Consider the following 57,671-nt stretch of genomic DNA (forward strand, 5'->3'; position numbering starts at 1 on the left):
GAACGTCACCGCCTCGCCCACGAACAACGCCACCCCGAGGTCGGCAGGGGAGGCGTAGATCGTCTGCGGTCGGGCGAACTGCGCCACGGCGCCGTCTCGCAGCACCACCACGTGGTCCGCGATCCCCAGTGCTTCTTCCTGGTCGTGCGTCACGAGCAACGCCGTCGCGCCGGCCGCCTTCAACGTCGCGCGAACGTCAGCCCTCAGCTCCTCGCGCAGACCGGCGTCCAACGCCGAGAACGGCTCGTCGAGCAGTACGACGCCGGGCCGTGGTGCCAATGCGCGGGCCAGCGCCACCCGCTGCGCCTGGCCGCCGGAGAGCTGTGCGGGCATCCGCGAGCCGAACCCGCCCAGACCCACCAGGTCGAGCAGCTCTTCGACCCGGTCACCGCGCTCACCCCGGCTGAGCCCGAACCCGACGTTCCCCGCCACGCTCAAGTGCGGGAACAACGCGCCCTCCTGTGGCACGATCCCGATCCCGCGCCGCTCCGGCGGCACGTCGGAGGTCAGCTGCCGCTCGCCCAGCCACACCTCACCCGAGGCGATCGGGTGGAAGCCGGCGAGGACCCGCAGCAGCGTCGTCTTGCCGCACCCGGAAGGCCCGAGCACGGCGAGCAACCTGCCTTCCGGCACCTCGAAGTCGACCTCGCGCAGCACGGGTTCTCCGCCGTAGCCCGCGACCAGTCGCTTCACCGTCAGGCCGCTCATCGCTCACCTCCCGTATCGTCCTGGCGCAGGAACCGGTCCAGCACCACCGCGGGAATCGCCGCCACCACGAGCAGGACCGCCGCATAGGGCGCCGCCGCGGCGTACGCGGCGACTTCGGTGCGCGTCCACAGCTCGGTCGCCAGGGTGTCGACCCCGGTCGGCCGCAGCAGCAACGTCGCCGGCAACTCCTTGGCACACGTCAGGAACACCAGCGCGGTGCCGGCCAGGATCCCCGGCGCGGACAGCGGCAAGGTGACCCGCAGCCCTGTCCGCCAACGTCCGTGGCCGAGTGATCGCGAGACGTCCTCCAGCACCGGTGGTGCGTGCGCGACACCGGTGCGCACGGCTCCCACCGCCAGAGGCAGGAACAGCACCGCATACGCGAACGCGAGCATGGGAATGGTCTGGTACAGCGCAGGCGCGAACCTGATCCCGAAGAACACCAACGCCAGCCCGACGGTGATGCCCGGCAGCGCGTGCCCCGCGAAGCTGGCGAGCTCGACCCCCCTGGCGAGCCTGCCCTGGTGCCGCGCCGCCAGGATCCCCACCGGCAGTGCCAGCAACAGCGTCAGCACCGCGCCGAACGCCGACACCGCGACGGTGTTCCCGGCGGTCGCGAGCAGGTCGGCCACCTCGAACGTCGAGGTACCCGCCACCAGCCACCACACCAGGCTGACGACCGGCACCCCGAGCGTCAGGACGATCAACACCGCGGTGCCGGCCAGCGCGGGCACCCGAGCCCGGCCCAGTGACACGGTCAGCGGCTGACGACGACCGCGATGCGCGGTCATCCCGCGCGCCCTGCGCTCGCCGACGGTCAACGCGATGGCCAGCACCACCAGGACCAACCCGAGGACGGCGGCCGGTGTGCGGTCGAACGTCGCCCGGTAGCTGGTGTAGATGCCGAGGGTGAACGCCTCGTACCGCATCAGCGACACCGCGCCGAAGTCGCTCAGCACGTACAACGCCACCAGCAACCCGCCGGCGAGCGCCGCGGGCCGGATCTGCCGCAGCGTCACGGAGAAGAACACCTGACGGCTCGTCCTGCCGAGCGACCTGGCGACCTCCTCCACCGCCGGATCGGCCGTGCGCAACGCGGCGGCGACCGGCAGCAGCACGTACGGGTACGACACCAGCGTCAGCACCACGAACGCGCCCGCGAACCCGGTGAGCTCCGGCGCCACCGAGATCCAGGTGAACCCGGCGACGTACGACGGCACCGCGAGCGGCAGCACCAGCAGCACCCCGAAAGCCCGCCGCCCGACCAGATCCGAGCGGGTCACCAGCCACGCGCTGAGCACGCCCAGAACGAGGCACGCGGCCGTCACCGCCACCGCGAGCGAAAGACTGCGCAGTGCCAGTTCCGCGGTCCGGGTCCGTGCCAGCACGTCCCACACGACGCCCCCGCCGCGTTCGAACGAACGCACGGCCAAGTACGCCAGCGGCAGCACGGCCACCGCGGCGACGAGGAGCGACAGAGTGGTGAGAGCTGGGGCGACCCGGTGCCCGGGCCTCAGGACAACCCCGCTTCCTGCAACAGCTTCACCGTCTCCTGCAGCGACGACAGCTTGGAGAGGTCGATGTCGGGTGCCTGCAGGTCCGTGATGGGTGGCAGCTGGTGCTTGCCCGGCTTCACACCCGGATTGGCCGGGTACTCGGCGGTCTGGTCGGCGAAATGCCGCTGTGCCTGCTCGGACAACAGGAACCGCACAGCCTTCCGCGCGGCCTCGCTCTGGTTGGAGCCCTGGATGATCCCGACGCCGGCCACGTTGACCAGCGCGAGCGGGTCACCACCACCGGCCCGGTGCAGCCTGGCCTTGACGTTGGCCTCGCCGCCCTTCTCCGCGACCATGGCGTACCAGTAGTAGTGGTTGATCAGTCCAAAGGGGAGCTGGCCGTCGTCGACCGCCTTGAGGATGCCGTTGTTGTTGTCAAAGCGCTTCGGCTCGTTGGCGGCGAACTTCTTCAGCCAGTCCCTGGCGAAGTCCTCGCCCTTGAGCACGCGCACCGAAGTCACGAACGCCTGCCACGACCCGTTGGTGGGCGCGTAGCCGATCTTGCCTTTCCACTTCGGGTCGACGACCTCCTCGATCGACCCGGGCAGCTCGCCCTCGTCGACCACGCGGGGGTCGAAGGCGATCACGCGGGCTCGAGCGCTCGTCGCCACCCAACTCTTGTCACGCGCCTGGTAGTTCTCCGGCACCATGCCGAGCACGTCGGCGGGCAACTCGGCCAGCCTGCCCTGCGCCCCGACGGCGCCCAGCGCGCCGGCGTCCTGTGAGAAGAACAGGTCTGCCTCAGTGCCCTGGCCTTCTTCCAGCAGCTGCGCGGCCATTTCCCCGCTGCCGCCGTAGCGGACCTCGACATCGATTCCGACGGCGTCCTCGAGCTGGTTCAGGAGGGCTCCGACCAATTGTTCGTTCCGGCCGGAGTAAATGATCAGATCGTCTGCAGCACTGCAGGCGGTCAACGTCGACGCCAGCAGTGCTGCCACCAACGTCACGGTGCGTGCATGACGCCTCACCGGCGGTCCTCCTCGACTCACCCCAGGTCAGAACGGGCGTCGACAAGGTAAAGCTAACCTAAGGTGCCATTCAAGACGTGGATGCCATTACGTGATGCGACGACGGACACATCACCTGTTCGGCCCCATATGTCATCGAGCTCGTCTCCACGCTGAAATGCGGTCGTGGGATGCCTGCCGCATGGACGCGAGGACTTTCGTGACGCTGCCTCAGGACGTTCTGGAGCAATTCAGAAAGACCCGCCACGCACGCCCCGCTCCCATGCCTGGCGTTCCCCGCCGCGTGGGTCGTCGACCGTGCCGCTGTCCAGGTCGAACCGCATGGTGGTGCGCCGGTCCAGGGTGCAGGGCGGCCAGCCGGGATCTCCGGTGCGGGCGAAGCGGACCCAGCTGTCGTGGACCCGCGTGACGAGGGACGACGGCGCTTCGTCGTCGCCGAGCAGCCTGTTCGGCCCGCGCAGTGAGGGGAGCCCGGTCCGCCCGAACACGAACGGGAGCTCGACCGTGTGCGTGGCGCCGAGCGCGCCGTCGAGCGCGGGTGAGCGCCACGCGAACTCGTAGGCGAAAGCCCGGGAGTGACGGGCGTACGCCTCGGTGAGCGCCCAGGTGCCCGCGCCGAACAGGGCTACATCCGGTTGGAACAAGGACAGGCGCTGCACGCGTCGCAGGAGGTCGTGGCCGCACTCGCCCGAGCGTTGCAACTGACCCCCGATGAACACTCCCACCTGCGCGAACTGGCCCAGCCGCGACGCCACCGGACCGCGCCGAAGCCACCGCCCGAACGCGTCTCGCCCGACACCGCCGAACTCGTCGCCACGCTGGCCCAACCGGCGATCCTGCTGGGCAGGCGCGGCGACGTGCTGGCGTGGAACCCCCTGGGCCACGCCTTCTTCGCGGGCCACCTCGACCACTCCAGCCCTCAACGCCTCGCGGACCGCCCCAACATGACCAAGCTGATTTTCCTCGACGCGCACACCCGCGCCCTCTACCGGAACTGGGCGGTCAAGGCCCGTGCGGTGGTCGGCAACCTCCGCCTCACCGCCGGCAAGTACCCGGAAGACCGGGAACTGAGCGCCCTCATAGGTGAAATGGCGACCCGCAGCCCCGAGTTCGCGACGATGTGGGCCGACCACCGAGTGCGCGCCTGCGACAGCACCGTGCACCAGATGCACCACCCCGTCGCGGGGGAGATCGTGGTGAAGCAGCAGACACTCCGCATCCCGCACGCCCCGGACCAGACGCTGACCGTCGTGACGGCGCAACCTGGTTCGGCCGCGGAGGCCACGCTCACACTGCTCGGGCAGGCCGTGGCGATGGGACAACCGGAGGCGCGCGCCGAACCGCGGATCACCTCCTCGCCGCGTTGATCCTTCACACGTCGACGCGCTGAGGATCGGACCAAGCGCACTGCCACGCCACGACGCGAGCGCCTACCAGGCCACATGTTCATGTCGCTGAAACCAACGCGGGCACGCGTCGACGTAGTGTCTCGTCATCCTCGACGAGATTGATCCTTTCATCGGAACGGCTGCCACCTCACTGCCTGCGGCGCAAGGGCTGGCGGCCACTTGGTGGTGGCCGAAAGCGCAGGTCGGCAACACTCACCCCGGCGCGACGTCCCCGCTCGGCATGGTGTCCGCCTGCGCCTACTCGGGTGCCTATCCGACCGGATACGGCCTCTACATGAAGAACACCGAGGGTCAGCCGGAGGAGCTGTTCGACGGGCCGCAGGCGTCCGGTTTCACCCACTTCCAACAGTCCGGTACCGGCGCGATACGCAAGTACTACAACTACGTGCGGGTGACCCCGATGGTGCAGCAGCTGGACGTGCTGGGCCAGGCCTGGCCGCTGCACGACGAGACCGCTGAAGCCGGGTACTACGCGGCTACTCTCGACACCGGCATTCGATGTGGGGTCACTGTCGGCGCCAAGGTCGCCGTCCACCGATACGTCTTTCCTGAGCACCGCAGCGCGCGGGTCGTCGTCGACCTGTCCTGCGGCGGGCTGGCCATCGACCTCGGCCGCACGGTGCCGCTGCGGGCGCACGTGGAAAGCCTTGGCAACGGCCGCGCCCAGGGAACGGTGGTCGTCGAAGGCGTGCCGTTGTCGGTGTACATCAAGGTCGACAGCCCTGGCTGGCGGCAGATGCTCTGGCATGACCGCCGGCTGATCGAGGGTGGCACGCGGCTCGACTTCGACCGCATCAGGCAGACCACGCTGCGCCCGTTCGGGATGCTCTACATGGGCCCCACCACCGCCGGGCAGAGCGTCGAGATCCAGATCGGATTCTCTCTGCGCGGCTGTGAACAGGCGCGGGAGAACTTGTATCGCGAATGCGGTGACGGGGCGCCGGCGTTCGACGTCGTCCGGGCGCAGACCAAGGCTCGGTGGCGGGACCACGTGGGCCGGGTGGAGGTCGAGGGCGGGTCGCCCGCCAGGCGGCAGGTGTTCGCGACGGCCCTGTACCACTCTCTGATCAAGCCGTGCTTCGCCGACGACGAGAGCCCGTTCTGGCCGTCCTCCGGGCCCTTCGTGTTCGACATCTGCACGATGTGGGACATCTACAAGACCCAGCTGCCGTTGCTCATGGCCATCTGCCCGGACCGGGCGGTAGATCTCCTGGAGTCGCTGATCCGGGTCTGCGAGGAGGAAGGCAACTTCCCCATCGGATATCGGATGGCTCGCGGCGCGGACAGGTTCTTCCGGCAGGCGAGCGCGTTGGTCCACACCGCGCTGGCCGACGCGCACGCCCTCGGCCTCGGCGACCTGGACTGGACCTGGGCGCTGGTGCACATGTACGACGACCTGCGCCGGATGTACGGCGAAGACTTCTACGAGCACGGCATCGTGCACCCGATCTCGCACACGCTCGACCTCGCCTACGCCTGCCACTGCACCTCCGGCGTCGCCCGGGCCCTGAACGACGTCCAGCTCGCCGACGACCTCGACGCGCGAAGCCGCCTGTGGTCCAACGCGTTCGACCCGGACACCGGCCTGCTTCTCGACTCGTCGTTCTACGAAGGCGGCAAGTGGAACTACTCGTTCCGGCTGCTGCACGACATGGCCGCGAGAATCGCGATGGTCGGTGGGCACGAAGCTTTCGTCAGCACACTCGACGCGTTCTTCGGCTACGGCGCCCCGCGTGTGGCGCAGCCCGGCAAGCGGCCCGACTCGGCGGAGATGGCGGCCGGCTACCTGTTGAACCGGTTCGAGGGGCTGAACAACGAGCCGGACATGGAAGCGCCGTGGTCCTACCACTACGCGGCTCGGCCGGACCGCACAGCCGAGATCGTGCACGCGGCGCTGACCTGGCAGTTCGGCACCGGTCCCGGTGGCCTGCCGGGCAATGACGACTCGGGCGGGCTGAGTTCCTGGTACGTGTGGGCCTCGCTCGGTCTGTTCCCGGTCGCCGGGCAGAACCTGTTCCTCGTCAACGCGCCTGCCTTCAGCCACGCCACGCTGCACCTCGGGGACCGCGATTTCGTCATCGAGACGCGTGGCCACCGCGAGACGTCCATCAGTTCCGACGGGTTGGACGAGGACCCGCCGCCGCAGTACGTGCAGTCCGCCCGGCTGGACGGCAAACCGCTGGACGCGGCGCATCTGCGCGCATCCGACGTCCACGCGGGCGGCCGGCTGCTGCTCGAACTCGGCCCGCACCCCTCGGAGTGGGGACGCAAGATCCTGCCGCCATCAGTGTCCGACCCGCTCGGAAAGGGGGCTCGCACATGAGCAGGCCAAGCCGCCGTCTCGTCATCGTGGTCCGGGCCGACCCAGTCATCTGCGGTCACTCCGGAGAAGCCCGCAACCTGGCCGAGGTCGCGCTCACCCGCGGCTTCGACGACGTTCGGCTGCTGACCTGGCCGATACCCGTGCTCCAGGCGGCAGGCCTGCCGCTCAAGCCGCTGGATCGGATCATGCCCTACAGCGAAGGCATCACCGTGGAACGGCCCGAGCCGGTCGGCGACTACCGGGTACCGGATGGCCGATACCTGGCCGGGCTGACGGGACGCCTGGTCGAACTGCTCGCCGAGCCGGTCCCGACCACATGCGTGTCGATGTACCTCGCTCCCCACGACGCCGTGGTGCGCGACGCCGTCGACGCGGCACGCGCGGCCGGCTACGCACCTGACGTCCACACCATCGCGAAGGCGGTCGGCTCGGACGTCACCAACGTGATTCGCTCGTGCCTGCACGAGAAGCGATTCGGGGCAGCCGTGGTCCTGTTCACCCGGTTCCTCGCCAACGACCAGGTGATCGCGGTGTCGGAGTACACCAGGCAGGAGATCATCGCCTGCGCGGAGGCCATCGACACGCACTGCGGCACCCGGTTCGCCCGCCAGTGCGTGCGCCGGATATCGGTCAGCTACCCGCCGATCGACACCTCGGCATACCTCGACCTCGATCCGGCGCTCGTGGACGCCGGCCTGAAGCGACGCGGCCTGGAACGCGACGGGTACGTGTTGTTCCTGTCCCGGGTGACACGGGCCAAAGGCATCTACGACCTGGTGGACGCGTTCGCCCAGTGCCAGGCGCAGTCACGGCTGAAGCTCGTGATCGCCGGCAACGGCCCCGAACTGGAGCACCTCCAGGCGATCACTCAGCACAACGACCGGATCCTCTTCCTCACCGACGTGGAGGACGAGGAAAAGCCGCTGCTGATGAACGGCTGCGCCGTGTACGCGCTGCCGACCAAGCCCGAACCGGACTTCGTCGAGACCTTCGGCATCGCGCTGACCGAGAAGATGCTCGCCGGCGGCGGGCCAGTGATCACGACCACCACCGGAGGCGTCGGCGAAGCGGTGGGCGGGACGGCCATCCTCGTCGAGGCCGGGAACGCCACCCACATCGCCGCCGCGATCGACCGGGTGGTGCTCGACATGTCAGCCGAGGAACGGCAACTCATGGCGGACCGAGCACGCGAGCACGCCCTGTCCTTCGACCGTGTCCGGGTGTTCGACAGCCTCTTCGCCACGTCCAACCCGTCTGTCGTCCTGACGGGATGAACCCGTGCGTCCCCCCAGCAGCCTCGATGGCGAGCTGAAGCATCTCGCCGATGAGAATGCCCCGTGGCGCAAAAGCACTTTCTGATCGATACGGTTCGTTGGCTGGCTGAACGGGATTCCTAACGGGCCCGGAGGTAACCGGCCGCCCGGCGAACCTCCGCGCCGCGAACCACGCGCTCGCGCCCAGGACCACCGCTCCGACCACCACGCCGCTCGCGGTCAGCGGATCCGAGAACACGAAGACAACGGCGTCCAGGGCCACCGCACCTGATCCAGCACAGCTCAGAACACCTCGCCCATCCCCGGGATCTGCACGATGTCCAGGTGCGGCACGGGGTCGTGCCTGCCCCACCTTATGGCCAATTGGTATGTACCACTTGGTGTGGTCCTCGTCGTAGGGTCTGCGCGCAATCACCCTGCATGCAAGGAGCGGACATGAACCGCAAGCTCATCGCCGCCGCCACGGCGGCGGTCACAGCGGCCGGGCTGACCATCGCGGTGGCGCTGACAACCAGCGCCACCGCTGCCAACACGGCTGACCCTGCCGTGCTGGCCGCGATGGCCCGTGACCTCGGCATCTCCTCGGAGCAGGCGCGTGAACGCCTCGACGCCGAGAAGGTCGCGGGCGAGACCGACGCCGCGCTGAAGTCGCGCCTCGGCTCGGCGTACGCCGGGTCCTGGCTGGACAGCACCGGCCACACCCTCACCGTCGCGGTCACCGACCCGGCGCTGGCGAGCGCGGTGCGCTCGCGCGGCGCCGTCGCCACCACGGCGAAGCACAGCGCGTCCGCTCTGGACAGCGCGAAGATCAAGCTGGACGCGAAGGCCGCCACCGCACCCGACGCCGTCCCCGGCTGGTACGTCGACGTGCGCACCAACAAGATCGTCGTGCTCGCCCACGCGGGCGGCGAGGCGCAGGCCAAGGCGTGGACGGCCGAGGCAGGCCTGCACGGCGACATCGTCGCCTTCGAGGCCAGCACCGAGAACCCTGAGCCGCTGATCGACATCGTCGGCGGCAACGCCTACGGCCTCCCCGGCGGAGGCCGCTGCTCCATCGGCTTCGCCGTCGAGGGCGGCTTCGTCACCGCGGGCCACTGCGGAGCCACCGGCGGCCGCACCTCCAACCCCGGCGGCACCATCCAGGGCAGCAGCTTCCCCGGCAACGACTACGCCTGGGTCCGCACCGACGCGGGCAACACCCCGCGTGCCCTGGTCAACCGCTACCCGGGCACCGTCCCGGTCGCGGGCTCCCAGGAGGCTCCGGTCGGCGCTTCGGTCTGCCGCTCCGGCTCCACCACCGGCTGGCGCTGCGGCACCATCCAGCAGAAGAACGCCTCGGTCACCTACCCCGAGGGCACCATCACCGGCCTCACCCGCACCAACGCCTGCGCCGAGCCCGGCGACTCCGGCGGCTCGTGGCTGACCGGCGACCAGGCCCAGGGCGTCACCTCCGGTGGGTCCGGCAACTGTCAGACCGGCGGCACCATCTACTTCCAGCCGCTGGCCGAGATCCTGCAGGCCTACAACCTGCGCCTGGTGACCTCCGCCGGTCCGACCACGACCACCCAACCGACCGGCACGACCACGACCACGCCCCCCGGCGGTGGCGGCTCGTGGGCCCCGTACACCAACTACGGCGACGGCGCCCAGGTCACCTACGGCGGCGCGTCCTACCGCATCATCCAGCCACACACGTCCGTCCCCGGATGGGAGCCGCCGAACACCCCTGCCCTCTGGCAGCGGCTCTGACGGCGACACCCTCCAACCGTCCCCCGACGGCTGCCGCTGTCGGGGGACGGGCTGAACCCGCTGCGTCGCGGTCATTGCCGTCCGCAACAGGGAACGGCCCTGGTCACCTGCTCGGTGAACGGGGCCGTTGGGGTCAGTCCGGCGTTACCGCACGCTTGTGCGGTTGCGGCCTGCGACGGCCTCTGCGACGCCGATGAGCAGCACGGAGGCGATCACGGCGACGATGAAGCCCAGCACGTTGAGCTCGAAGATGTCCCCGGTGCCGAGCAGTTGGCGATGGTGCCGCCGATGACGGAGCCGACCAGCCCCAGCAGCAGCGTCGCCACGATGCCGAGGTTCTGCTTGCCGGGCTTGATCAGTCGGGCGAGTGCGCCGATGATCAGGCCGCCGAACCGGACATCGAGGTGGTCGGCGAGGCCGTGGACGGCGCCGAAGCCGTCGAGAAGGCCCGGTGGCTGGGCGTGGACGTGGTGGTGCTCGACCTGTGGATGCCGCGGATGGACGGGGTGGCGGCCATCCGCCGGATCGCCGAATCGGTCAACCCCGCGCCCGCCGTGGTCGCGCTGACCACGTTCGACGTCGACGAGTACCTGTTCGGCGCGCTCCAGGCGGGCGCGGCTGGTTTCGTGCTGAAGGACAGCGAACCGGCGCTGCTCGTCGAAGCGGTCCGTGCGGCGTCGAAGGGGCAGGGGCTGATCGACCCGCAGGTCACCCGCCGCGCCATCCGCCGATTCGCCCAGATCGCGTCCCGGCCCGCACCGATCGGACTGAACCTGCTCACCCCACGCGAGCTGGAGGTGCTGAGGCACGTGGCGCGCGGGCTCAGCAACGCCGAGATCGCCCGTGCCCTGACCGTCGGTGAAGGCACGGTCAAGACCCACGTGGCACGTGTGCTCGCCAAACTCGGCCTGCGCACTCGCGTGCACCTGGTGATCTACGCCTACGAGCACGCCATCCTGAGCACTTCCTGACGAGGCCGGCGGACGGTCTGCGGTCAGGCGTCCGAAGTGGACCTGAACGCGTCCTGCCCGGACGGCACGGACTGGTGGTCGTGACGCGCACCCCGCAACGGAAATAGTGGCCACTGGACGGTTCCGGGGAAGATGGCGGGATGAGCGAGTCGAGAAGAGGCAGGCCCGCGGGCCCCACCGGGCCGGTGATCGGCCGTGCGTTGCGGCTCCTCGACGCGTTCGACGCCGAGCGCCGCGAGCTGACGTTGAGCGATCTCGCCCGGCGTGCGGGCATGCCGTTGTCGACCACGCACCGGCTGATGCAGGAGCTCTGCGCGTGGGGCGCCGTCGAACGAGGCACGGACGGGCTGTACCGGATCGGGCTGCGGTTGTGGGAGCTCGGCTCGCTCGCGCCACGTGGTCCGGGGCTGCGCGAGGCCGCGTTGCCGTTCCTCGAGGACCTCTCCCGGATCACCAGGGAGAACGTGCAGCTCGCCGTCAGGGAGGGCACGGAGGTCGTCTTCGTCGAACGGATCGCGAGTTCCGACGCGGTGCCGGTGCTCACCCGCGTCGGCGACCGGTTCGCGCTCACCGTCACCGGTGTCGGCCTGGTCCTGCTCGCGCACGCCCCCGTCGAGGTGCAGGAGGAAGTGCTCAACGGACCGATCGCCCGGTACACCGCCAAGACCGTCACCGATCCGGCGCGGTTGCGCCGGATGCTCGCCGACGTCCGGTCGAACGGTTTCTCGGTCAGTGACCGCCAGGTCACGATGGACGCCCTGTCGGTCGGCGCACCGATCCGCGACCGGCAGGGCGAGGTCGTCGCCGCGGTGTCGCTGGTCGTGCGGCACGGCAGCACCACTTCGCACGCACTGGCGCGGCTCGTGCGCACCAGCGCCCAGGCGATCTCCCGCGCACTGTCGGTTTAGGATGGTCTTCCATTTTCCGGAAAGTGCTCTACGGCACGGGCTGTGGCCTCCGCCACTCTGTGGTTTCCCACCACGGATGAGGAGCGCCGATGACCGGCTTCCCGCGCGACCAGTGGTACGTCGCGGCTTATGGTTCCGAGATCGAGCACGACCTGTTCAACCGCACCATCTGCGGCGAGCCGATCCTGTTCTGGCGCACTCGCGACGGCGCGGTGACGGCCATGCCGGACCGCTGTGTGCACCGCCGTTTCCCGTTGTCGCAAAAGCCTTCCCGGCTCGTCGACGACCAGGTGGTCTGCGGGTACCACGGCTTCACCTACGACGCGAGCGGCAGGTGCGTCGCCGTGCCCGGCCAGACCCGCATCCCGCGCACCGCACGGCTTCTGCCTTACCCCGTCGTCGAGCAGGACTCGTTCGTGTGGGTCTTCATCGGCGACCCGGCGAACGCCGACGCGTCGCGGATCCCGCGCGCGCCGTGGCTCGTCTCGCCGGACTACACGACCGTCGCCGGCATGGAACCGTTGGACGCCCGGTACGAGCTGCTCGTCGACAACCTGTTGGACCTCTCGCACGAGACTTACCTGCACGGCGGCTACATCGGCACGCCGGAGGTCGCCTCCACCCCGATCACGACCGAGGTCGACGAGGACGCCGGCATCGTCTACGTGTCGCGGCACATGGACGACGCGGAATGCCCGCCGTTCTACGCCAAGTCCACCGGCCTGCAGGGCAGGATCGCACGCTGGCAGGACATCGAGTACACGCCACCGTGCCTGTACAAACTGCACAGTCGCATCGCGCCGGTCGGCTCCGCGCCCAACCCGGACGGCACCGACCCGGACGCGTTCCACGTCGAGGTCGTGTACGCGATCACGCCGGAGACCGAGTCCTCGACGCACGACTTCTGGTGCGTGGCAAGGGATTTCGCACTCGGGGACGAGGAGGTCTCCGCGTTCCTCGCCGAGAACAACCGCACCGTCGTCATGCAGGACGTCGTGGCGTTGAACGTGCTGGAGCAGGTCATCGCGAAGGAGCCGGAGGGCTACCAGGAGCTGTCGATCAACATCGACACCGGTGGGCTCGCCGCACGGCGGATGCTCAAGCGCCTGTGTGAGAAGGCATGAACGCGCTCACCGGCGACCGCGTGTTCCGCATCCACTGGGTGCTCGGCACGGACCGGCTCCGCGCGGTGTGCCACTGCTCCGCCGAGCGCGAGTTCGAAGATCCCGTCGAGCTGTGGGCGTGGCTGCTCGGTCATCCCGATGGGCACACGTCATGAAGCTCTTGCTGGACAACAAGGAACAGATCGCCGACGGTGTGGTGCTGCTGACGCTGCGGCATCCGGGCGGCGACCCGCTGCCGGGCTGGACACCGGGTGCCCACGTCGACCTCGTGCTCGCCGACGACCTGGTGCGCCAGTACTCGCTGTGCGGCGACCCGAACGACACCTCGATCATGCAGGTCGCCGTCCTTCATGAACCAGACGGGCGCGGCGGCTCACGGCACGTGCACGACGTTCTCGCCGTGGGGCAGCAAATCGAGGTGCGAGGACCGCGCAACCACTTCGAGCTCGTCGAGGCGAAGCGCTACCTGTTCATCGCCGGTGGCATCGGCATCACCCCGATCCTGCCGATGATCGCCCAGGTCGAGAGGGCAGGTCACGACTGGCGGTTGCTCTACGGCGGCAGAACGCGGTCCTCCATGGCGTTCCGCGACGAGCTCGAGCAACTCGGCCGGGTGGAGATCCGTCCAGAGGACGAGCACGGCCTGTTGGACCTGCGGGCGGTGCTCGGCGAGCCGGACGAGGACACCGCCGTCTACTGCTGCGGTCCGGAAGGCCTGCTGACCGCCGTCGAGCAGCACTGCGCCCACTGGCGGGAAGGCGCACTCCACGTCGAACGGTTCGCACCGAAAACCGGTGCGGCACAAGGGCCTCGGCACGATTTCGAGATCGAGCTGGCGCAGACCGGCGCGGTGCTGCGGGTGCCGGCCGGGCAGTCCGTCCTCGAGGTCGTCGAACGAGCGGGCGTGGCCGTGCTGTCGTCCTGTCAGGAAGGCACCTGCGGCACCTGCGAGACGACCGTGCTCGCCGGGACACCCGATCACCGCGACTCCGTGCTCACCGACCAGGAACGGGCGGTGGGCGACGCGATGATGATCTGCGTGTCCCGATCCCGCTCACCCCGCCTGGTGCTGGACCTCTGAGGTAGACCCAAGAACTTCTTGACAGTTCAACAAGGCAGGCGCATCCTCTTTATATCAGGATTCCTGATATTCGAGATCCTGATACCGCCGCTCGACGAGGAGCTGAGCCATGCGTGGTCACTAGGAACCGGCGAGAGCGGCGCGGCACCGGTTGAGCAGGTCGTGCAGCGCGGTTCGCTCGTTCTTGCTGAGCCTGCTCACCATCCGTTCCTCGATCGCCGCGACCTCGGCGGCGTGCTCGTCCAGGAACGCCCTGCCCTTGTCCGTGAGGCTGATCAGCAACTTCCTGCCGTGCGCGGGGTCCTGCTCTCGGACGATCAGCTCACGCCGCTCCAGCGCGGCGACCATGTCGGTCATCGTCTGCGCGGTCACGAACGAGTTGCGCGCCAGTTCCGCTGACGTGAGGCCGTCGCGGCCGGCCAGCACCGTCAGCGCGGTGTACTGCAGGGTCGTCACGCCGGCCGGGCGCAGCACCTCGTCCATGAGTGCACGCACCGCGAGCTCCACCTGCTTGACCTCGTACATCAGCGACGGTCGCAAGCGCCTCACCTTCCCCGACTCGATCTTCTCTCCTTCGAAGCCTGTCACAGAAAGGCGAATCCGCCATGACCACAGTCGACGACCGGCCGGCCACGACGCTGTGCCGACCTGACGTCACGCCTGGCAGGTTGTTCATCGGGGGCCGGTGGCGGGAGTCCGCGGAAGGCGGCCGGATCGACGTCGTCGACCCGTCCACGGGATCCGTCGTGACGTCGGTCGCCAGGGCCGGGACAGCGGACGTGGACGACGCGGTCGCCGCGGCGCGCGCGGCGTTCGACGGCTGGGCGGCGACACCCGGCAGACAGCGCGCCCGGATCCTGCGGCCGGGCTCGCCGTCGCGGCGATGACGGCCGTCGGCCTCGGAGCCGCCACCGCGTCAGCGGGAGCACCCGGGCAGGTACCTGACGTGATCAAGGTGCCCGCCGGCAACAGACAGGTCGCTTTCCTGCACGCGCACGGCGTCCAGACCTACCAGTGCACCAACGGTGCGTGGGGCTTCCTGCAGCCCGACGCGATCCTGGAGAGCTACGGCAGGGCAGTGGTGCTGCACAGCAAGGGTCCTGTGTGGACATCGGTCGAGGACGGCAGCTCGGTGACCGCCACGACGGTCGCCAGCTCGCCGGTGCCGCTCGCCGTTCCCCAGTTGCTGCTGAGGGCCACCGGCAACCGGGGCCCCGGCCTGCTCGGCGCGGTCACGTTCGTCCAGCGGCTGAACACCACCGGCGGCCTTTCGCCGACCGGTGCCTGCAAGGAGGGGTCGACCGCGTCGATCCCGTACACCGCCGACTACGCGTTCTGGGTGGCCACGCCTTAGTCAGAGGGCACGCGCCACCATCCCGATTCCCAGAAAGGCAACGAGGACTTGAGAATCCGCAGTTTGCTCGGCCTTGCCGCGACCCTCATGGCCCTGGCGGTCAGCGGGCCCGGTGTCGCCCACGCCGGTTCCGGCCAGTCGCCGGCGGTGTCCATCGCGGCGAACGACTTCCACGAGCTCGTCAACACGGCCACCGGCAAGTGCGTCGACGTGGTCAAGAGCTCCGACGCGAACGGCGCGCGCGTTCACCAGTGGGACTGCGGGCGGGACCCCAGTCAGCTGTGGGCGTCGATCGACCTCGGCAACGGCTTCGTCCAGTTCGTCAACAGGAAAAGCGGCAAGTGCCTGAGCCTCGTGTGGGGCACGCTGGTCGTCGACCAGCAGTCCTGCAACGCGATCGACCAGCGCCAGTGGTGGCAGTGGGCGCCCGCTGACGTGTTCGGCAACCTCGTGCTGGTGACTCCTCCCGCCGGAGGCAGCGCGTGCCTGGCGCTGCTGCCGTTCTCCCACCGGAACGGCACCAGGATCGGAATCGCCGACTGCGCGACCACCTCGTCGCAGATCTGGCACTCCGAGTAGTGCTGACACGGGCCCTGACATCGGCGTTGGCGCCGGTGTCAGGGCCGTGACAGTCGTGTGTCCGGCCTGTTGGCGAACGTGGTCGCAACAACCACGAAGGCCAGCGACCAGGGAGACACGACATGTCCACGTTCACCACGCCGAACCCGATCACCGCCACGCTGACCACGGCGGGTGCCCGTGTGCGGATCACCGCCGGCGAGCGGCCCGACACGGTGGTGCGGGTCGAGCCCGTCAACAGCGCGAACCCCAAGGACGTGAAGGTCGCCGAGAAGACCACGGTCGACTTCTCCGACGGCGTGCTGGCGGTCAAGACGACCAAGTCGGGTGACCAGAACGGCTCCGTCGCCATCACGATCGAGCTGCCGGCCGGATCCGGCTTGATCCTGAACACGGCGTGGACGGAGGTGCGGGCCGACGGCGTTCTCGGCGACTGCGAGGTCAACATCGGGTCGGGGCAGGTCCAGCTGGACCGTGTCGCCGCGCTGCGGGGCAACCTCGGGACGGGTGGGCTCGCGGTCGGGCACGTCGCCGGATCCGCCGTGATCGAGGGCAGCTCGGCCGGTGTGCGGATCGGCGAGGTCGACGGCGTCGTGCGGTACCAGGGCACGACCGGAAAGGTCTGGATCGGCCACGCCCGCTCCGACGTCGATCTGGGCGGTTCGAATGGCAGCTTCGACATCGGCCGCGCCGATGGCAGCATCATCGCCAAGGCGGCCGGCTGTCCTATTCGGATCGGACGGGTCACGCGTGGTCAGGTGGAGTTGACGAACGCCTCGGGTGGGATCGAGATCGGTGTCACCGAGGGCACCTCCGCCGAGATCGACGCGAAGAGCACGAAGGGTCTGGTGCGCAGCTCCCTGCCCGCGCAGGCCGGCGGCGACTCCCTCAAGGTCTACGCCCGGACGCGGCTCGACGACATCGTCATCCACCCCGCGGCAGCCTGAGTTCCGGCGTCAGCGACCTGCCAGTCGTCCGTGGCAGGATCGAGCAGGTGCAGATCGGGATTCTGGGACCGTTCGAGGTTCGCGCGGACGACGGCACCCTCGCGGACGTGCCAGGCGCACGGCTGCGAGGGCTGTTGGCCGCCCTCGCGCTCAACCCGGGTCACATGATCCCGAAGGCGACGCTCGTCGACTGGATCTGGGGTGAGCACCCGCCCGCCGACGCGGTGAACGCCTTGCAGCGCTTGGTTTCCCGGTTGCGCAAGGCGCTCCCGCACGCGGTGGTCGAGGGGGTGACGGACGGCTACCGCCTGACGGTGGACCCCGACTCGGTCGACGCGGTGCGGTTCGAGCGGCTCGGGGTCCAGGCGCGCAACGACCAAGGTCCGTTGCGGGCGCAGCGGCTGCGCGAGGCTCTCGGGTTGTGGCGGGGGCCGGCCCTGCAGGACGTCGGCCTGCAGGACAGCGAGGCGTTCGACGCGGCGGCCACCCGGCTCGACGGATTGCGCCTGACCACGATGGAAGAGCGGTTCGAGGCCGAGATCAGCCTCGGTCGCGGTGGGGACCTGGTCACCGAACTGACCGACCTGGTCGCCGCGCACCCGGTGCGGGAGAAGCTGGTCGCGGCGCTGATGCGTGCGCTTGCCGCTGCCGGCCGCAACAGTGAGGCGCTGCTGGCGTACCAGCGCACGAGAGAAGCTCTCGCCGGCGAGCTGGGCGTGGACCCTTCACCGGAACTGTCCGCGTTGCACGTCGCATTGCTGCGCGGCGAGATGGGGCAGCAGAAGGAGAACCGCAAGACCAACCTGCGCGCCGAGCTGACGAGCTACGTCGGCAAGGACGCCGATGTCGCCGCCGTCCGCGAACTCGTCGCCGACCACCGCCTCACCACCTTGACCGGCCCTGGCGGCTCCGGGAAGACAAGGCTGGCAACGGAAACCGCGCGCACACTGCTCGGCGACCTGCCGGACGGAGCCTGGCTGGTGGAGCTGGCCGCCGTCGGCACAGATGCGGACGTTGCCCAGGCGACGCTGACCGGGCTCGGCCTGCGGGACGCGCTTCTCGGTGAGGCGTCGAACCTGGAGCCGGGGGACCGGCTCGTCGCCGCGATCCGCGACCGGGAGATGCTGCTGGTCCTGGACAACTGCGAGCACGTGATCGAGTCCGCGGCCGCGCTCGCCCATCGGCTGCTCGGGGAGTGCCCGCGGTTGCGGGTCCTCGCGACGAGCCGGGAACCGCTCGGCATCACCGGCGAAATGTTGTGGCCCGTCGAACCGCTGGCCCTGCCGGAGGCCGTGAGGCTGCTGACGGACAGATCGGTCGCGGTGCGCAAGAACCTCGCCGGCGACGCCCAGACGATGGAGCGCGTCTGCCGGGCACTGGACGGGATGCCGCTCGCGATCGAACTGGCCGCGGCCAGGTTGCGCACCATGTCCATCGAGCAGCTCGCCGACCGGTTGGACGACAGGTTCCGGCTGCTGACCGGTGGCAGCCGTACCGCGCTGCCCCGGCACCGGACGTTGCGCGCGATGGTCGACTGGAGCTGGGAGCTGCTCACCGACGCCGAACGGGTGGTGCTGCGCAGGCTGTCGGTGTTCGCCGGCGGGGCGAGCCTGGAGGCGGCTGAGCGAGTCTGCGCGGGCGATGTCACGGGGGGTGGGAGAAGCACGGCGGAGTACGAGGTTCTCGACCTGCTCACCGCGTTGACCGAGAAGTCGTTGCTGGTCTCCTCCGGTGATGGCGCACCGCGCTACCGGATGCTCGGCACGATCAAGGAGTACAGCGCCGCGCGGCTCGCCGAGGCGGGCGAGTCGGACCTGGCGCGGCAGGCGCATCTGGCCTGCTTCACCGAGCTCGCCGAGACGGCGGACCCGCGTCTACGCCGCACCGAGCAGTTGGAATGGCTCGCCATCCTCAAGACGGAGCACGACAACATCACCTCGGCGATGCGCGGCGCGCTCGCCGCCGGTGAGGCACACGCCGCGATGCGGCTCGCCGCGGCCGCGGGCTGGTACTGGTGGCTCATCGGCCGCAAGGCCGAAGGCATGGAGCTGATCACCGCGGCCATCAACACCCCCGGCGAGGTCCCCGACGAGATCCGGGCGGTCGTGTACGCCCTCACCTCGATGTTCGTCACCACCGGACCGTCCGACGTGCTGGAAGCCGCGGAGTGGGTCCACAAGGCCTACGAGTTCGGCGAAAGCGGCCGGCACCACCACCCGGCGCTGAGGCTGGTCGTCCCGCTGGAACGAATCCTGCGAGAGCCGGACGCCGTCCTGCCCGCGTGGGAGTCGTTGCTGAACGACGAAGACCCCTGGGTTCGGGCGCTGTCCCGGCTCCACATCGGCAAGATGCGGATCATGCTCGGCCATGGCGGAGACCTGGACGCCTACTTCGAGGAGGCGCTCGTCGAGTTCCGGGTGCTCGGCGAACGATTCGGAATCTCCTTCGCACAGACCGAACTGGCGGATCGCGTCGCCCTGCGCGGCGAGTTCACTGAGGCGTGCGAGCACTTCGACCAGGCGATCACGGCTGTCACCGAACTCGACGCCGTCGACGACGTCATCCAGATGCGCGCACGGCAAGCACGGCTGTACTGGCTCATGGGCGACAAGGACGCCGGCGCGGCAGCCATGGCGGAAGCAGCAAGCCGTGCGGAAGGGGTCACCTGGCCGGGCACGTTGTCCGCCCTGGCCTTCGTGAAGGCTGAGCTCGCCCGGTGGAACGGCAACGCCGAGGACGCGTTCGACCAGCTCGCCGTCGCGGTGAAGTTGCTGGGTGACGAAGCCAAGCGGCCGCACATCCGCGCGGCGGTGCACGACCTGCACGGCTACTTCGCCGACGATCTCGGCGAGGCGCGCGAGCACCGGGCGGCGGCCTGCCAGGCAGCGGCCGAGATGGGACACGCACCCATGATCGCGCAGATGATCGTCGGCGTTGCGGACCTGGCGTCGCGTCAGGGGCAGCACGAGCAAGCCGCGCGGCTGCTGGCGGCGAGTGCGAACGTGCTCGGCCTGACGGACCGGTCCAACCCCGACGTGTCCAGGATCGAGCAGGCAGCACGAAGCCGCCTCGGCGACGCCGCCTTCGACGCGGCGGCTCGCGAGGGTGCGCTGTCGAGCTGGGACGAGCTGGTCGCGGTGACGTTGGCTTCCTGACACCATGCCCCGGCCGTGTCAGCGTGGTGACAGTGCGGTGTCTGGACTCTCGGTGATCGTGGTGGCAACACACCACCACGAGGGGAAATCCGATGAGCCAGACGGTTTCCGTGCCGCAGGGCCTGCCGATGGAGCGCGACGCGGGCCCGTTCGACCCGCCCAGCCAGATCACCAGGTTGCGCGAGGTGCGCCCGGTCAGCCCCATGGTCTTCCCGGACGGCCACGAGGGCTGGCTGATCACCGGCTACGAGGCGGTGCGCCAGGTCATGGCCGACACCAGGTTCAGCAACCGCCAGGACCTCGGCGTGATCCACGTGCCGTACGAGACGCCCGGCATGCCCGAGCAGACCGAACCGTCCCCGCAGACGCCGGGCCTGTTCATCAGCATGGACCCGCCGGACCACACCCGGTCGCGCCGCAAGCTCACCGGCGCGTTCACGGTCAAGCGGATGAAGCAGCTCGAAGAGGACATCATCGCGATCACCGAACAGCAGCTGGACGAACTGGCGAAGCTCACCCCGCCGGTCGACCTGGTTCGCGAGTTCGCGCTTCCGGTGCCGTCCCTGGTGATCTGCGAACTGCTCGGCGTCCCCTACGCGGACCGGGAGACCTTCCAGGCGAACTCCTCGAAGTTCATGGAACGGGACGTGACGCTCGAGGACAAGATGGCCGCGATCGGCGCCATGTTCGGCTACCTCGCGGAACTGGTGACCAGCAAGCGCGCCCACCCCGGCGAGGACATCCTCTCGGACCTGGCCCGCGACGAGGACCTCACCATCGAGGAACTGTGCGGCATGGCCTTCCTGCTGTTGCTCGCAGGCCACGAGACCACCGCGAACATGCTGGCGCTGGGCACGTTCGCGCTCCTGGAACATCCAACGGAGCTGGCTGAGCTGCGCGACAACCCGGATCTGCTGCCCGACGCCGTCGAGGAGCTCATGCGCTACCTGTCCGTGGCCGACATCTTCTTCCGTTACGCCACCGAGGACATCGAGGTCGGCGGCGAAACCATCCCCGCGGGCTCGACCGTCGTCGTCTCGCTGCTGGCCGCCAACCGCGACCCGCAACGCTTCGAGAACCCCGACACGTTGGACGTGCACCGCAAGGTCCGCGGTCAGGTCGCCTTCGGGCACGGCATCCACCAGTGCCTCGGCCAGCAGCTGGCCCGCATCGAGATGCGGGCGGGCTTCGAGGGCCTGCTGCGCCGCTTCCCGACACTGCGGCTCGCCATCCCCGCCGGCGAAGTGAAGCTGCGGACCAACATGCACATCTACGGCGTCCACGAACTCCCGGTCACCTGGGCCTGAACCACCGTCTGCTCAGGAGAGACAACCACGAAGTCGCCCTCCTGGACCGGCAGGAAGCGCGTCATCTCCGAACTCGGCGCCGGCTACCGCCACATCACCTACGACGAGCGCGCCCGCGGCAAGTCCAAGCGCTCCAAGGACTACACGTTCGAAGGCGCTCTGCGAGACTGGACCGACCGCCACCCGGACCGCGTCGCGGGCAGGCGCATGGCTCGGGTGAGATCTTCGCAGTCGCGAAACCGAGCGGTACTACTGATTGTCGTCGTTACCGGGTGTGATTCAGCTCTCCTGGCCGATCACCCGTTCGGCCCTAACGGGTGAATAACGGCCACCACGAGACTTGGTACTGCGAACTCGTCTTCGCGGCCCGTGGATGCTATCGAGCTTCGCGGGTGCCACAAATCAAATGGGGGTGAAAAAATGAAGGTCAAGGTTGCTGAGAAGCAGGACACCGTCCGCACCACCACGCCGTACGTTGCCGGCTGAGTTGAGTCATGAATTGGGGGCCCGAGGGTGCTCGGGCCCCCAATTCCTATGTACCTGAGGTCGCCTCTCGGCCGTCTGGCGGTGCGAAACAGCTGGTGGGCGTCTGCGGTTCGGGCGTTGTAGGGGCGGGGCGTGCGTGGTACGGTCGCCTACGTGGGGGGCGCCGCCGGTATTGCGCGGCATTTGGGGGATATTTGTCGAACATTCGTTCATCATCGGTGGGCCGGACTGCGTCAGCGGTCTCGGCGGCCGTCACAGTCGTGACCCGATAATGTGACTGAGCGGAATTCCAGCAACCATGGAAAGCGGAGCCCAACAGTGACCGCTCATTACTCTCGCGTGCGTCCCGCGTTGTTCGCCGCACTGGAAAGTGCGCGCGGTCAACTGGATCCGGAAAGCCCGGACGCGCCGGTGTTCATTCTGGTGACGTCTCCCGACGGTGGCGGCAAGGCCGACACCGTGCGCGCCTGGCTCGAGGCGGCCGACGGTGACCAGGTCGTGCTGTCGGCCAACGGCGACAAGGTGACGCACGGGTACTTCGCCGGCTGGCAGGCGTTGTTCGACCAGGCGCTGGACGATGCCGAGGTGAACGCGCCGGAACTGGTCGCGGCGGCCGAGCAGTCCATCAAGCGGCTCTTCCCGCATCGTGAGTCGACCGCCTTCCAGGTGCCGAGGGACCTCACCGGCGTGGCGAACAGGGACGAGAGGACTCGCTTCTACTTCCACGAGTACCAGGACAAGCTGCTCAACGGGGTCTACGAGTTCCTCGACGGCTACCTGGCCGCCGCGGCCGCACCCCACACCCTGGTCATCGACAACGCCGAGCGGCTTTCTCCCACCGCGATGCGGATGCTCGACATCGTCGCCCGCCGCCGCACTCTCTGCCGCCGGTTGACGATCGTCCTGCTCGTCAACGGTGAGCCCGACATCGTGCTGGCCGAGCACGCGGCCCAGGTCGCGGTGCCGCCGCTGACCAAGAAGGAAGCCCGCGATCTCGTTGCGGCGTGGGGATTCCCGGCTCCGACGGCCAAGCAGTCGGACAACCTGTGGCGGCTGGCCCAGGGACGGCCCGCGCGCCTGGCCGCGCTCATGCGCTGCGCCGGCGAACGAGTGTCCATGCCGGACTACCTCACGTTCTCCACGCACGTCGACCTCTACCTCAGCCTGCTCGGCGAGCGCAGCAGGTACGACATGCTGGAGCGCTACGTCGGGGACCACTGCGTGGACGACGATCCGATCGCGGTGCGCAACTACGAGACGTTCGACCCCGGCACGAGGGAACGCGTGCACCGCGTGGTGCTGGCCGGCTTGGCGGGTGATCCGGCCGAGGTCCTGCACCCCGTGCACCACCTGAGCCTGAACAACGTCTCCGACCAGATGGTGGCACTGGCCCCGCTCTCGATCTCGCTGCAGGAGATCGGGCTCTACGACACGTGGTTCGACCTGTTCTCGCGGTTCTGGGCCGACTCGCAGCTGCGCACGCTGCCCGGCGGCGGGCAGGAGCACAACCTCGTCTACCTGCGCATGGCGTTCGTGCTGTACTCGCTGGGGCTGGCGCACGTGTGCATTCCGTACCTCGACGTGTTCTACCAGCACTTCCCGCAGAGCCTCTACACGCCGACGGTGCTCTACTCGCAGAGCATGGCGCACGGCCGGTACCAGGTGCCGCCCGACCTCGTCACCGCGGAACGCTTCGCACTGCTCAACCTGGAGAAGATCGAGAGCGAGTTCCAGGACCACCCCAAGCGCGAGTACATCAAGGTCTTCGCCGAGAACGCGCTGGCCTACATCCGGGCCCGGCAGGGCCGCCTGGACGAGGCTCTCAAGCTGTGCACCGAGGGCATGGACAGGATGCAGAAGATCTACGGCGACGAGAAGTACGCCCTGCACCAGTCGATCCTGGTGTACAACACGGCGCAGATCTACGAGATGGTCAAGGACTTCCCGCGGGCGTACGAGGTCTACCAGCGCACGATCAGCCTCGACCCGAACTACGGCGAGTACGCCAACGACCTGGCCAACATGCTGCAACGCACCGGCGAGTTCGACGAGGCTCTGGAGTACTACGAGCGCGCCATCAAACTGTGCCCGCCTTACTACGAGGCACACCTCAACCGGGCCAGGCTGCACGTGCAACGGGGTGACTCGGCGGCGGCCGAACGCGACTTCCGCCGCGTCGTCGAGCTCAAGCCGGCGGAAGCCAGGGCGCATCTGGGTCTCGGTGTGCTCCAGCTCAAGCAGGGCAACCACGCGGAAGCGCTGCAGAGCCTGGACGCCGCCGTCTACCACGACCCGAAGAACGCGCAGGCGTGGTCGAACCGCGGTCTCGTCCTGACCGAGCTCGGTCGCCAGGAGGAGGCCGAGGAGAGCCTGCGCACCGCGGTGAAGGCCGGTCCGAAGCTGGCGGAGGCGTACAACAACCTCGCTCAGGTGTTGTACGCGACCGGCCGGCCGGAGGAGGCCCTGCCGTTCCTCGACGACGCGGTGCGCCTGTCCGACGATCCCGACTACGCCTACAACCGGGCGTTCCTGCGGCTCGAGCTCGGCGACCTGGCCGGCGCCGAGACCGACCTCGACCTCGCCGCCCAGCACGGTGCGGATGCCGAGGAACTGTCCGACCTGCGCGCTCAGCTGCTCAGCGCGGCGAACGGAACGCGTTGACCGACATCGATCAGCCGGGGCACGACCAGGCGCGGGACCGCTCGCTCCGGGTGTTGCTGTCGGCGTACGCGCTCAGCCAGCTGGGCAACTGGTTGTTCCGCACCGGCGTCGTCTTCTTCGCCTACAACCAGAACAACGGCTCGACCGCGGTGCTCACCACCGCGATCGTGCTGGTGTACCTGCCGATCCTGTTCGGTTCCAGGCTGCTCGCGCCGCTCGCGGACCGGCTGGACACCCGGCGGACGCTGATCGGCCTCGACGCGTTGCGCGCCGTGCTGCTCACCGTGCTGCTGGTGGTCGTCTGGATCGGCGTCGGCTCCACGTCGGCGGCGACCATCGGGGTGATGGCGCTGCTCAGCGTGCTGACGCCGTTCTTCACCGCGTCGCAGACCGCGTATCTGCGGCGGGTGCTGCCGTCCGAGCGCATTCCCGGCGCGCTCGCGTCGGTGTCGAGGATCGACTGGTCGACGTTCGTCCTCGGCACCGCCGCGGCGCCGTTGCTGCTGCAGTACACCGATCTGCCGATGCTGATCATCGTGGACATCGTCACGTTCGTCGTCTCCGGTTGGCTGTTGGTGCGGCTGATGCTCGCCCCCAAGCCGGTGGACGGCCCCGGCGGCGGCCAGGCCGGTTCGTGGAAGCCACGACTGACCCTGAGCAGCAAGTGGTTGCTGGTCAGCGTCTTCGCCCTCAACGCGGGCGCGGGGCTGATCAACGTCTATCCGAACGTGGTCGCCAGGGACTTCCTCGGCGGTGGTGCCGGCTGGCTGAGCGCGATCAACCTCGCCAACGGTGTCGGCGGCGTGATCGGCGCGACGCTGGCCGGGCGGCTGCGCGAGCGCGGCGGGCTGCGCGCCGGGGTGTTGGCCGCTGTTGTCGTCGCGGTGTCGTTGGCAGGCATGACGTTCGTGACGACCGCGTGGATCGCGATCCTGGCCAGCTCGCTGATGTTGCTGGCAGGGCAGGTGTTCGCGGTGACCTTCCAGTCGAGGATCCTCGCCGACGAACCGGTCGCGGTCGCGGGTCGGGTGTCCGGCCTGTTCACCATGTGCACCTTCGCCGGGGTGACCGCGAGCATGTTGCTGTTCATCGGAATGACCAGCAGCGAGTCGCTGCGTGGTTCCTTCACCGCGCTGCTGGTTCTCGCCTCGGTCGTCGCGCTGGTTTCGGCGGTGGTCGGCTTCACCGCCTTGCGCCGCTACGGCGACCGGTCGGCCGAACCCGTCCTGACCGCCGAACCCGTCCCACTCGACGCACGGAGCGAGCGACCGTGACGCAGATCTATCCACCAGCGCCGCGTCAGTCCACTCTGGACATCGTGCACGGGCGGCAGATCCCGGATCCCTACCGCTGGCTGGAGGACGCGCAGGACGACGCGACCCAGGAGTGGGTCGCCGCGCAACGCGTGCTCTGTGAGAGCGTGCTCGACGCCCTTCCCGGACGCGACGCTCTGCGGGAACGGATCACCGAACTGCACGGCACCGGCAGCGTCACCGCCCCGGTGTGGCGTGGCGGCCGGCAGTTCTTCACCCGCCGCCTGCCCCATCAGGAACGTGCGGTCCTGCTGACCGTCGACGCGCACGGAGCGGAGCGGGTCCTCATCGACCCGATGTCGCTCGACCCCGCGGGTAACACCACCTTGGACTCCTGGCATCCGGACGCGGACGGGCGCCGGCTGGCCTACAAGGTCTCCAGCGGCGGCAGCGAGGAGTCCCTGCTGCACGTGCTCGACGTGGCGACAGGAAAGGCGCTGGAGGGGCCGATCTCCGGCACCCGCCACTCCGCCATCACCTGGCTTCCGGGCGGGCACGCGTACTACTACGTGCGCCAGTCGCCCACCGCGGGCCGGCGGATCTATCTGCACCGCGTCGGCACCGATCCCGATCTCGCCGACGTCCTGGTGTTCGGCGAGGGACTGCCGGACAACGCCGACTTCGGGCTCCTGGTCAGTCAGGACGGACGCTGGCTGAGCGTCGGCGTCGCCTCCGGCACCGAGAACCGCAGTGACCTGTGGCTCGGCGACCTCGCCGCGAACGGCGCCGGGGCGCCCGAGTTCCGCCCGATCCAGGTCGGCGTGGACGCCGACACCGGCCTGTACATGTGGCGCGACGGCAGGGCGTACCTGTTCACCGACCGGGACGCGCCGCGCTCCAAGCTCTGCGTCGCCGATCCGTCCGATTTGGACCACAAGGCCTGGCGCGACCTGGTGGCGGAGGCGCCCGACGCGGTGCTCACCGACTTCGCCATTCTGGACGGTCCCGGGCTAGACCGGGCGCGGCTGCTGGTGACGTGGACGCGGCACGCCGTCAACGAGATCACCGTGCACGACCTGGAAACCGGCGACCTGCTCGGTGCTGTGCCGATGCCGGGAGTCGGTTCCGTCGGCGGCCTCTTCGAACGGCCGGAAGGAGGCCACGAGGCGTGGTTCTCCTACACCGACGCCACCACACCGCGGACGATCCTGCGCTACGACGCCCGCGACGCCACCACGAGCGTGTGGGCGACGGCGCCGGGGGTGGTAGGCGTGCCGGAGGTCCGCAGCTCGCAGGTGAGCTTCTCCTCCGCGGACGGCACGACGGTGCGGATGCAGGTCGTCGAGCCGGTGGACCGGGACGGGCCGCTGCCGGCGATCCTGTTCGGCTACGGCGGTTTCGGCTCGTCCATCGTTCCCGAGTACGACCCGTCGGTGCTCGCCTGGGTGGAGGCGGGCGGGGTGTACGCGATCGCCAACGTGCGCGGCGGTGGTGAGGAAGGCGAGGAGTGGCACCGGGCCGGCATGCGCGAGCACAAGCAGAACGTGTTCGACGACTTCCGCGCCGCGGCGCGGACTCTGATCGACGGCGGCTGGACCACCTCCGCCCAGCTCGGCAGCTACGGCGGCTCCAACGGCGGTCTGCTGGTGGGTGCCGCGCTCGTCCAGTGGCCCGATCTCTGCCGGACGGTGGTGTGCGAGGCGCCGCTGCTCGACATGGTGCGGTACGAGCGTTTCGGCCTGGGACACCTGTGGACCGCCGAGTACGGCACCGCGGACGATCCAGAGCAGCTCGGCTGGTTGTTGGCGTACTCGCCGTATCACCACGTGGACAAGGGCGTCGACTATCCGGCCGTGCTGTTCACGGTGTCCGACAACGACTCCAGGGTCGATCCGATGCACGCGCGGAAGATGTGCGCCGCCCTGCAGCACGCGAGCAGCGGCAGCGGGCCGATTCTCCTGCGGGCGGAGGCCGAGGCCGGGCACAAGGGCCGGTCGGCGACGAGAGCCGTGTCCCTGGCCGCCGATACGCTCGCCTTTCTCGCCGAGCACACCGGGCTGAAGCTGCCGAACACCACATTGGGGCCGCGGTATGAGTGACAAACCGATCGTCGCGATCGTCGACGCCTACTCCAGCGCGCGTTACCTCGCGCCCGCTTTCCAGGAGCGCGGCTACGACTGCCTGCACGTGCGCAGTGTCGCCGACCCGAACCCGGCCTACGCGCGCAGTTACCGGCCAGGCGACTTCGTCGCGGAGATCGTGCACGAGGGCGACGTCGAGGTGACGGTCAAGGCCATCGCGCAGTACGCGCCGGTGTGCCTGATCCCCGGCACCGAGAGCGGCGTGGAAATGGCCGACGTCCTCAGCGAAGCGCTCGGCGTGCGGACCAACGGCACCGAACGCAGCAGCGCGCGCCGGGACAAGCACCGCATGCTGGAAACGGTGAGGGCGGCCGGCGTGCCCACCGCGAGGCAGCTGCTGGCCACCGACCTCGACGCCTTGATGGACTGGTACGGCGACGCCGGCGGCAAGGTCGTGCTGAAGCCGCTGAGCAGCGCCGGCAACGACGGCATCCACTTCTGCGACACCGCGGACGAGGTGCGCGCCGCCTTCCACGCGCTGATCGGCACCGACAGCGCGCTGGGCGAGGAGAACCGGGCCGCCCTGGCCCAGGAGTACCTGGTCGGCGGCGAGTACCTGGTGAACACGGTGAGCCTGGACGGTCAGCACCACGTCACCGACATCTGGCGCATGCATCACATGTCCGCCAACGGAGTGCACGACCTCGGTGCCAGCGCCCAGCTGCTGCCCCGGCACGGCGCGGACCAGGACGCCCTCGCCGACTACACCTTCGAGGTGCTCGACGCACTCGGCCTGCGCAACGGTCCCGCGCACAGCGAGGTCAAACTCACGCCGAACGGCCCGCGACTGATCGAGACCGCCGCCCGGATGTGTGGTGCGGACCTGCACCTCCCGGTGGCGGCGGCGATCGGGAGCAGCCAGGTGGAGTGGACCGTCGACGCCTACGTCGAGCCGGAGCGTTTCCTCGAGCGGTGGGTGTCGGGCTACGAGCTGGTGCGCCACGCCGGGCTGGTCAACATGTCCTGCCCGGCGGAGGGCACGCTTCGCGGCTACCCGAAGATGGCGGATCTGCGCGGCATGGACAGCTTCCACGACCTGTTGCTGAACGTGCGGCCGGGTGAGCGGATCCACCGCACGATCGACGACTGGACCTATCCGATGCGCGTCTACCTGGTGCACGAGACGGAATCGGTCGTCCTGCACGACATCATGACCGCTCGTCATCTCGACGGGGACGGTTTCTACGACGTCGAGAGCTGAGTGCACGTACCGATCAGCCTGGGGGAAGGGGAGTTCGTGGACACGATCGCATCCGTGATCGAGCCGCTGCGCGGAATCGACTGGGAGGACCTCGACGCCGTCGAGCAGACCAGCCGTCTCGCGCTGGACCAGATGTGGGCCAACCGGGAGATCGTCCGCACCGCCCTGGACGCGGTGGCGGACACGCCCGAGCTGCTCGCGTTGTGCGAGCGGCCCGACCCGGTCACGCTCGGCGAGGTGGGGCAGTCGCTCGACAAGATCGTGCTGTACGCCGATCCGGAGTCCGGTGTCCGGGTGCGGCTGCACGTGTTCTGGAACGGGTGCTACGACCTGCCGCACAACCACCGGTGGACCTTCGCCAGCATGGTCCTCAAAGGACACTTCCGGCACTTCATGTACGGCGATCAGGGCGACGACGACGCTGCCTTCCCGTTGCCCTTCACCGCGTTGCACGCGCGCCAGGAGCGGCAGGGGACGACCTACGCGCTGCACCACCGGATGATGCACGCGCTCGTCGCGGAGGAGAACACGGTCTCGCTCGTCATCCGCGGTCCGGCGGTCAAGGACTACTCGTTCCTGGTCGACACCAAGACCGGTGAGCGCGTGTACCACTTCGGTGCGGACAAGGAATCGCCGGAGAAGGAAGCGCGCAAGAAGATGACGCCGGAAACCTTGCGCGATCTTGCTGCGAAGTTCAGCGAGTGGGGTCTGTTCTGAGTTGACGGTTGGTGCCGTGCACAGCTCGTGCTGTGCACGGCACCTTCGTCACGCGCGGGTCAGCAGGACTCCCTCGCCGTTCGTCCAGCTCTCGATGCTGACGCGGTCGACGAGGCGGGGGATGCCCGGCTGGTCGTGTTCGATGTGCTCGCTGCCGATGAGCAGGGCGTCCCAGCCTCGCGGGTCGACACCGGCGGCGGCGAGACTGCCGGTGAACCACTGCCAGTCGAGCTTTTCGTTGCCGTGCCGCACCTTGTCGAGCGTGGAGAGGACCTCCGGGTCGGCGATGCGGGCGGTGACCCGGTCCCAGGCGGCCTGCGGATCCAGGTCGTGGGGGTCGGACTCGGCGTTCAGGTCCCGGATGTGGGCCGCGAGGTCTTCTGCCGCGTCGGGCGAAGCCGGTTCGGCCATCGCGGCGTAGAGCTCGCGCATCCGCGGGCCGAGGAGGACCGAGGTCTCCCGGATGAGGTCGACGGGTTCGTCCGGGGTGTGCACCAGCACGACCAGGACCGTCCGGGCGCCGAGAATCGTGCGCAGGTGGTGTTCGGTGCGTTTGGCGGGGTTCGACCGTCCTTTGAGGTCGGTCAGACGCAGGCTGGCGGGCATCACCGGCTCCGCGGTGGTGTCCCTGAGCAGCACCAGGAGCGAGTCGCCCTTGCCGCACACCTGGTCGGCGATGTCCAGGCTGTCCGGGGTGGAGATGTTGGACTGGTAGTGCCAGATGCCGGCGGTCTGTTCCGCGCCGAAGTGGAACCGGATCGTGCGGACGGGTTCGAACCCCTGCCCCCGCACGTGTTCCACGCACCGCTCCGCCGTCCGGCCGGCGATGCAGTCCGGCTGGATCACCAGCACGGCGTGCCGCTGCACGAGGCGGCTCGCGTCATCACCGAGCACCTCGTAGGCCCCGTCCAGGCCCGACTTGAACCACTCGTCGTCGGAGTAGGCGCGCAGCTTCTCCTGATCGGCGGTCAGGGAACGCCATCGTTCGTCTCGCAGCAACTCGTGAGCCGATGTTGGGAACAACTGTTTCTCTCCTGTCAGCACAGACCGAACGGTGGCTTGAGAAATTCGGGTCGCTCGCCGCGGTCGGCCGCGGCCGGGGACGCGGTGAGCGGGGCGAACACGTCCTGCGGGATCGGGCAGTCCCACGGCTCGCCGAGCACGACGGTCGATGCGAGCCTGCCGATCTCGTCGGAACCCCTGGCGCCGTGACCGTTGCCGCCGACGACGACCGCGAAGTCCTCGTCGACGTTGCCGATGTACGGGTACCGCGACGGTGTCTTCTCGATGATGCAGCACGCCTCACGCACGGAGACCGGCTTGAGGTTCGGCACCATCAGGTGCGTCATCGTGGTGAGGAACGCCATCTGCCGCGCGGTGATCTTCTGGTTCGAGTACCAGGACACCATCTCGTCGACCGTGCGCAGCTCCTCGACCAGCGGCTGCATGCCCGGGCCGCACCGCATGTACCACTTGCCGCCGGGATACCGGATGGGCGGCAACAGGTACAGCGACGTGTTCGCGTCGCCGGTGTCCGCGGGATCCACGGTCACCACGGACGGCAACGCGCGCAGCCGGTCGAGCTGCTCGGGGTGCACCTCGAACAGCAGGTTGGGTTCGGTGAAAGCACGCAGGTCGAGCTGATGCGGCACCGGCAGCACGTTGTTGACGTTGGTGAACGCGCCGGTGGCGACGAGCACCCGCTCGGCCCGGATCCGCGGTGGGCACCCGGCGCCGTCCGTGCGCAGCAGCCACCCTCCCGGCACCCGTTCGACACCGGTCACGGTGCCGCGCACGAGCCGCGCGCCCGCTGCGGTGGCGAGCGTCAGCTGGGCACTGACCAGCCGCCGGGGGTTCAGGTACCCTGCCTGCTCGCGTTCCAGCAGGCCCATGACCCCTCCCTCCATCGGCGGCAGGCCGAGGTCGGGGAACTGGCCGCGCAGGTCCTCTTCGGACAGTTGATCGACGGCGATGCCGGCGGCCGCGCACTGGTCCAGGATCGCGTTCGTGCGGTGCGCGATCGAGTTCGCCATCAGCACGAGCGAGCCGCATTCGTGGAAGAAGCTGATGCCGGACTCGTTCTCGATGTCGCGATAACGTTCCTGCGACCGGGCGTCGGTCATCTCCCACACCGGGTCCCAGCCGAGCCGGCGGGTGATCCGCGCCTCGTCGAAGTGCGCGCCGAACGAGTGCTGGCTGACCGGGTCGCCCTCCCGCGGCTCGGCCGGGCCGATGATCACCACGTCGGCGCCCGCGCGGCTGAGGTGCTTGCCGGCGGCGGCACCGAACATGCCGGCGCCCACCACCGCTACTTCACAGTCGTACGTCAACGTCTGCCCCCTGCGACGCGTTGTCGGCTGCCGGGACCGCGACCAGGTCCACGGCTGCCCGCACCCGGCCGGCGAATCCCGACAGCTCCTCGGTGGTCATCCCTCTCGTGTAACCGTCAAGAGTCGCCAGTGCGACCAGCGCTGCGAACGGCTCGGCTCTGCGGAGGTCGTCGAGGCAGTCGTCGAGGGTGTAGTCGAGGTGGCGATGAGCGGTCAGCGTCGAGTGGTACTCGTGCAGGAGCTCACCCTCCCACGCGCTGCGCGACTCCGGTGTCAGCGACGACAGGAGGAGAAGCGCGACGTCGGACAAGGGGTTGCCCCACATGGTGAACTGCCAGTCGATCAGGAGGGCGGTGTGCTGCCAGGGAGGTTCACCGGGAACGAAGAGGATGTTGCTGGCCCACACGTCACCGTGGCAGAGGGAGACACACCTCGCTCCGAGGTGCGACTCGGCGACCACCTGCGCGATGTCGGTGTCGAGGACTCGCCGCGCGTCTGTTGTGGACAGATCGTGCGGCCAGCACTCCTCGATCATCCGCGGGAGATCGTCGAGTCCCATGCTGATGGCCGCGAGCAGCCCCTCCGAGGAGACTCCGTACAGCCACGGGTGGGGAAGTGCCCGCGGATCTGCTTCGGTGTCCGCCAGGGCGGAGTGGGCCTTCGCCAGGCACCGCACCGCGGCACCGGCCTGCGCGCGGCTCAGGCCCGCGGCCATGACCCCGTCCGCGGAGGGAACGCCCAGGTCCTCCAACGCGAGCGCGCCCCGGCCGTCGCGGCTCGACGCCGACCAGTAGCACTCCGGCGAGACCTTGGGCGCCGATCGCCCGCGCGACTGGAGGAAGCGGTAGGTGCTCACCTCCCGCAGCCCGATGTCGGTGAGCAGGTTTCCCCAGTCGCTGGAGTCGTCCGGTGGTCCTTTGAAGATGAAGGACCGGCCCGCGCAACTGACCTGGTCCACGCTGCCCATGACGCCGCCGGAATGGGAAATCGAGCGGATGCGGATCACCTCGTCGCCGGTCAGCGGCCAGTTCAGGTGACGGCGAAGCCACCGGTGGTCGATCCGGGTCACGTCCATGACCGGCTCGGTGGACTCCGGCCGCCTCACGACGCGGCCCTTCGGCGCGACAGCTCGGGCGGGCCTTCCAGGAACCCCCGCTCGGCGAACCTGGTGAGGTAGAGCGGTATCAGCTCGAGGATCGGGGGACAGGCCTCGATGCGGGACCGGGCCCCGGCGTGTGCGTTGCGGACGTCGAGCTTGGCCGGGCGGAAGAACGGGTCCGCCGACTCGGTGAACAGGGGCAGCAGCGGGTACAGCGCGTTGTCGTCCTCGTAGCGCAGGTTCGCCAGGACCGGTTCCCACTCGTGCAGCGGCACGACGTCGAGCTGGTAGCCGGTGTCCCGGATGGCGTCGATGAACTCGCGGTAGGTGATGGGATCGCGATGGGTCAGGTGGAACGTTCGCCCGGAGGTCGTGTCCCGCGACAGTTCCACGATCATGCCGGAGACGACGTCGACCGGACTGAAGTCGATCGTCGCGGCGATCTCGGGACAGGCGCCCAGCTGCAGGACTCCCTTGATGAACCGGGTGAAGTAGTCGCCCAGCTGGCCACAGCCACCCGCGAGGGCACCGGTGATCGTGCCAGGACGGTAGATCGACGCGGGCAGGCCGGCGGCACGCGCGTTCTCGACGAGCTTGTCCGCCACCCACTTCGACTCCGCGTAGCCGCCACCGTAGAGGCTGTCGCAGTGCGCCAGCGGCTGGTCCTCGTAGATCGTCGCGTTGCGCAGATAGCCGTAGGCGTCGAAGACGGCGTCGGACGAGATGTAGTGGAAAGCCTTGGTCCTGCCGTCCACCGCGAGCCGCAGCAGCTCGCGGGTGCCCTCCACGTTGGCCAGCCGCAGCTTGTCGTACGGCAGGAGCGAGTTGACGTGCGCGCCGTTGTGGTAGATCGCGTCGATCTGGCCGCCCAGCTCCCGCCACGCCGCGTCCGACAGCCCCAGCCGTGGTTGCGAGAGGTCCGCGGGAACTCCGATGACGCGGTCCCGCGCCGACTCGGTCAGGCATCCGTTCGCCGCGAGGTTGTCGATCACCCGTTGCCGGGCTTGCCCGGCGTCACGGGCCCGCACCAGGCAGTGGATCCGCGCCGACGTGTCGCGCAGCAGATCATGCGCCAAGTGCGCGCCGAGGAACCCGGTCGCGCCCGTCAGCAGAACGTCTCCACACGCCGCCCCGGTAGTACGAGGGGGCACGGTGAAACCGCGGTCGAGGCGTGCGTCCTCGGCGAAACGCTCTCCGCGCCGCGTCGTGGTTCGCGCGGCGGGCACCGCGCGACCGAAGAAGCCACCGTCGCGCAACGCGTTCAGGCACGACTTCGCGGTGTCGGAGATGTGCCGCAGATCCTCCTGGGTGTGGCCGGTGGACAGGAAGCACACCCTGGTCTCCAGGACGTAGATCCCTTTGAGCGCCAGCAGGTGGAAGAACAGGTCGATGGCCATCGGGTAGCGCTGCAGGCTGTACTCGCCGTCGCCGATGAACCGGAACACCGACGAGAAGTGCACGATCCGGAGCGGAAACTCTTCCTTCTCGCAGAAGGTGTTGAAGTCGTGCGCCAGCCAGGCGACGTTCTCCGCGAGCCGCTGCTGCAGCTGCGGACCCTGTTCCTTCAGGTGGGTCAGCACCGCCTGCGTGGCGGCCATGGTCATCGGGTTCTTGTTGAAGGTGCCGCCGAAGAACGTCGTCGGGACGGTGGGCGTCGAGTCGTCGCCGTAGTTCCACTGCCCGCCGTCGACGGTGTCCATGAACTCCGCGCGACCCGCGACGGCGCCGACCGGCATGCCTCCGCCGAGGATCTTCCCGTAGGTGACGATGTCGGCGTCCACTCCGGACCACACCTGTGCGCCGCCGGGATGGACGCGGAACCCGGTGACGATCTCGTCGAAGATCAGCGCCGTGCCGGATGCGCGGGTCAGGTCGCGAAGCTCTTGCAGGAAGCGCTTCGGCTGCAGGTCGGGTCGCCGGCTCTGCACCGGCTCGACCAGCACCGCCGCCAGTTCGGGGCCGAGCGCGCGAATCGTCTCCAGGCTCTCCTCGGCCCCGTATTCGAGCACCACCACGTCGTTCATGGCACCCGCGGCGATGCCCCGTGCCATCGGGATGGAGTTCTGCGTGCCCGACGGCAAAGCCAGCGTGTGGTCGGACCACCCGTGGTAGGAGCCTTCGAACATCACGAACCGGGTGCGTTTCGTCGCCGCGCGGGCGAACCGGAGCGCGGCCATGACGGCCTCTGTGCCGGAGTTGCAGAACACCGCCCGCTGCATCCCGGTGAGCTCGCAGAGCAGGCGCGCGGCACGCCCGGCCTGGCTCGACTGCGGACCGATGTGGAAACCGTCGGCGAGCTGGCTCTGCAACGCGTCGACGATGAACCTCGGCTGGTAGCCGAAGAGGTGAACTCCGTATCCCATCGAGATGTCGAGGTACTCGTTGCCGTCCACGTCCCAGAAGCGCGGACCGGCCGACCGCTCCGCGATGATGGGATAGGACATCTCCTTGCAGATCGCCTGGAACGGAGGCATGCGGCAGTTGGCCATGAACGGCCGGTCCAGCTCCGCCTGTTCCTTCGACGCGCGGGTCCTGGCCGTGTAGGCGTCGACGAGCTCCGTCACGAACCGGGCCTGCCGGTCGGTCAGCCGCTCGGCTGCCTGGGGAGCCTTCAGCAACGTGCTGGGTCCGGACCTGAACTCGGGCTCTGGCTCGCGGACCGGCGCGGGTGCGACCGGTGCGGTCTCGTGCGGTGCGGGCCGGGGCATCTGGGCGGTCACCAGGGCCGCCAGCTCCACGAGGGTGCTCGCCTCCTCGATCAGCTGCTGGAAGGAGATCACCAGCAGGAAGCGGTCCCGGATGAACTGGCTGACCCGCATGAAGATCAGTGAGTCGGCGCCGAGCTCGTCGAACGGCACCGTCGCCGGCAGGTCGTCGGCGGGCATGCCGAGCAGTCCGGCGACCTGTCCGCGCAGCTCCTCGATCACGCCGTCGTGGCGGGGGACCACGGTCGGCGGTGCGGCCGGTGCCGGTTCGGGGAGGGGTGCCGGCGTTTCCCGCGGGCGCTCGTTCTCGTTGATCCACACCCGTTCACGCTTGAACGGGTAGGCGGGAAGCGAGACGCGTTGCGGGCGTTGCGGTTCGTGGAGGCGTTGCCAGTCGATTTCACACCCGCCGCACCACATCTCGGCGAGACCGGTGAGATCGCGATCCGCGACCAGCCGGGACAGCGTTTCCACGGCGAGCCCGTCGTCCTCGCCCGCCTGGCCCTGGACAAGTCCGGGTACGTCGGTCCGGCCCTGGAGGAACGCCAGCAGGCGCTCACGCAGCACGGTCGTGTCCGGCGCCACCACGGCGAGCCGGCAGCGGTGGCGCCGGCGGCCGGTCTGCAGGGTGAACGCGACCTGGGCCGGATCGTGACGTGTCGGCAGGACGTCGACGAACCGGCGGAGGACGGCGTCGAGGTCGGTTTCGTTCCTGGCGGAGAACGTGAAGACGTGCCGGTCGTGCGTTGCACTCGTGCGCGCGGGCTGGGACTGGTAGGCCTCGATGACGACATGGGCGTTCGTGCCGCTGGCCCCGAAGGAGCTCACGCCGGCGATGCGCGGGGCGTCCGCGGGCCAGGCGGTGCCGGTTCGCTCCACGACCACCGGCAGGTTCCGCCACTCCACCTTGTCGGTCAGCACGTCGCAGTGGATCTGCGGCGGGATGATGCCGTGCCGCACCGCCAGGACCGTCTTGATCAGCCCTGCCAGTCCGGCCGCTTCCTCGAGATGACCGATGTTCGCCTTGACCGAACCGATCCGCAGCGGGGACGTCCGGTCCCGGAAGACCGCGCCCAGCGCGTTGATCTCGATGGGGTCGCCGAGCGGGGTGCCGGTGCCGTGCGCCTCGACGTAGGTCACGTCGGCCGGAGCGACCCCGGCGTCGGCCAGGGCCGTCGTGATCAGACGCGCTTGAGCGCCGCCGTTCGGGACGGTCAGGCCCGAGCTCGGACCGTCGTGGTTGACCGCGGTTCCGCGGATCACCGCCAGCACGGGATCGCCGTCGGCGATGGCGCGGTCGAGGCGTTTGAGCAGTACCGCCGCGCATCCCTCGCCGCGGCCCAGTCCGTCACCGTCCGCGGCGAACGCCTTCGAGCGGCCGTCGGGCGCCAGCACCCGCAGCTTGCACAGCTGGACGGTCTCCTCGGATCCCAGGACGAGCTTGGCGCCTCCGACGATCGCCATCCCGCACTCGCCGCCGCGGATCGCGCGCACCGCCGAGTGGACGGCGACGAGCGACGACGAGCAAGCCGTGGCGATCACCATGCTGGGACCGTGCAGACCGAGCTTGTACGACAGCCGTCCGGCGGTGAAGCTCAGCGTCGTCCCCGTCGAGATGTACGGCTCGGTGCCCAGCTGTGGCTCGGCCTGCCTGAGGTAGTCGTTGGCGAACTCGTCACCACCGAGGTACACGGCCGTATCGGTGCCACGCAAGGACATCGGGTCGATCCCGGCGTCCTCGATCGCCGACCAGGCCGCCTCGAGGAGCATCCGGTGGCGCGGGTCCATGCTGAGCGCCTCGCGCGGCGAGATGCCGAAGAACGCGGCGTCGAAACAGTCCGCGTCGTCGATCAGCGCCGCCTGCCGGATGTAGATCTTGCCCGGTGCGTCGGGCGAGGCGTCGTAGAGCGCGTCGACGTCCCACCGGTCGCCGGGTACGTCGCGGACCGCGTCCCGGCCCTCGCTCATCAGCTTCCAGAACTCGTCCGGCGTTGCCGCACCGGGGAAGCGGCAGGACATGCCGATGATCGCGACCGCGCGTTCCGCTTCGGCCGGGGACGCGCTCCGCCGCGTCTCCGTCTGCTCGATCACGGTGCCGGAGCTGGGCATGGTCAGGATCTCCTCCGCGAGGTGCTCCTCCTCGATGTGCCGGATCAGCGCGTCGAGGCAGGGATGGTCGAAGGCCAGGGTGGCCGGCAGGCTCAGACCGAGCTCCACCTGCAGCTTGCCGCGCAGGTCCAGCGCGCCCAGGGAGTCCACGCCGAGGTCCGCGAAGCCGCGGGTGGGAGCCAGCTCGTCCGCCCCGCCTCCCAGCACGCTCCGCACGGCCGCGGTCACGGTGTTCCGCAGGATCGCCCGGGCCCTCTCCGGTGGCGCCTGACGCAGCGTGGCCCGGTACGAGGTGTCCGCCGTGCCGGTGGCCGGTTCAACGTCCTGTTCCACCAAGGCCTTGATCATGGACGGCACGCGGGGGCGCGATCGGGCGAACGTCGTCCAGTCCATGTTCGCGACAGCGACATGCGGTGCGTCGCCTGCCATCAGCGTCGCCAGCGCGGTGAGACCTTGGTCAGTCGAAAGTGGAGTCTCACCGTCGTCGCGCAGGCGAGCCCGGTGCGCCTCGTGGATCCGCGCGGTCATTCCCGACTCCGCCCAGCTGCCCCAGCTCACGCTGAGGGCCGGCAGCCCGCGGTGCCGCCGATGCCGCGCGAGCGCGTCGAGGAACTCGTTCGCGGCGGCGTAGCTCGCCTGGCCGCGATAGCCGAGCATCGACGCCGAGGAGGAGAACAGGACGAAGAAGTCGAGATCGTGATCCCGGGTGAACTCGTGGAGCAGCCACGCTCCGTCCACTTTGGACCTTAGTACGGCGGAGAGCCGTTGCGGGGTCTGCCGCAGGAAGATCCCGTCGTCCACCACGCCCGCGCAGTGGAACACACCGCGGAGGCCGGACCCGCAGCCGGCCAGCACCTCGCGCATCCGTGCCGCGTCGGCGACGTCGGCCCGCACCGCGTCGACCGGCACACCCGTCGCCGCCAGTTCCGCCCACGTCGCCGCGTCCTCTGGCGCGGGGTGCCCGCTCCTGCTCACGAGCACGATTCGGGCCGGCTTCAGCCGTGCGGCGGCGACGGCGAGCCGGAGCCCGAGTCCGCCCGTACCTCCGGTGATCACGTAGACCCCGCCGGCGCGGATCGGCAACCGCGGCACGGCGGTGCCGGCCGGCTCCGGACGAGCGTGGAGACGTGCGAGATGCACTCGCCCCTGGTGCACGGCGAGCTGTTCCTCGCCCGCCGGCGCGGCACCGCCGAGCAACGTCGCGACCAGTTCGGCCTCGTGGCTGTCCAGCACCGGTGGCACGGTCAGCGCGACGCAGTCGAGCTCAGGATGTTCCGCGTTGATCGTCCGGGCGAGCGCGGCCAGACCGGCCTGGCCCAGCTCCGCCTCGGTGGTGGGAGTGCCGAGCTCGCTCTGCCGCGTGACGAACCACAGCTTCTTCGCGGCACGAGGTCCCACCGCGAGCTCGACGATCGCCCTGGCATCGGCGAGCGACCGGGCAACGGTGCCGGGAACGTTCGCGGCTTCGGGGACGAAGACGATGTCCGGCCCGGGGGCGGTTCCGGCGAGCTCCCGGTCCAAACCGGTGCCATCGGACAGCGTCACCTCGGCGCAGGCATGACCGCGTGCCTTCAGCTCACGCGCGATCCGGCCTGCCAGACCTGACGTGGCACCGATGATGACGTAGTGGCGCACCGCCGGCGTCGTCGCCGCGAGCTGTGCCACCGGCTCCCAGCCGAGCTCGAACGTGCGTGGCGGCTCGGCATCGCCCTGGACGTGCCCGGCCGGGCGCGGACCGGCGGTGGTCTTCGGCTCGATCCAGTGGCGCGTGCGTTGGAAGGCATAGGCCGGCACCTGCACGCGGCGCCGGCGGAACGGAGCGTCGAAGCCGTGCCAGTCGACGTCGGCCCCGCCGAGATGGAGCTTCCGAAGACTGTCGAGGGCGGCGTGCGGATCCTTCGGGGTGAGGCTCGGCAGCCAGAGGAGGTCTCCGGCATCCAGGCACTGCCGGCCCAGGTTGCTGAGCGTCGGCTTCGGTCCCATCTCGACGAAGGCACGTGCCCCCAGTCGATGGGCGGCCCGCACCGCGCTGTCGAACCGGACCGGGCGGAGGACGTGCTCGACCCAGTAGCCGGCCGACTCCCATTCGCGGGCGTCAGCCGGTTCACCGGTCACCGTCGACACGACGCGGACCGTCGGCGGCGAGAACCGGACGCTTTCCGCCACGGCGCGAAACGGCTCGACCATCGGTCGCATCAGCGGGGAGTGCGCGGCGTGGGAGATGTTGAGCGGAATCGTCTCCACTCCGTCGCCCCGCAACGCCCGGCAGACGTCGTCGAGCGCGTCGGCCCGGCCGGAGATCACGGTGGTGGTCGGCGAGTTGACGGCCGCGATCGACACCGCTGCCTGGTGATCGGCCAGATACGGCATCACCTGCTCCACACCGGCGTTCACGAGGGCCATGCCACCGACCCGCGGCAGGCTCTGCATGAGCTGTCCCCGCGCCGCCACCAGCTTCAGCCCGTCCTCCACGCTGAACACGCCCGCGGCGCAGGCGGCGACGAACTCCCCGAGGCTGTGGCCCAGGACGAGGTCCGGCCGGATGCCCCAGGACTCCCACAGCCTGTTCAACGCGTGGCCCACGGCGAAGAGGGCCGGTTGCGCCACCGCCGTCTCGTCCAGTGACGGGTCCGGGTCGGTGCCGTACACCGTGTCGACGAGCGATCGGCCGATGAGCGGCCGGAGAATCTCGTCGCAGTGATCGATGGCGGCGCGGAACACCGGTTGGGTTTCGTACAGCGAGAACCCCATCCGGGCGTACTGCGAGCCCTGTCCGGTGAACAGGAAGGCGAGCGCCGGCCGCCCGTCGCCGGGGTGGGACGTGACCGCGGGGAAGTGGGGCCGCGCCACCAGCGCGTCGAGCTGGGAGCGGGCGTCCTCGGCGTTCGACGCCAGGACCGCCACCCGTGTGTCGAAGTGCCGCCTGGCGGTCGCCGCCGAGTGGCAGATGTTCGCGAACTCGACGTCGTCCTGGCCCTCCAGGCGCTCGATGTAGCGGTGCGCGGCGGTCCGCAGCGCGGCGGCCGAGCGGGCGGAGATCGGCAGGATGTGCGCGGCCCGGTCGCGAGAAGGCGGTTCGTGCTCCACAGCGGGCGGTTCCTCGAGAACGACGTGACAGTTCGTGCCGCCCATGCCGAACGAGCTGACTCCCGCTCGCCGGGGCCGGCCGTCCGGCGCGGGCCACTCGCGCAGCTCCGCGTTGACGTGGAACGGGCTCGCCTCCAGCCCCGCGAGCGGGTTGGGCGAGGTGAAGTGCAGGCTGGGCGGAAGCTCCCGGTGCGACAGGCCGAGCACGGTCTTGATCAGTCCGATCACACCCGCCGCCTCGTCGAGGTGGCCGACGTTCGTCTTGACCGAGCCGATCGCGCAGCGGATGTCCGCACTGGTGGCGGTGCGCCGGAACGCCTCGGTCAGCCCCGCGATCTCGATCGGGTCGCCGAGCAGTGTCGCGGTGCCGTGCGCCTCCACGTAGGAGATGTCGTCGGCGGTGACTCCCGCGTTGGCGTGCGCCTGTGCGATGACGTCGGCCTGTGCCGCGGCGCTCGGACCCGAGTAGTCCATTTTGGACTCGCCGTCGTTGTTCACGGCGGAGCCCTTGATCACCGCGTGGACGTGGTCCCCGTCGGCGAGCGCGGCGGACAACCGCTTCAGCACGACCACACCGAGCCCGTTGCCGAACACGGTGCCGCCGGCGTTCGCGTCGAAGGCCCGGCAATGACCGTCGCGAGAGAGCATCATGCCGTCCCGCCACAGATATCCCGTGTGCTGAGGAGTGATGACGGAGACGCCACCCGCCAGAGCGACCTCGCAGTCGCCGTTCAGCAGGGCCTGGCTCGCGAGGTGCACGGCGACCAGGGAGGTCGAGCAGGTCGACTGCACGTTCACGCTCGGCCCGCGCAGGCCGAGCTTGAACGAGACGCGCGTGGGCAGGTGGTCGTTCGCGTTGCCCTGCTCGATGCGCAGCTCGGACGCCCGGTCGAAGTGCCGGTGGCTGAGGAACGTGCCCGACCTCAGCTTCGCCGGCAGCACGTTGTTGACGAGGTAGGTGCTCATGCTGGCGCCCGCGTAGACGCCGGTGCGCCGCTGCCGGGGGTCGATGCCCGCGTGCTCGACGGCCTCCCATGCACATTCCAGGAACAGCCGCTGCTGCGGGTCGATCACCTCGGCTTCCGCGGCGCTGTAACCGAAGAACTCCGCGTCGAAGCGGTCCGCGTCGTCGACCACGGCGCCCACCCCGACGAAGTGCGGGTCGGTGGTCTGGTCCGGGTCGAGCCGCACGATCTCCTCGGCGGTGAGCGGCCGGATGCTCTCCACGCCGTTGCGCAGGTTCGCCCAGAACTCGGAGACGTTCCCGGCTCCTGGCACGCGGCAGGCCATGCCGACGACGGCGATGTCGCGATCGGCGGACCGAGCCGCGGGACTGGTCACGGCAGGGGCCTCTGGCACCTGTCCGTCGAGGAACCTCGTGAGCGTTTCCGCGGTCGGGTGACGGAACAACGTCTCGACCGGAAGCTCGACCCCCGTCGCGGCGCACAGCTGCTGGTGCGCCCGGACGAGCAGGACCGAGTCCCCGCCGAGCTCGAAGAACGTCTTGCGGGGATCGAGGTGGGGCAGTTCGAGCAGCTCGCACCAGATCCGGGTGACCAGAGCCGTGTGCAGGGAGGAGCCGACGGGCGTGGCCGGTGGTGCCGACGAGGGATCGGGCAGATCGCGCACGCTCACCTTGCCGCTCGGGGTCAGCGGCAGCGCGTCGAGCACGACGAACGCGGACGGGACGAAGTGCTCGGGCAGCCGTTCGGCGACGCGGGCGCGCAGCACCTCGGGCAGCTCAGCGGAGTCGTGGCCGGCGTGCGGCACGACGTAGGCGACGAGCCGGGTGCGCCCGGCCGCCGTGGTCCGGGCCGCGACCACGCACTCGGCGACCGCGGGATGCTCGGCGAGCACCGTCTCGACCTCCGCGGGTTCCACCCGGAACCCGCGGATCTTGAGCTGCGTGTCGACCCGGCCCAGGCACTCGACGGTGCCGTCTGGCAGGTACCGGCCGAGGTCGCCCAGGCGGTACAGCCGGGTGCCCTGGACGCCGAACGGGCTCGGCAGGAACCGCTGCTCGGTCAGCTCCGGGCGGCCGTGGTAGTGCCGTGCCAGGCAGTCGCCCTCGCCGTAGAGCTCACCGACCACGGCGACCGGAAGCAGCTGCTGTGCGTCGTCGAGCACGTAGAGGTTCATGTTGTGGACGTTGGCCCGGCCGATCGGCGCCACGTCGGGCCACCGCGCGGGATCACCGGACAGGGTGTGCGTCGTGACGTCGACGCACTCCGTCGACCCGTAGTGGTTGTGGATCACACAGCCGGTGCGCCGGGCGAAGTCGCGGATCTCGGGCGTGATCCGCAGCACCTCACCGCCGACGATCAGCTCACGCAGGCCGGTCGGCACCTCGGCCGTCCTGGCCACCTGCGCCACCTGCTGGAGCGCGACGAACGGCAGGTACCACTTCTCGACGTCGTTCGCGCGGACGAAGTCCAGCAGCGCCATCGGGTTGCGGCGCGTGGTCTCGTCGACCTGCACCAGCGTGGCCCCAGTGCACAGTCCGGCGAGGATCTCGTGGAACGACACGTCGAAACTGATGGGGGAGTACAGCAACACCCGCGTGCCCGGCTCGGCGTGCCACGCGTCCGCGTGCCAGGCCACGAGGTTCGCCACGGCCCCGTGGTCGACCACGACACCCTTCGGCTGTCCGGTGGAGCCGGAGGTGTAGATGCAGTACGCGGCAGCGTCGGGTCCGAGGTCGTCGCCGGGTTCACCGGCACTGCCGGTGATCTCGTCCGCGTCGAGCCGGATCGGTGCGCCGGCCGTGTCCGGCAGGCGGCCGGCGAGCTCACGTGTGGTGATCACCACGCGGACACCGGCGTCGGTGACCATGTACTCCAGGCGTTCCTGCGGATAAGCGGCGTCGAGCGGGACGACCACGCAGCCCGCCTTGAGGATCGCGAGCACGGCGACGACCAGCTCGGCCGACCGGTCCAGGCACAGGCCGACCATGTCCCCCGCCACCGCGCCGCGGGCGAGCAGGTGCCCGGCGAGCCGGTCCGCCCGCCGGTCGAGCTCGGCGTAGCTGAGCCGTTCCGCGCCGAACTCCACGGCGGTGCTGTCCGGCGTGCGCCGCACCTGGTCCTCGATCAGCCGGTGGACCGGTTCGCGGCGGTACGGCGTGCGCGCGGTGTTCCAGTGGCGCCGGATTTCCTCGTGGTCTTCCTCCGACAGCATCGGCAGGGTGGCCACCGCGGCCGCCGGGTCCGCGACCGCGGCCGCGAGCAGCGAGGTGAAGTGCCGTGCCACCGCGGCGATCGTCCGCGGCTCGAACAGATCGGCGTCGTAGACCCAGCACAGCGCCACACCGGCGGCCGTCCGGCGGGCGGTGACCACGGCGTCGTGCAGCACGTGCGCGGGTGGCACGTCGAAGTGCGCGACGTCGAGCCCGGTGGCCGGTGCGAGCGGTGTGGCAGTGTCCAGTTCGGACTCGAAGAGCAGCTGGAAGAGCCCGGCCGCGGCGGTGTCCGGGGTTCGGCCGAGCGCGCGGGTGAGGTGCTGGAACGGGTGGTCCCGGTGTGCCGCCGCCTCGGTGAGCTGCCGTGCGGTCTCGTCGAGCAGCGTCCGGAAGCCGGTGCCGGGTGACATGGCGAGGCGCAGCACCGCGACATCGCCGATCGGCCCCGCCGTGCCCGCGGGCCGGTCACCGGGCAGGTGGTGGCCGAGGACCACGTCGGACCGTGCCCCGTAGCGGTGCAGCACGGCGGCGAAGCACGCCGCGAGCACGACGGACAGCGAGCAGTTCGCCTCGTCCGCCAGCTGTCGCGCGTCCGCGAGGAGCTGGTCGGGCAACGGTTCCAGGTGCCGGCCCGCCCGGTGCTCAGCGCTCGCCGGCCGCGGGCGAGAGAGCGGCAGCTGGGCGGGGGCCGGTTCGTCGTCCAGCAGCGACAGCCAGTGATCCCGGTGCGCGGCACGGGTTTCCGCGTCCACCGCGTGCTGCCGGGCGGCGTGGGCGGAGTACCTGCCGGCCGGACCTGGCTCGGTGCCGAGGAGTTCGGCGAGCACCAGTGCCAGCGTGCCGGCGTCACCGACGGCCGGATGCATGCTGAGCACGAGGACGTGCCGGTCGGCGGCCACCTGTACCAGCAACACCCGCCACAACGGGACGGTGCCGAGGTCGAAGGGCCGCGCCACGAACGCCCGCGCCACGTCGGAAGCGTCCACTTCGGACGCGGTGACGACGGTGAGGTCGATGTCACACCGCTGGTGGATGATCTGCTCCAGCCCGTTCGCGGTGTCGCGAAGACCGGTGCGCAGGATCTCGTGCCGCGCGGCCGTGCGCTGCGCTCTCTCTGTCAGCGTCTCGGGTGACAGCGCGCCGGTCACCAGCAGCGCCTGGTGCACACCGGGGGTGCGGCCGGACGTCAAGCGGTCGGTGACGTAGGCGCGTTCCTGTTCGAAAGACGCGCGGAAAACCTTGTGATCAGGCATGAGAATTGATCGGCCGCTTTCGTTACACGGAAATGGGAACTTCGTGAACGGTCAGGCCTGAAAGTAGATTCTCGTACATTTCAGCCACCCCCCCAGGTGTGAGTGAAAGCGGGAACGAGCGCGCGTGCCGAATCGGCTCGGTGTTTCCGCGCTCTTCCGAGTCTGGGCACTCTAGCCCGGTCGAGCGAGTCCCGACAAGGGTGTGATCTCGAAACGTTCGGTCGACTGCCCTGATCACACGGTTGCGGGACGGCTGGATCTGGGTACTATGGCCGCGACCGCCTGGGGGGTGTGGATATGCGTGCATTGGGCCGTGCGTGCCTTCTTGCGTGCGATTGGGTCGCTGATCGGTTCAGTCGTTGACACGCGAGCCGGTGTATTCGAAATCACTTGTGCCGGGGACTGGTGCGATGTATTCCAAGGCAGCTGCGGCGGATGTCGCGCGCGAACTCGTGCCTCTTCTGCGGGCGCACGCGCGTGAGGTTGACGCGAAAGCCGCGTTTCCGGTCGAAGCGTTGCGCGCCTTGCGGGACAGCGGGCTGATGGGACTGCTCGTCCCCCGTGAACACGGCGGAATGGGCGGTGGCGTGCACGACGTCGCCGAGGTCGGCCGCGTGCTGGCACACGGCTGCGCGTCGACGGCGATGATCTGGGCCATGCACTCGCAGCAGGTGGACTCGATCGTCGCGTTCGCGGACGCACGCCTCGCGGAGCGGTTGCTGCCCCGCGTCGCCGCGGGCGAGGTCTTCATCGCGTCGGTGACGACGGAACCGGGCAGTGGCGGGCAGATCCTGCGGGCCTCCGCCTCGCTGACCGGCGGCACGGGGACCCTCGCCCTGGACCGGAAGGCGCCGATCGTCACCGGCGGCGAGCACGCCGACGGGTTCCTGATCACCATGCGGGACAGCGCCGAGTCCTCCGCGGACAGCGTCACCCTCGTGTACGCGGACCGTGACCAGCTCAGCCTCGAGGTCACCGGCGACTGGGACCCGATGGGCATGCGGGGAACCCGCAGCGTCGGCATGCGCGTCACCGGTGAGGTCGAACCGGACCAGGTGGTCGGGGAACGCGGCGGCTTCCGGCGCGTGGCGCTGGCGAGCATGGTTCCCGTCGCCCACGTCGCGTGGTCGGCGTGCTGGCTCGGCGCCGCCCAATCCGCGCTCTCCGACGTGGTGCGGCTCATCCGGTCCGCCGCGAAGCCCGGTGGCCTCGACCCGCATTCGGACCTGGTCACCGAACGGCTCGCGCGGGTCCGCATCGACCTGGAGCTGGTCAGCGGATACCTGCGGCAGGTGTGCGACAAGGTGGCGGCGCACCGGGCGCAGGGACGCCCGCTCGACGACACCGCCACCCAGATCCACCTCAACACACTCAAGGTCGCGGCGGCCGAGCTCACGTTCGGGGCGGTGGACCGGTTGGTGCAGCTGTGCGGGATGGCGACCGGCTACCTCAAGACGTCCGAACTCCCGCTGGAACGCCACTTCCGCGACCTGCGTTCGGCGTCGCTGAACATCGCGAACGAGCGCCTGCTCAAGGTCACCGGCGCACTGTCCTTGATGGACAGGCCGGTCACTCTCATCTGAAGGGAAGCCAGCATGGCCACCGAATGGCTGCCCGAGTTCGAAACGGTCGTACGGCGGCACCTGCCGCTGCTCGACGCGAACACGCCGATCACGCCGGACCTGGCGCTGGCCGACCACGGGCTGAACTCGCTCGCGATGATCCGCCTCCTGGTGGACCTCGAGGACGGGTTCGGGGTGGAGTTCCCGGACGACGTGCTGGCCGCGACGGCCTTCCGCACGCCGGGTGCGTTGTGGACGTTGCTGAATCAGGTGCTGGCCGCCTGACCGGCGTTCGACACGGGGTTGGGGGTCTGTGTGCGTGACGGGATCGCGTTGTCGTCCGGCCAGCAAAGGCTGTGGCTGATCCAGAGGATGAATCCGGCGGAGACCGCCTACAACCTGCCGCTGGCGCTGGCGCACCGCGGCGGGTTCGACCTGGCGGCACTGCGTCGCGCGCTCGACGTGCTGGTGTCCCGGCACGAGGTGCTGAGGTGGCGGTTCGAGGCCGACGAGGACGGGAAGCCGCGCGCCCTCGACACCACCGGCCGCACCGTCGAGCTGGAGCGGGCGACCGCCGCGGACTGGCGAGCCGTCGCGGGTGCGTTCACCGACCGGCCGTTCGTGCTGTCCGAGGCTCCGCCGATCCGGGCGATCGTGGTGCATCTGCCGCAAGGCGGTGACGTGTTGTGCCTCGTGGCCCACCACATCCTCGTCGACGGCTGGTCGTTGCGCATCATCGCGCGTGAACTGTCCGCTTTGTACGAGGCGGCGGTGGCGGACCGATCGATGGACCTCCCGGTCGCACCGGGCAGGTTCACCGATCACATCGCCAGGCAGCACGACGAGGCCGCCGACGCCGCGCGGCACGTCGAGCACTGGCGCCGCGAGCTCGCCGGGTTCGAGCCGCTGAGCCTCCCGCTGGACCGCCCACGTCCCGCGGTGGACGACTCGTCCGGTGACCAGGTGGTGTTCACCCTGTCTCCGGCGACGACGCTCGCGTTGCAGCGCCTCGCCTTCCGGAGCCGGTGCGCGTTTCCCAGCGCCCTCGCCGCCGCCTTCACGGCCCTGCTCGCGAGGCAGTGCGGCCAGGAGGACGTCACCATCGGCACGCTGCTGAGCGGTCGCCGACGGGCCGACATGTCCGATGTGGTCGGTTTCTTCGTCAACACGGTGGTGTTGCGGGCGAACGTGGCACCGGACACGACGTTCCGCGAGCTCCTGCGGACCGTGCACGGCGGGCTGGTGAGCGCCGACGAACACCAGGACGCGCCGTTCGAACAGGTGGCGGCCGCCGTCCACCCCGATCGCGAGGCCGGACGCAGCCCGATCTTCGACGTCGTGCACGTGCACCACGGCGACCTCTCGGCCGGGGACACCGGATCGGACGTGCTGGAACGGGTGGAGCTGCTCGCCCCGACGTCGCCCTACGACCTGGAGCTGAGCACGGCCGTGGTGGACGGCGCACTCGACGTGGCGCTGACCTACCGCACGGCGCTCTTCGACCGGGCCACGGCGGAGCGGTTCGCGCGCCAGTTCGCCCTCCTGCTCGACGCGATGACCGCGGAACCGGACCGTCCCGTCGCCGAGATCGACCTGGTGACCGACGACGAACGCGCGCTGCTCGCGGCGTGGAACGACACCGAGGTGGCGGTACCAGACGTCACGCTCACCGAACTGCTGGAGGAGCAGGCGCGCCGCACCCCGAACGCGGTGGCGGTCGTCTTCGAGCAGGAACAGATCACGTACGCGGAACTGCACGAGCGGGCGGGTCGGCTGGCCGCGCTGCTGGCCGACCGCGGCGCTGCGCCGGAGACGTTCGTGGCGGTCGCGGTGCCGCGGTCGGTCGAGCTGGTGGTGGCGCTGGTCGCGGTGCTGCGCAGCGGTGCCGCCTACCTGCCGATCGACCTCGGACATCCGGTGGCCCGCGTCGCGGACCTGCTCGACGAGGCGAAACCCGTTGCGGTGCTGACATTCGCCGAACAGGCCGACCGGCTGTCGGGCACAGCGCACACCGTGCTGGCCGTGGACGAGATCGAGCTGCCGCCGGCCGAGCCGCCGCGGGTGGCGCGGAGCGGTACCGATGCCGCCTACTGCATCTACACGTCCGGCTCGACGGGCAGGCCGAAGGGCGTGGTGATCGAGCACAGGTCGATCGTCAACCGTCTGCTGTGGATGCAGGCCGAGTTCGGTCTCGGCCGCGACGACCGGGTGCTGCAGAAGACCCCGGCCGGGTTCGACGTGTCGGTGTGGGAGTTCTTCTGGCCGCTGATCACCGGTGCCACCCTCGTCGTGGCGGTGCCAGGTGGCCACCAGGACCCCGACTACCTGTGCCGGGTGATCACCGAGCAGCGGGTCACGACCGTCCACTTCGTACCGTCGATGCTGCAGGTGTTCCTCGCGGGCGAGGACGCCGCGGCGTGCGGCAGCCTGCGCCGGGTGATCTGCAGCGGTGAGGAGCTGACGTCGGCGTTGTGCGAGCGGTACGCGGAGGTGCTGTCCGCGGCGCTGTACAACCTCTACGGGCCGACCGAGGCCGCGGTCGACGTGACGAGCTGGCGGTTCGATCCGGCGCGGCCGCCGCGCGGGTTGGTGCCGATCGGCGCACCGGTGTGGAACACGCGGGCGCACGTGCTGGACGCGCGCGGGCGGCAGGTTCCGGTCGGGGTCGTGGGAGAGCTGTGGCTCGCGGGCGTCCAGGTCGCCCGCGGGTACCTGAACCGGCCCGGTCTGACGGCCGAGCGGTTTCGCGTCGAGCCGGGTGGCGACGGCCGCATGTACCGCACCGGCGACCTGGTGAAGTGGACGCGGTCGGGAGAGCTCGTCTACCTCGGCCGGGCCGACGACCAGGTCAAGATCAGGGGTGTGCGGGTCGAACCCGGCGAGGTCGCGTCGGTCCTGACCCGGCATCCCGGGGTCGAGCACGCCGCGGTGGTCGCGCGCGAAGGTGCGCTCGTCGCCTACGTCGTGCCGGATGCGCGGTCGGCGGCACCAGTGCGCCGGCTGGCGGCGCTGGAGCAGGGCGGCGCGCTGACCGGCCTGCCCCGGCACGAGCTGCCCGGCGGTGCGGTGCTCGTCGGCCGGGGTGACGCCGAGGTGAGGTTCCTGCACGAGGAGATCTTCGAGCGCCGCGAGTACCTGAGGCACGGCGTGACGATCGGTGCGGGTGCCGTCGTCTTCGACGTGGGAGCGCACATCGGTGTGTTCTCGTTGTTCGTCAACAAATACGCGCCGGACGCGGTGGTGTACGCGTTCGAACCGATCCCGGACCTCTTCCGCGAGCTCGCGATCAACACCGAGATCCACGGCGTGACCACGCGGTTGTTCAACTGCGGGCTCGCCGACGTGCCCGGTGAGGCCGAGTTCACCTTCTACCCGCAGCTGTCGATGCTGTCCGGCCGCTACGGCGAGGCCGCCGGGGACCGGCAGCTCGTGGACGCCCAGGTGGCGCGGGACGTCACCGAGGAGGTGGCGGCCCAGCTGAGCGAGCTCGTGGCGCGGCGCATCGAGGAGCGCCAACTGGTCAGGTGCGAGCTGCGGACGGTCTCCGACGTCATCGACGAACACCGGGTGGACGCGGTCGACCTGCTGAAGATCGATGCCGAGCGGAGCGAGCTCAAGGTGCTGCTGGGCGTCCGGCCGGAGCACTGGCCACGGGTCCGGCAGGTCGTGGTGGAAGTGCACGACGAACACGGCCGCGCGGACGAGGTCGTGGCGCTGCTGACGGCGCAGGGCTTCGCCGTGTCCGTCGACGTCTCCTCCCCGCTGAGCGACACGCCGCTGCGCAACGTCTACGCGGTGCGGCCCGGCACGCCGCCGTCGCGACGCGCGGAGAACCCGCGGGAACCGGCCTGGCGCAACCCGGCGGCACTCGAAGCCGCACTGGTCGAACACGCTCGCGCGATGCTCGTCGACCAGATGAGGCCGACCGGTTTCGTCTTCCTCGACCACCTGCCCGTGACCGCCAACGGCAAGCTGGACCGGCGCCGGCTGCCCGCGCCGCGGCGGCGCACTGGGACGGCGTCGCTCGCGCCGCGTTCGCCGCGGGAACGCCTGCTGTGCGACCTGTTCGGCGAGGTGCTCGGGGTCGATCGGGTCGGTGCCGACGACAACTTCTTCGAGCTGGGCGGGCATTCGCTGCTCGCGGTGGGTCTGCTCGCGAGGGTCAAGGCCGCGTTCGGGGTGGAGCTCTCGATCGCCGAGGTGTTCCGCTCGGCGACACCCGCCGCGCTGGGCGCGCGGCTCGACGAGAGTAGTCGTGCCGCCCGTCCGCCGATCGTCGCGCGTCCCTCGGTGCAGCGCGTTCCGCTGTCCGCCGCGCAGGCGCGGATGTGGTTCCAGCACCAGCTCGACGGCCCGAGTCCGGTGTACAACCTGCCGGTGGTGCTGCGGTTCACCGGAGCGCTGGAGCGGGACGCGCTGGTCGCGGCGGTGGCTGACGTCGTCCGCCGGCACGAGCCGCTGCGCACCCGCTACCCCGAGGTGGACGGTGTGCCCTGGCAGGAAGTGCTCGACGTCGTGCCGGAGACGACGGTGGTCGAGGTCGGCGCGGAGGAGGAGCTGCAGCGAGAGCTGGGCGCCGCGGCGAACCACGAGTTCGACCTGACGCGGGACATCCCGGCGCGGGCGTGGCTCTTCGCCGCCGGGCCGCACGAACACACACTTTTGTTGCTGTTGCACCACATCGCGGCGGACGGCTGGTCGTTGGGGCCGCTGCGGCGCGACCTCGCCGAGGCGTACCTCGCGCGGTGCCGCGGCGAGGCACCGGCGTGGGAGCCGTTGCCGGTGCGGTACGCGGACTACGCGCTCTGGCAGGCCGAGATGCTGGCCGCGCAGGACGATCCGGCCGGCATCGCCGGACGCCAGGCCGCGTACTGGCGGCGGGCGCTCGACGGTGTGCCGCAGCGGCTGGAGCTGCCCGCCCGGCCGCAACCGGGCAAGCCGGGACACGAGGGCGGCTGGGTGCCGATCGAGCTGCCGCCCGACCTGCACGCCCTGGTGCGGCAGGCAGCGGCAGCGGGGCAGGCCAGCACGCCGATGGTGCTGCGCGCGGTGCTCGCCGTCCTGCTCGGCAGGCTCTGCGCCGCGACGGACATCCCGATCGGCGGTGTCACGGCCGGTCGCGCCGACGCGGCGGTGCACGACCTCGTCGGGTTCTTCGTGAACACCGTGGTGTTCCGCTACGACCTGGCCGGCGCGCCGTCGTTCGACGAGCTGCTGGGCAGGCTGCGGGAGGTCGACGTCGCGGCGTACGACCACCAGGACCTGCCGTTCAACCGGGTGGTCGAGATCGTCAACCCGGTCCGCACCAACGCACGGCACCCGCTGTTCCAGGTGATGCTCGCCTTCGAACAGGAGACCGGTGACGAGTTCGCCGTGCCGGGCCTGGACGTCACCTCGACGGTCGCGGGGCTCGACACCGCCAAGTTCGACCTGAACTTCTCCTTCACCGAACGGCAGGACGAGCTGATCGGCGCGCTGATGTTCGCCGTCGACCTGTTCGACCTGGCCACCGCGCAGCGGCTCGCCGAGCAGTACACGAGGCTGCTGCGCGCGTTGCTCACGGCGTCCCACCTCCCGATCACCGAGGTCGGCGTGAGTGGTGACGACTCCCTCGGCCGACTGCCGGTGACCACCGACAGCAGCCGGAACCGGGGCCGTCCGCCGGCACCACGCCGGCGCACGGGTACGGCGTCACGCGCGCCGCGTTCGCCGCGCGAGGAGCTGCTGTGCGAGCTGTTCGGCGAGGTGCTCGGGGTCGAACGGGTCGGTCCGGACGACAACTTCTTCGAGCTGGGCGGGCATTCCCTGCTCGCGGTGCGGGCGGTGGCGCGGATCAGGTCCGTCCTCGGCGTCCGGGTGGCGGTCCACGACGTGTTCGACGCGCCGACGGCCGGAGAGCTGGTCGGCCGGATCGAGCGCGAGATCGGTGCGGAGACGGGGCCGTTGCTGCGGATCCGCGACGGCGACGGGCCGCCGATCTTCTTCATCCACCCCGCCGCCGGCTTGAGCTGGTGCTACTACCCGTTCGTGAAGCACCTCAGGAACGTCCCGCTCTACGGGGTGCACGCGCGGGGACTGACCGGCACGCTCAGCGCCGAGCCCACGCTGGCCGAGCTCGCCCGCGGGTGCGTGGAGATCCTGAGGTCGGTGCGCCCGGCCGGGCCGTACCGGCTCGTCGGCTGGTCGTTCGGCGGCAACCTCGCCCACGAGATGGCCGTTCTGCTGCGGGAAGAGGGAGAAGTGGTCGATCTGCTCGCCGTCGTCGACGGGTATCCGCACGCCGGCGTGGCACCGGGCGGCGCGCTGCTGGAGCGGGCCACGCCGGAGGAGGTGCGGGAGGTCTGCGCGGGACTGGACCTCGACGACCGGCAGGTGGAACGGATCAGCGAGGTGTGGACGGCGAACACCCGCGCCGCCGTGGCGCATGAACCGCGCTGGTTCGACGGGACGCTCACGTTCTTCCGCGCGGACTGGCCGGACGACGCACAGCTGTCGGCGCGGCGCTGGCTACCGCACGCACACACGGTGGTGGAGCATCCGCTGGGTGCGAGCCACGCCGACGCCATGCAGCCGGAACCGCTGGCCCGCATCGCCGCGGTGCTGCGTGGGTTCGACGTCGACCAGAGAAACTGAGGAGCAGATGCAGACACACGCCACCGCGAGGGACACGGCGTCCCCGGAGATCGAGCTGGCGCTGCTGTTGTCCACGCCGGAGCTCACGCCGGACGAGCGGTCCGCGCTGCGCGAGCGCATCACCGGCGTGCTCGACTGGAACCAGGTGCTGGGGATCCTGTTCGCCCACCGGACCGTGGGCACCGCGTGGCTCAACCTCTCGGGTCTTGGGGTCGACGCCCTGGAGGCGTTGCGGCCCTACTACGTCGTGCCCAGCCTGCAGATCAACTACGAGGCGCAGCGCATGTACGGGATCGACCAGACCCGTGGCACGGCACGGCTCATGCGGGCGTTCGACGAGGCGGGAATCCGCTGCGCGATGATGAAGGGCGCCGCTGTCGCCGCCATGGCATACCCCGACCCCGCGGTCCGGCTCTACGTCGACAACGACCTGTTGTTCCACCGCGAGGATCTGCGCGCGGTGGGCGAGGTGCTGCGGGACCTCGGCTATCTCCAGGGCGTCTGGGACCCCGTCGAACGCGTCGTGCAGCCGGCCTCCCGCAGCGAGATCCTGCTGCACGCCGTGCATTCCCACGAGACGTTCCCGTACGTCGGGGTGATCGGCGAACCTCTGATCCACGGCGCGCACGAGGTGGACGTCCACTTCTCCATCGACCTGCTGACGAGCAACAACAGTGACGACGCCGTGGCAGAGCTGCTGTCCAGGCGGATCCAGGTCGAGGGTGCCAGTGGCGATCCTTTGTGGACGCTGGACCACGACGACATGTTCTTGTTCGTGTGCGTGCACTTCCAGCGCGAGGCCGTCCACCTGAGCGAGGTCGAGACGACCAAGGACCTCGTGCTGTACAAGGCGATCGACCTGCTCGGCATGATCAGCGGGGCCGGCTCGCGGGTGGACCTCGCGACGGTGGTGAAACGGGCTCGCGCGCTGGGGTTGACGCGGGAGGTGTACTTCAGCGCGCACTACGTGGACGTGCTGTTCCCGAACCGGGTGCCGGCGGCTTTCCTGGAGGAGCTGCGGCCGGACTCCGTCGAGTACCTCCACGAGGTGTGGGACAACGACGGTCCGGTGCACCGGTGGCGGCAGGGAATGTTCGAGCGCTTCTTCGACATGCGGCGCTTCAGCGAACTGGAGGACCGGTGACCACGGCGGCGGTGCGGGTACGCGGTCTCACCCGGGAGTTCACCCGTCGTCGTGCGCAGCCGCGGCTCGCACTCGACGCGGTGGACCTCGTGGTGGAGGAAGGTGAGGTGCACGGCCTGCTCGGCCCCAACGGTGCCGGCAAGACGACGCTGTGCAAGATCCTGAGCACGGTTCTGCTGCCCACGTCGGGCACGGCGCTGGTGAACGGCTTCGACGTGGTGCGCGAGACCAAGCAGGTGCGGCAGGGGATCGGCATCGTGTTCGGTGGTGAGCGCGGCCTCTACACCAGGCTCACCGCGCGGCAGAACCTCATGTACTGGTCGGCGCTCTATCAGCAGCCGACGCGGATGGCCAAGGCACAGGTCGCGGAGCTGCTGGAGAGGATGGGGCTGCTCGAGCGCGCCGACGACGCGGTCGAGACGTTCTCCCGCGGCATGAAACAACGTCTGCACCTGGCCCGCGGTCTCATCGGTGACCCGCGGACGTTGCTGCTGGACGAACCGACCGTCGGCATGGACCCGGTGGCGGCGCGGGACTTCCGCTCGCTGGTCGCGGAACTGCGCGGTGAGGGCAGGTCGATCCTGATCACCACGCACGACATGGCCGAGGCGGAGTCGGTGTGCGACAAGGTCTCGCTCATCGACGGCGGAAAGGTGATCGGCACGGAGTCGCCGAGGACGATCGGCGGCTGGATGTCGAAGTACGAACGGGTCCGGGCCCAGGGCGTGCCCGACGAGGTGCTGGCGAGGTTGCGCGCCCTGCCGGGCGTGTCCGAGGTGCGTGTCGAGAACGACGACGAGGTGCTGGTCTCGGTGGACGCGGAGGGTGCGGCCGCCAGGGTGCTGCGCACGCTGGTCGACGCGGGGGTCAGCGCGGTGTCGACCTCGCGGCCCAGCCTCGAGGAGGTCTACCTCCACGTCATCGGTGACCGCGGGCTGGCGGTGCGGTGATCGGCCTCTTCCTCGCGGCGATGAGGTTCCAGGCGCAGGTGGTGCGCCGGGAGCCGGACTATCTCATGTCGCTGGTGACGATTCCGCTGCTGACGGTGGCGTTCCTGGCCATCATGGGCAACGCCGGCCGTGCGGACCTCGCCCCGTACGCGGTGATGGGCGCGGCGCTGATGACCATCTGGGCGACGGCGCTGTTCGTGTCCGGTGAGCTGATCGACGCCGACCGCTGGGAGGGCACCCTCGAAGGGGTGCTCGCAGCCCCGGCGCCCTACCAGGTCGCGTACCTGGGGCGGATCGCCACCGTCACGATGATCAGCTTCCTCGGGCTGGTCGAGAGCGCGCTGATCGCCTGGCTGGTGTTCGGGGTGACGTTCCCGGTGCCGCACGCCGGGTTGCTGGTGCTGACGTTGGCGTGCACCGCGTTCTCGATGGTCGGCACGGCGTCGATCATGGCACCGCTGTTCGTGCTCGCCCGCTCGGCGCGGATCTTCCAGAACTCGTTGTCCTACCCCTTCTACCTGCTCGGCGGAACGGTGGTGCCGGTCGTGCTGCTGCCGGAGTGGCTGCGGCCCGTCTCGAACGCGATCTTCCTGTCGTGGGCGTCCGATCTCCTGCGGGACTGCCTGCGCGCCGAGGAACCGGTAGCGGCTCCCGCGCGGCTCGGCGTGATCGTCGGGCTCGGTGTGCTGGGCTTCGGCATCGGTCATCTGCTCACCAGGGCGGTGTTCAAACGCGTGCGCGAGAACGGTTCGGTGGGATTCGCATGAGGAACACCGCACGGGTGCTGAGGTACGCGTTCGCCAGCGCGATGGCGGACCTGCGTGCGACCTACACGTGGAAATCGTGGGGACTTGCCTGGCTGCTGCGGATGTTGTTCCAGGTCACGCTGTTCGCCTTCGTCGGCAAGCTGATCGGTGACCCGCGGGTCGTCGAGTACCTGGTGATCGGCAACAGCGTCTTCATCATCGCCGACGTGGTGATGCTGGTGTGCGCCAGCACCTCCTGGGAGAGGATGTCCGGCACGCTGCCGCTGCTGGTGGCGAGTCCCGCCGCGCCGTTCACGGTCTTCACGGGCCGCAGCGTGCAGTGGCTGCTGGACGGGCTCGCCTGCAGCACCATCTCGCTGCTGGTGCTGCCGCAGTTCCTCGGCGTGCAGCTGCCGCTCGGCACCAGGCTCGCGGTGGTGCCGCTGATCGCGGTGATCGCCGTGAGCGTGTACTTCTTCGGGCTGGTGCTGGGCGGCCTCGCGTTGCGGGCGATGGCGGCGCGCAACCTCATCGGTCGTGTGGGCAGCATCGGGCTCATGCTGCTCACCGGCGTTCAGGTGCCGGTGTCGTTCTGGCCCTCGCCGCTGGAGTCCCTCGCACAGCTGCTCCCGCTCACGCACGGCCTCGGCGCCGTGCGAGCCGCACTGGGCAACGGGTCCGCGAGCGACGTGCTGCGTGGCATCGCGCTGGAGATCGTGGTGGGCATCGGCTGGGCGCTGGTGGCCGCCTTCACCTACTGGCGACTCGTCGAGAGCGGCCGGCGCGACGGCACGATCGAGTTCGGCGGATGAGGAGCGGGCTGATGACGTTGTGGCTGCCCGTGTCGAACGAGCGCGGCGACCGGTCGATCTGGCGGGCGGATCGCCGGCCGCCGGAGGGCTGGTGTGCGCTCGGGCCCGCGACCGACCGCGAGCAGGCCCTGGCGGTCGCCGCGGAGGCCGGCCCGCGCACACCGGGGCCGCACGGCGGATCCCCGACGGTG

At 69.8% G+C, this 57,671-nt stretch carries 37 protein-coding genes (2 of these 37 cut by a window edge); 28 read left to right on the plus strand and 9 right to left on the minus strand.

The window, feature by feature from the left end; translation table 11 throughout:
- The 4 genes from SK803_RS14005 to SK803_RS14020 form a co-directional block, all read right to left on the minus strand.
- Nucleotides 1–708, minus strand: partial view of an ABC transporter ATP-binding protein gene (locus SK803_RS14005; protein ID WP_319966402.1) — the 5' portion only. 294 nt of this gene lie to the left of the window's left edge; 708 of the gene's 1,002 nt are visible here — the first part of the coding sequence; the start codon lies at nt 706–708; the stop codon falls past the left edge of the window.
- Complete coding sequence (locus SK803_RS14010) at nt 705–2,165, minus strand: ABC transporter permease (protein WP_319966403.1); 1,461 nt, start codon at nt 2,163–2,165, stop codon at nt 705–707. Before SK803_RS14010 ends, SK803_RS14005 begins: the two co-directional genes overlap by 4 nt.
- A gap of 56 nt (nt 2,166–2,221) precedes the next feature.
- Entirely contained in the window at nt 2,222–3,232 is a 1,011-nt protein-coding gene (locus SK803_RS14015; RefSeq protein ID WP_319966404.1) for an iron ABC transporter substrate-binding protein, read from the minus strand.
- Between the two features lie 230 nt (nt 3,233–3,462).
- Complete coding sequence (locus tag SK803_RS14020) at nt 3,463–3,891, minus strand: carboxylesterase family protein (RefSeq protein ID WP_319966405.1); 429 nt, start codon at nt 3,889–3,891, stop codon at nt 3,463–3,465.
- Nucleotides 3,892–3,906: 15 nt separating this feature from the next.
- Here SK803_RS14020 and SK803_RS14025 point away from each other — a divergent pair, with 15 nt between their 5' ends.
- The 9 genes from SK803_RS14025 (at nt 3,907) to SK803_RS14065 (ending at nt 14,071) form a co-directional block, all read left to right on the plus strand.
- Nucleotides 3,907–4,599, plus strand: coding sequence for an MmyB family transcriptional regulator (locus SK803_RS14025; protein WP_319966406.1), 693 nt, complete (start codon nt 3,907–3,909; stop codon nt 4,597–4,599).
- A 151-nt stretch (nt 4,600–4,750) separates the two neighbouring features.
- On the plus strand, nt 4,751–6,964 hold the full coding sequence (locus tag SK803_RS14030) for a glycoside hydrolase domain-containing protein (RefSeq protein ID WP_319966496.1): 2,214 nt from the start codon (nt 4,751–4,753) through the stop codon (nt 6,962–6,964).
- On the plus strand, nt 6,961–8,238 hold the full coding sequence (locus SK803_RS14035) for a glycosyltransferase (protein ID WP_319966407.1): 1,278 nt from the start codon (nt 6,961–6,963) through the stop codon (nt 8,236–8,238). Before SK803_RS14030 ends, SK803_RS14035 begins: the two co-directional genes overlap by 4 nt.
- Before the next feature lie 435 nt (nt 8,239–8,673).
- Nucleotides 8,674–9,987, plus strand: a complete 1,314-nt coding sequence (locus tag SK803_RS14040; RefSeq protein WP_319966408.1) for an alpha-lytic protease prodomain-containing protein — start codon at nt 8,674–8,676, stop codon at nt 9,985–9,987.
- A 404-nt stretch (nt 9,988–10,391) separates the two neighbouring features.
- The gene (locus tag SK803_RS14045; protein ID WP_406601528.1) at nt 10,392–10,958 is read left to right on the plus strand and encodes a LuxR C-terminal-related transcriptional regulator; all 567 of its coding nucleotides are present in this window, start codon (nt 10,392–10,394) and stop codon (nt 10,956–10,958) included.
- A gap of 140 nt (nt 10,959–11,098) precedes the next feature.
- Entirely contained in the window at nt 11,099–11,866 is a 768-nt protein-coding gene (locus SK803_RS14050; RefSeq protein ID WP_319966409.1) for an IclR family transcriptional regulator, read from the plus strand.
- 89 nt (nt 11,867–11,955) lie between these two features.
- Complete coding sequence (locus SK803_RS14055) at nt 11,956–12,990, plus strand: aromatic ring-hydroxylating dioxygenase subunit alpha (RefSeq protein ID WP_319966410.1); 1,035 nt, start codon at nt 11,956–11,958, stop codon at nt 12,988–12,990.
- Entirely contained in the window at nt 12,987–13,145 is a 159-nt protein-coding gene (locus tag SK803_RS14060) for a hypothetical protein (RefSeq protein ID WP_319966411.1), read from the plus strand. The genes SK803_RS14055 and SK803_RS14060 overlap by 4 nt, the downstream gene beginning before the upstream one ends.
- Complete coding sequence (locus SK803_RS14065) at nt 13,142–14,071, plus strand: PDR/VanB family oxidoreductase (RefSeq protein ID WP_319966412.1); 930 nt, start codon at nt 13,142–13,144, stop codon at nt 14,069–14,071. Before SK803_RS14060 ends, SK803_RS14065 begins: the two co-directional genes overlap by 4 nt.
- Nucleotides 14,072–14,191: 120 nt before the next feature.
- Here SK803_RS14065 and SK803_RS14070 read toward each other — a convergent pair whose 3' ends face one another.
- The gene (locus SK803_RS14070; RefSeq protein ID WP_319966413.1) at nt 14,192–14,611 is read right to left on the minus strand and encodes a MarR family winged helix-turn-helix transcriptional regulator; all 420 of its coding nucleotides are present in this window, start codon (nt 14,609–14,611) and stop codon (nt 14,192–14,194) included.
- A gap of 65 nt (nt 14,612–14,676) precedes the next feature.
- Between SK803_RS14070 and SK803_RS14075 the strand changes: the two genes are divergently transcribed.
- The 11 genes from SK803_RS14075 to SK803_RS14125 all read left to right on the plus strand — a co-directional run bounded on the left by SK803_RS14075 (nt 14,677) and on the right by SK803_RS14125 (nt 29,872).
- A complete protein-coding gene (locus tag SK803_RS14075) occupies nt 14,677–14,958 on the plus strand; it encodes an aldehyde dehydrogenase family protein (RefSeq protein ID WP_319966414.1) in 282 nt (93 codons plus the stop codon).
- Between the two features lie 59 nt (nt 14,959–15,017).
- Complete coding sequence (locus SK803_RS14080) at nt 15,018–15,425, plus strand: DUF3455 domain-containing protein (protein ID WP_319966415.1); 408 nt, start codon at nt 15,018–15,020, stop codon at nt 15,423–15,425.
- A gap of 48 nt (nt 15,426–15,473) precedes the next feature.
- Entirely contained in the window at nt 15,474–16,004 is a 531-nt protein-coding gene (locus SK803_RS14085; RefSeq protein WP_319966416.1) for an RICIN domain-containing protein, read from the plus strand.
- A 122-nt stretch (nt 16,005–16,126) separates the two neighbouring features.
- On the plus strand, nt 16,127–16,951 hold the full coding sequence (locus SK803_RS14090; RefSeq protein WP_319966417.1) for a DUF4097 family beta strand repeat-containing protein: 825 nt from the start codon (nt 16,127–16,129) through the stop codon (nt 16,949–16,951).
- Nucleotides 16,952–16,998: 47 nt separating this feature from the next.
- Nucleotides 16,999–20,106, plus strand: a complete 3,108-nt coding sequence (locus SK803_RS14095; RefSeq protein ID WP_319966418.1) for a BTAD domain-containing putative transcriptional regulator — start codon at nt 16,999–17,001, stop codon at nt 20,104–20,106.
- 92 nt (nt 20,107–20,198) lie between these two features.
- A complete protein-coding gene (locus SK803_RS14100; RefSeq protein ID WP_319966419.1) occupies nt 20,199–21,413 on the plus strand; it encodes a cytochrome P450 in 1,215 nt (404 codons plus the stop codon).
- Nucleotides 21,414–22,217: 804 nt separating this feature from the next.
- Complete coding sequence (locus SK803_RS14105; protein ID WP_319966420.1) at nt 22,218–24,560, plus strand: tetratricopeptide repeat protein; 2,343 nt, start codon at nt 22,218–22,220, stop codon at nt 24,558–24,560.
- A complete protein-coding gene (locus SK803_RS14110) occupies nt 24,557–25,834 on the plus strand; it encodes an MFS transporter (protein WP_319966421.1) in 1,278 nt (425 codons plus the stop codon). Before SK803_RS14105 ends, SK803_RS14110 begins: the two co-directional genes overlap by 4 nt.
- Nucleotides 25,831–27,912, plus strand: a complete 2,082-nt coding sequence (locus tag SK803_RS14115) for a prolyl oligopeptidase family serine peptidase (RefSeq protein WP_319966422.1) — start codon at nt 25,831–25,833, stop codon at nt 27,910–27,912. Before SK803_RS14110 ends, SK803_RS14115 begins: the two co-directional genes overlap by 4 nt.
- Nucleotides 27,905–29,155: an ATP-grasp domain-containing protein gene (locus SK803_RS14120; protein ID WP_319966423.1), complete on the plus strand. Its 1,251-nt coding sequence runs from the start codon at nt 27,905–27,907 to the stop codon at nt 29,153–29,155. The genes SK803_RS14115 and SK803_RS14120 overlap by 8 nt, the downstream gene beginning before the upstream one ends.
- A gap of 36 nt (nt 29,156–29,191) precedes the next feature.
- Nucleotides 29,192–29,872, plus strand: a complete 681-nt coding sequence (locus tag SK803_RS14125) for a hypothetical protein (protein WP_319966424.1) — start codon at nt 29,192–29,194, stop codon at nt 29,870–29,872.
- 48 nt (nt 29,873–29,920) lie between these two features.
- Here the strand turns inward: SK803_RS14125 and SK803_RS14130 are convergent, their stop codons facing one another.
- The 4 genes from SK803_RS14130 to SK803_RS14145 are packed head-to-tail and all read right to left on the minus strand — an operon-like array spanning nt 29,921 to nt 45,633.
- The gene (locus SK803_RS14130) at nt 29,921–30,871 is read right to left on the minus strand and encodes a hypothetical protein (protein WP_319966425.1); all 951 of its coding nucleotides are present in this window, start codon (nt 30,869–30,871) and stop codon (nt 29,921–29,923) included.
- A 38-nt stretch (nt 30,872–30,909) separates the two neighbouring features.
- A complete protein-coding gene (locus tag SK803_RS14135) occupies nt 30,910–32,202 on the minus strand; it encodes an NAD(P)/FAD-dependent oxidoreductase (RefSeq protein ID WP_319966426.1) in 1,293 nt (430 codons plus the stop codon).
- Entirely contained in the window at nt 32,186–33,307 is a 1,122-nt protein-coding gene (locus SK803_RS14140) for an oxidoreductase family protein (protein WP_319966427.1), read from the minus strand. Before SK803_RS14140 ends, SK803_RS14135 begins: the two co-directional genes overlap by 17 nt.
- Nucleotides 33,304–45,633 carry a non-ribosomal peptide synthetase/type I polyketide synthase gene (locus SK803_RS14145; protein ID WP_319966428.1) on the minus strand — a complete coding sequence of 4,110 codons (12,330 nt, stop codon included), beginning with the start codon at nt 45,631–45,633 and terminating at the stop codon, nt 33,304–33,306. The genes SK803_RS14140 and SK803_RS14145 overlap by 4 nt, the downstream gene beginning before the upstream one ends.
- Nucleotides 45,634–46,043: 410 nt before the next feature.
- Here SK803_RS14145 and SK803_RS14150 point away from each other — a divergent pair, with 410 nt between their 5' ends.
- The 8 genes in view from SK803_RS14150 to SK803_RS14185 are tightly spaced (at most 30 nt apart) and all read left to right on the plus strand, a layout consistent with a single transcriptional unit that may run on beyond the window.
- Nucleotides 46,044–47,216 carry an acyl-CoA dehydrogenase family protein gene (locus SK803_RS14150; protein ID WP_319966429.1) on the plus strand — a complete coding sequence of 391 codons (1,173 nt, stop codon included), beginning with the start codon at nt 46,044–46,046 and terminating at the stop codon, nt 47,214–47,216.
- Nucleotides 47,217–47,228: 12 nt separating this feature from the next.
- Nucleotides 47,229–47,480 carry an acyl carrier protein gene (locus SK803_RS14155; RefSeq protein WP_319966430.1) on the plus strand — a complete coding sequence of 84 codons (252 nt, stop codon included), beginning with the start codon at nt 47,229–47,231 and terminating at the stop codon, nt 47,478–47,480.
- A gap of 30 nt (nt 47,481–47,510) precedes the next feature.
- A complete protein-coding gene (locus SK803_RS14160) occupies nt 47,511–53,828 on the plus strand; it encodes a non-ribosomal peptide synthetase (protein WP_319966431.1) in 6,318 nt (2,105 codons plus the stop codon).
- A 7-nt stretch (nt 53,829–53,835) separates the two neighbouring features.
- Nucleotides 53,836–54,972 (plus strand): nucleotidyltransferase domain-containing protein, encoded by a 1,137-nt coding sequence (locus SK803_RS14165; protein ID WP_319966432.1) that lies wholly within the window; start codon nt 53,836–53,838, stop codon nt 54,970–54,972.
- On the plus strand, nt 54,969–55,922 hold the full coding sequence (locus tag SK803_RS14170) for an ABC transporter ATP-binding protein (RefSeq protein WP_319966433.1): 954 nt from the start codon (nt 54,969–54,971) through the stop codon (nt 55,920–55,922). Before SK803_RS14165 ends, SK803_RS14170 begins: the two co-directional genes overlap by 4 nt.
- Nucleotides 55,919–56,689, plus strand: a complete 771-nt coding sequence (locus SK803_RS14175) for an ABC transporter permease (RefSeq protein ID WP_319966434.1) — start codon at nt 55,919–55,921, stop codon at nt 56,687–56,689. The genes SK803_RS14170 and SK803_RS14175 overlap by 4 nt, the downstream gene beginning before the upstream one ends.
- Entirely contained in the window at nt 56,686–57,480 is a 795-nt protein-coding gene (locus tag SK803_RS14180; protein ID WP_319966435.1) for an ABC transporter permease, read from the plus strand. The genes SK803_RS14175 and SK803_RS14180 overlap by 4 nt, the downstream gene beginning before the upstream one ends.
- A gap of 11 nt (nt 57,481–57,491) precedes the next feature.
- Nucleotides 57,492–57,671 carry the beginning of an amino acid adenylation domain-containing protein gene (locus tag SK803_RS14185; RefSeq protein ID WP_319966436.1) on the plus strand. Its footprint extends 1,437 nt past the window's final position, so only the first 180 of its 1,617 coding nucleotides appear in the window; the start codon lies at nt 57,492–57,494; the stop codon falls past the right edge of the window.

Source organism: Lentzea miocenica, from assembly GCF_033949945.1.
GTDB classification, from domain to species: domain Bacteria; phylum Actinomycetota; class Actinomycetes; order Mycobacteriales; family Pseudonocardiaceae; genus Lentzea; species Lentzea miocenica.

Excerpts from the sequence above, each read along its gene's own strand:
- SK803_RS14060 (WP_319966411.1), top strand. The coding sequence starts at position 12,987 with ATGAACGCGCTCACCGGCGACCGCGTGTTCCGCATCCACTGGGTGCTC.
- SK803_RS14100 (WP_319966419.1), top strand. The coding sequence starts at position 20,199 with ATGAGCCAGACGGTTTCCGTGCCGCAGGGCCTGCCGATGGAGCGCGAC.
- SK803_RS14040 (WP_319966408.1), top strand. The coding sequence starts at position 8,674 with ATGAACCGCAAGCTCATCGCCGCCGCCACGGCGGCGGTCACAGCGGCC.
- SK803_RS14165 (WP_319966432.1), top strand. The coding sequence starts at position 53,836 with ATGCAGACACACGCCACCGCGAGGGACACGGCGTCCCCGGAGATCGAG.
- SK803_RS14075 (WP_319966414.1), top strand. The coding sequence starts at position 14,677 with ATGACCACAGTCGACGACCGGCCGGCCACGACGCTGTGCCGACCTGAC.
- SK803_RS14120 (WP_319966423.1), top strand. The coding sequence starts at position 27,905 with ATGAGTGACAAACCGATCGTCGCGATCGTCGACGCCTACTCCAGCGCG.
- SK803_RS14145 (WP_319966428.1), bottom strand. The coding sequence starts at position 45,633 with ATGCCTGATCACAAGGTTTTCCGCGCGTCTTTCGAACAGGAACGCGCC.
- SK803_RS14150 (WP_319966429.1), top strand. The coding sequence starts at position 46,044 with ATGTATTCCAAGGCAGCTGCGGCGGATGTCGCGCGCGAACTCGTGCCT.
- SK803_RS14090 (WP_319966417.1), top strand. The coding sequence starts at position 16,127 with ATGTCCACGTTCACCACGCCGAACCCGATCACCGCCACGCTGACCACG.
- SK803_RS14050 (WP_319966409.1), top strand. The coding sequence starts at position 11,099 with ATGAGCGAGTCGAGAAGAGGCAGGCCCGCGGGCCCCACCGGGCCGGTG.
- SK803_RS14065 (WP_319966412.1), top strand. The coding sequence starts at position 13,142 with ATGAAGCTCTTGCTGGACAACAAGGAACAGATCGCCGACGGTGTGGTG.
- SK803_RS14035 (WP_319966407.1), top strand. The coding sequence starts at position 6,961 with ATGAGCAGGCCAAGCCGCCGTCTCGTCATCGTGGTCCGGGCCGACCCA.
- SK803_RS14180 (WP_319966435.1), top strand. The coding sequence starts at position 56,686 with ATGAGGAACACCGCACGGGTGCTGAGGTACGCGTTCGCCAGCGCGATG.
- SK803_RS14055 (WP_319966410.1), top strand. The coding sequence starts at position 11,956 with ATGACCGGCTTCCCGCGCGACCAGTGGTACGTCGCGGCTTATGGTTCC.
- SK803_RS14155 (WP_319966430.1), top strand. The coding sequence starts at position 47,229 with ATGGCCACCGAATGGCTGCCCGAGTTCGAAACGGTCGTACGGCGGCAC.